Origin of the sequence: Paenibacillus sp. FSL K6-1122, assembly GCF_037977015.1 — a bacterium.
Classification (GTDB): domain Bacteria; phylum Bacillota; class Bacilli; order Paenibacillales; family Paenibacillaceae; genus Paenibacillus; species Paenibacillus amylolyticus.
Genome location: NZ_CP150272.1, coordinates 4,547,409 through 4,605,079 on the forward strand (window position 1 = coordinate 4,547,409; position 57,671 = coordinate 4,605,079).

General features: G+C 43.7%; 54 protein-coding genes (1 of these 54 only partly in view). 4 read left to right on the forward strand and 50 right to left on the reverse strand.

What is annotated here, in order from left to right:
- Positions 1-72: 72 nt before the first annotated feature.
- The 42 genes from ccsA to NSQ20_RS20630 all read right to left on the reverse strand — a co-directional run bounded on the left by ccsA (position 73) and on the right by NSQ20_RS20630 (position 49,527).
- On the reverse strand, positions 73-1,335 hold the full coding sequence (gene ccsA / locus NSQ20_RS20425) for a cytochrome c biogenesis protein CcsA (RefSeq protein ID WP_100527214.1): 1,263 nt from the start codon (positions 1,333-1,335) through the stop codon (positions 73-75).
- Positions 1,332-3,005 carry a cytochrome c biogenesis protein ResB gene (locus NSQ20_RS20430; RefSeq protein WP_100527213.1) on the reverse strand — a complete coding sequence of 558 codons (1,674 nt, stop codon included), beginning with the start codon at positions 3,003-3,005 and terminating at the stop codon, positions 1,332-1,334. The genes ccsA and NSQ20_RS20430 overlap by 4 nt, the downstream gene beginning before the upstream one ends.
- Before the next feature lie 14 nt (positions 3,006-3,019).
- Positions 3,020-3,547 carry a redoxin family protein gene (locus NSQ20_RS20435; RefSeq protein ID WP_036607739.1) on the reverse strand — a complete coding sequence of 176 codons (528 nt, stop codon included), beginning with the start codon at positions 3,545-3,547 and terminating at the stop codon, positions 3,020-3,022.
- A gap of 134 nt (positions 3,548-3,681) precedes the next feature.
- Positions 3,682-4,431, reverse strand: coding sequence for a pseudouridine synthase (locus NSQ20_RS20440; protein WP_036607741.1), 750 nt, complete (start codon positions 4,429-4,431; stop codon positions 3,682-3,684).
- Between the two features lie 197 nt (positions 4,432-4,628).
- Positions 4,629-5,447, reverse strand: coding sequence for a serine protease (locus tag NSQ20_RS20445; protein WP_036672254.1), 819 nt, complete (start codon positions 5,445-5,447; stop codon positions 4,629-4,631).
- Between the two features lie 63 nt (positions 5,448-5,510).
- On the reverse strand, positions 5,511-6,044 hold the full coding sequence (locus NSQ20_RS20450) for a spore maturation protein (RefSeq protein WP_017687658.1): 534 nt from the start codon (positions 6,042-6,044) through the stop codon (positions 5,511-5,513).
- A gap of 6 nt (positions 6,045-6,050) precedes the next feature.
- Positions 6,051-6,677: a nucleoside recognition domain-containing protein gene (locus NSQ20_RS20455; RefSeq protein WP_036607746.1), complete on the reverse strand. Its 627-nt coding sequence runs from the start codon at positions 6,675-6,677 to the stop codon at positions 6,051-6,053.
- A 31-nt stretch (positions 6,678-6,708) separates the two neighbouring features.
- Positions 6,709-7,896: a D-alanyl-D-alanine carboxypeptidase family protein gene (locus NSQ20_RS20460; RefSeq protein WP_340030771.1), complete on the reverse strand. Its 1,188-nt coding sequence runs from the start codon at positions 7,894-7,896 to the stop codon at positions 6,709-6,711.
- A gap of 162 nt (positions 7,897-8,058) precedes the next feature.
- Positions 8,059-8,862, reverse strand: a complete 804-nt coding sequence (locus tag NSQ20_RS20465) for a sigma-70 family RNA polymerase sigma factor (RefSeq protein WP_036607750.1) — start codon at positions 8,860-8,862, stop codon at positions 8,059-8,061.
- Positions 8,863-8,928: 66 nt separating this feature from the next.
- Positions 8,929-9,579, reverse strand: a complete 651-nt coding sequence (locus tag NSQ20_RS20470; protein ID WP_076318998.1) for a lytic transglycosylase domain-containing protein — start codon at positions 9,577-9,579, stop codon at positions 8,929-8,931.
- A 62-nt stretch (positions 9,580-9,641) separates the two neighbouring features.
- Complete coding sequence (locus NSQ20_RS20475) at positions 9,642-9,857, reverse strand: hypothetical protein (RefSeq protein ID WP_036607752.1); 216 nt, start codon at positions 9,855-9,857, stop codon at positions 9,642-9,644.
- On the reverse strand, positions 9,854-10,228 hold the full coding sequence (locus NSQ20_RS20480) for a hypothetical protein (RefSeq protein WP_051447052.1): 375 nt from the start codon (positions 10,226-10,228) through the stop codon (positions 9,854-9,856). Before NSQ20_RS20480 ends, NSQ20_RS20475 begins: the two co-directional genes overlap by 4 nt.
- A 78-nt stretch (positions 10,229-10,306) precedes the next feature.
- Positions 10,307-10,693 carry a hypothetical protein gene (locus NSQ20_RS20485; RefSeq protein WP_036607754.1) on the reverse strand — a complete coding sequence of 129 codons (387 nt, stop codon included), beginning with the start codon at positions 10,691-10,693 and terminating at the stop codon, positions 10,307-10,309.
- Between the two features lie 136 nt (positions 10,694-10,829).
- Positions 10,830-11,396 (reverse strand): sigma-70 family RNA polymerase sigma factor, encoded by a 567-nt coding sequence (locus NSQ20_RS20490; protein WP_051447053.1) that lies wholly within the window; start codon positions 11,394-11,396, stop codon positions 10,830-10,832.
- Between the two features lie 596 nt (positions 11,397-11,992).
- Positions 11,993-12,409, reverse strand: coding sequence for a Na-translocating system protein MpsC family protein (locus NSQ20_RS20495; protein WP_036607758.1), 417 nt, complete (start codon positions 12,407-12,409; stop codon positions 11,993-11,995).
- Positions 12,410-12,643: 234 nt separating this feature from the next.
- Positions 12,644-12,841, reverse strand: a complete 198-nt coding sequence (locus NSQ20_RS20500) for a hypothetical protein (protein ID WP_036607761.1) — start codon at positions 12,839-12,841, stop codon at positions 12,644-12,646.
- Complete coding sequence (locus tag NSQ20_RS20505) at positions 12,810-13,133, reverse strand: hypothetical protein (protein ID WP_036607763.1); 324 nt, start codon at positions 13,131-13,133, stop codon at positions 12,810-12,812. Before NSQ20_RS20505 ends, NSQ20_RS20500 begins: the two co-directional genes overlap by 32 nt.
- 156 nt (positions 13,134-13,289) lie before the next feature.
- A complete protein-coding gene (locus NSQ20_RS20510) occupies positions 13,290-14,204 on the reverse strand; it encodes a hypothetical protein (RefSeq protein ID WP_036607767.1) in 915 nt (304 codons plus the stop codon).
- 15 nt (positions 14,205-14,219) lie between these two features.
- Positions 14,220-14,615: a hypothetical protein gene (locus NSQ20_RS20515; RefSeq protein WP_036607769.1), complete on the reverse strand. Its 396-nt coding sequence runs from the start codon at positions 14,613-14,615 to the stop codon at positions 14,220-14,222.
- The gene (locus tag NSQ20_RS20520; protein WP_036607771.1) at positions 14,612-15,172 is read right to left on the reverse strand and encodes a hypothetical protein; all 561 of its coding nucleotides are present in this window, start codon (positions 15,170-15,172) and stop codon (positions 14,612-14,614) included. The genes NSQ20_RS20515 and NSQ20_RS20520 overlap by 4 nt, the downstream gene beginning before the upstream one ends.
- A 13-nt stretch (positions 15,173-15,185) precedes the next feature.
- Entirely contained in the window at positions 15,186-15,977 is a 792-nt protein-coding gene (locus tag NSQ20_RS20525) for a hypothetical protein (RefSeq protein WP_036607773.1), read from the reverse strand.
- A gap of 16 nt (positions 15,978-15,993) precedes the next feature.
- Positions 15,994-16,947 (reverse strand): hypothetical protein, encoded by a 954-nt coding sequence (locus tag NSQ20_RS20530; protein WP_036607775.1) that lies wholly within the window; start codon positions 16,945-16,947, stop codon positions 15,994-15,996.
- Positions 16,948-16,950: 3 nt separating this feature from the next.
- Positions 16,951-18,033 carry a hypothetical protein gene (locus NSQ20_RS20535; protein ID WP_036607777.1) on the reverse strand — a complete coding sequence of 361 codons (1,083 nt, stop codon included), beginning with the start codon at positions 18,031-18,033 and terminating at the stop codon, positions 16,951-16,953.
- Between the two features lie 13 nt (positions 18,034-18,046).
- A complete protein-coding gene (locus NSQ20_RS20540; protein WP_036607780.1) occupies positions 18,047-18,397 on the reverse strand; it encodes a hypothetical protein in 351 nt (116 codons plus the stop codon).
- Position 18,398: 1 nt separating this feature from the next.
- Complete coding sequence (locus NSQ20_RS20545) at positions 18,399-20,165, reverse strand: hypothetical protein (protein ID WP_076318997.1); 1,767 nt, start codon at positions 20,163-20,165, stop codon at positions 18,399-18,401.
- Positions 20,166-20,224: 59 nt separating this feature from the next.
- Positions 20,225-21,358 (reverse strand): hypothetical protein, encoded by a 1,134-nt coding sequence (locus NSQ20_RS20550; RefSeq protein ID WP_076318996.1) that lies wholly within the window; start codon positions 21,356-21,358, stop codon positions 20,225-20,227.
- A gap of 16 nt (positions 21,359-21,374) precedes the next feature.
- Complete coding sequence (locus NSQ20_RS20555; protein ID WP_076318995.1) at positions 21,375-26,063, reverse strand: hypothetical protein; 4,689 nt, start codon at positions 26,061-26,063, stop codon at positions 21,375-21,377.
- Between the two features lie 45 nt (positions 26,064-26,108).
- The gene (locus tag NSQ20_RS20560; protein ID WP_340030779.1) at positions 26,109-31,907 is read right to left on the reverse strand and encodes a hypothetical protein; all 5,799 of its coding nucleotides are present in this window, start codon (positions 31,905-31,907) and stop codon (positions 26,109-26,111) included.
- Positions 31,908-32,008: 101 nt separating this feature from the next.
- A complete protein-coding gene (locus tag NSQ20_RS20565) occupies positions 32,009-33,145 on the reverse strand; it encodes a hypothetical protein (RefSeq protein ID WP_036607790.1) in 1,137 nt (378 codons plus the stop codon).
- Between the two features lie 13 nt (positions 33,146-33,158).
- Entirely contained in the window at positions 33,159-35,078 is a 1,920-nt protein-coding gene (locus NSQ20_RS20570; RefSeq protein ID WP_340030782.1) for a hypothetical protein, read from the reverse strand.
- 11 nt (positions 35,079-35,089) lie between these two features.
- On the reverse strand, positions 35,090-35,500 hold the full coding sequence (locus NSQ20_RS20575; protein ID WP_036607796.1) for a hypothetical protein: 411 nt from the start codon (positions 35,498-35,500) through the stop codon (positions 35,090-35,092).
- A gap of 18 nt (positions 35,501-35,518) precedes the next feature.
- The gene (locus NSQ20_RS20580) at positions 35,519-35,935 is read right to left on the reverse strand and encodes a hypothetical protein (protein WP_036607798.1); all 417 of its coding nucleotides are present in this window, start codon (positions 35,933-35,935) and stop codon (positions 35,519-35,521) included.
- Positions 35,935-39,075: a M23 family metallopeptidase gene (locus tag NSQ20_RS20585; RefSeq protein WP_340030785.1), complete on the reverse strand. Its 3,141-nt coding sequence runs from the start codon at positions 39,073-39,075 to the stop codon at positions 35,935-35,937. Before NSQ20_RS20585 ends, NSQ20_RS20580 begins: the two co-directional genes overlap by 1 nt.
- Positions 39,076-39,090: 15 nt before the next feature.
- A complete protein-coding gene (locus NSQ20_RS20590) occupies positions 39,091-40,428 on the reverse strand; it encodes a hypothetical protein (protein ID WP_340030786.1) in 1,338 nt (445 codons plus the stop codon).
- Between the two features lie 115 nt (positions 40,429-40,543).
- A complete protein-coding gene (locus NSQ20_RS20595; RefSeq protein ID WP_253501494.1) occupies positions 40,544-41,194 on the reverse strand; it encodes an S-layer homology domain-containing protein in 651 nt (216 codons plus the stop codon).
- Between the two features lie 23 nt (positions 41,195-41,217).
- Positions 41,218-45,072 (reverse strand): hypothetical protein, encoded by a 3,855-nt coding sequence (locus NSQ20_RS20600; protein WP_340030788.1) that lies wholly within the window; start codon positions 45,070-45,072, stop codon positions 41,218-41,220.
- A gap of 67 nt (positions 45,073-45,139) precedes the next feature.
- Complete coding sequence (locus NSQ20_RS20605; RefSeq protein ID WP_197997652.1) at positions 45,140-45,472, reverse strand: hypothetical protein; 333 nt, start codon at positions 45,470-45,472, stop codon at positions 45,140-45,142.
- Between the two features lie 20 nt (positions 45,473-45,492).
- Positions 45,493-45,972: a hypothetical protein gene (locus NSQ20_RS20610; RefSeq protein WP_036607808.1), complete on the reverse strand. Its 480-nt coding sequence runs from the start codon at positions 45,970-45,972 to the stop codon at positions 45,493-45,495.
- A gap of 128 nt (positions 45,973-46,100) precedes the next feature.
- Positions 46,101-46,922: a hypothetical protein gene (locus NSQ20_RS20615; protein WP_036672297.1), complete on the reverse strand. Its 822-nt coding sequence runs from the start codon at positions 46,920-46,922 to the stop codon at positions 46,101-46,103.
- A gap of 254 nt (positions 46,923-47,176) precedes the next feature.
- Positions 47,177-47,815, reverse strand: a complete 639-nt coding sequence (locus NSQ20_RS20620) for a hypothetical protein (protein WP_036672299.1) — start codon at positions 47,813-47,815, stop codon at positions 47,177-47,179.
- On the reverse strand, positions 47,799-48,890 hold the full coding sequence (locus tag NSQ20_RS20625) for a glycosyltransferase (RefSeq protein ID WP_340030793.1): 1,092 nt from the start codon (positions 48,888-48,890) through the stop codon (positions 47,799-47,801). Before NSQ20_RS20625 ends, NSQ20_RS20620 begins: the two co-directional genes overlap by 17 nt.
- Positions 48,868-49,527 carry a hypothetical protein gene (locus NSQ20_RS20630; protein WP_340030795.1) on the reverse strand — a complete coding sequence of 220 codons (660 nt, stop codon included), beginning with the start codon at positions 49,525-49,527 and terminating at the stop codon, positions 48,868-48,870. Before NSQ20_RS20630 ends, NSQ20_RS20625 begins: the two co-directional genes overlap by 23 nt.
- A 190-nt stretch (positions 49,528-49,717) precedes the next feature.
- Between NSQ20_RS20630 and NSQ20_RS20635 the strand changes: the two genes are divergently transcribed.
- From NSQ20_RS20635 to NSQ20_RS20650, 4 genes are all read left to right on the forward strand, one after another.
- Positions 49,718-50,458, forward strand: coding sequence for a GT-D fold domain-containing glycosyltransferase (locus NSQ20_RS20635; protein WP_340030796.1), 741 nt, complete (start codon positions 49,718-49,720; stop codon positions 50,456-50,458).
- A 184-nt stretch (positions 50,459-50,642) separates the two neighbouring features.
- A complete protein-coding gene (locus NSQ20_RS20640) occupies positions 50,643-50,912 on the forward strand; it encodes a hypothetical protein (RefSeq protein WP_036607821.1) in 270 nt (89 codons plus the stop codon).
- 175 nt (positions 50,913-51,087) lie between these two features.
- Entirely contained in the window at positions 51,088-51,315 is a 228-nt protein-coding gene (locus tag NSQ20_RS20645; protein WP_076328272.1) for a hypothetical protein, read from the forward strand.
- A 187-nt stretch (positions 51,316-51,502) separates the two neighbouring features.
- Positions 51,503-51,691, forward strand: a complete 189-nt coding sequence (locus NSQ20_RS20650) for a hypothetical protein (RefSeq protein ID WP_076328271.1) — start codon at positions 51,503-51,505, stop codon at positions 51,689-51,691.
- Between the two features lie 24 nt (positions 51,692-51,715).
- Here NSQ20_RS20650 and NSQ20_RS20655 read toward each other — a convergent pair whose 3' ends face one another.
- From NSQ20_RS20655 to NSQ20_RS20690, 8 genes are all read right to left on the reverse strand, one after another.
- The gene (locus NSQ20_RS20655; RefSeq protein WP_340030797.1) at positions 51,716-52,483 is read right to left on the reverse strand and encodes an N-acetylmuramoyl-L-alanine amidase; all 768 of its coding nucleotides are present in this window, start codon (positions 52,481-52,483) and stop codon (positions 51,716-51,718) included.
- Positions 52,480-52,905: a phage holin family protein gene (locus tag NSQ20_RS20660; protein ID WP_169482043.1), complete on the reverse strand. Its 426-nt coding sequence runs from the start codon at positions 52,903-52,905 to the stop codon at positions 52,480-52,482. The genes NSQ20_RS20655 and NSQ20_RS20660 overlap by 4 nt, the downstream gene beginning before the upstream one ends.
- A gap of 162 nt (positions 52,906-53,067) precedes the next feature.
- A complete protein-coding gene (gene ytfJ / locus NSQ20_RS20665; RefSeq protein WP_036607830.1) occupies positions 53,068-53,550 on the reverse strand; it encodes a GerW family sporulation protein in 483 nt (160 codons plus the stop codon).
- 147 nt (positions 53,551-53,697) lie between these two features.
- The gene (locus tag NSQ20_RS20670) at positions 53,698-54,429 is read right to left on the reverse strand and encodes a DUF2953 domain-containing protein (RefSeq protein WP_340030798.1); all 732 of its coding nucleotides are present in this window, start codon (positions 54,427-54,429) and stop codon (positions 53,698-53,700) included.
- A 377-nt stretch (positions 54,430-54,806) separates the two neighbouring features.
- On the reverse strand, positions 54,807-55,463 hold the full coding sequence (gene scpB / locus NSQ20_RS20675) for an SMC-Scp complex subunit ScpB (RefSeq protein ID WP_036672307.1): 657 nt from the start codon (positions 55,461-55,463) through the stop codon (positions 54,807-54,809).
- Entirely contained in the window at positions 55,432-56,232 is an 801-nt protein-coding gene (locus NSQ20_RS20680) for a segregation/condensation protein A (RefSeq protein ID WP_127551006.1), read from the reverse strand. The genes scpB and NSQ20_RS20680 overlap by 32 nt, the downstream gene beginning before the upstream one ends.
- A 104-nt stretch (positions 56,233-56,336) precedes the next feature.
- On the reverse strand, positions 56,337-56,804 hold the full coding sequence (gene ribE, locus NSQ20_RS20685; protein ID WP_017687651.1) for a 6,7-dimethyl-8-ribityllumazine synthase: 468 nt from the start codon (positions 56,802-56,804) through the stop codon (positions 56,337-56,339).
- 102 nt (positions 56,805-56,906) lie between these two features.
- Positions 56,907-57,671, reverse strand: partial view of a bifunctional 3,4-dihydroxy-2-butanone-4-phosphate synthase/GTP cyclohydrolase II gene (locus tag NSQ20_RS20690; RefSeq protein ID WP_076318983.1) — the 3' portion only. Its footprint extends 468 nt past the window's final position; only the last 765 of its 1,233 coding nucleotides appear in the window; the start codon falls outside the window, past its right edge; its stop codon occupies positions 56,907-56,909.

Here is a 57,671-nt window from a genome sequence, read left to right on the forward strand (position 1 = left end):
GAATACCCTTCAATAAAAAGGTACATTTGTGTTTCCCGCTTCTAAACTCAACCTTTGCAATACGAGTCTGTCCTAGTCAGCTCCAGCATAAGAATGTAATCCGGCAATGATCAGATTCACTCCAACCAGCGTAAACATAACCACCAGGAAGCCAAGAACTGCAAGCCATGCAGACTTCTGACCTTGCCAACCTCTGGATAAACGCAAATGCAGATACACACTATAATATAGCCATGTAATCAATGCCCACACCTCTTTGGGGTCCCAACCCCAAAAGCGACTCCAGGCAATCTGAGCCCAGATCATGGCAAAAATTAATGCTCCCAGCGTAAATATCGGAAAACCAATGGCAATCGCGCGATAACTTATCTCATCCAGATCATCAGCATCGATTCCATCCATCATTGGCTGTAACGCTTGTCCAAGTGGTCTGCGCACAAGAAGTCGTACAATTCCATACAGGATCAGACCTACAATAAGTGACCAAACCACCGTATTCAGCTTGCGCCCGGCATTTACCCCGTTCATCCAGGAAGGCGTCTCAAGTAAAGGTTTTTTCATGCCAAGAAACGGTGTCATGCTCTCCACTTCGCTATTATATGGTGCAAAAATCGGAGGCATGCGATAAATCACTTTCTCTATTGTACTATTTTCCTGTACCTCTGTGTCAATGCTGACCGTTTTCTGTACAAAAACCGCCTCGTAACCAGCTGTACGAAAGGCAAATACCGTTCCTATGAATCCGATGACTACAACGATCGTAACTAGGGTGAATTCAACCCATCCTCGTTGACGTCTTGAAGACTTGTCTTTACCACTGAAATCAACAGTACGGAGCAAATACATGAACCCTGCGGCAAAACCCACGGCGAAGAATGCTTCACCAAGCGCGGCCAACGTCACGTGAATTTTCAGCCAGATGGACTGAAGCGCCGGGATTAATGGCTGTACCTCCTGAGGAAATACAGCGGCATACGCCATAATAATAATGGTAAGTGGTAACGCAAACAAACCCAGTAATGACTTGCGGTATATGGCATATACAACAATAAATGCAACCATAATCATCATGGACAGAAAAGACATGAACTCATACATGTTACTAACCGGGATATGTCCTGCCCCAGCCCATCGGGTTACAAAAAATACGAAATGCGCCGCCAAGGCGACAGTCGAAGCGATGAAAGCTCTTTTACCCCAGCGATTCATATGGTCCAGAGGATCACGATTACTCCATTTTTTGCCCATGACCGCGACAGCATATAACAAGAATGCAGCACAATAGAGAAAGAAAGATACGATAAATGCGTCGCTGCTGAAATCCAATAAATTCATGCCTGGTTCCCCCCGTTATCCAACGACTTCTCTTCCACTTCCAGATTCATCTGTTTCAAGACGGCCGCAACTTCACGCCTGAAGCCAAACCAGTTTTTGTTGGTATGTCCACCCAAGGTGAGCTGTTTATCATCAAAACGAATCCAGATGCGGCGATGATGCCAATAAAAACCCATGACCAAACCCAACATAACAATACCGGCTCCTACCCAGACAAAAGGCATTGCCTTATCCACTCTTATATTGAGATAACTTACGGACTGAATAATATCGACCTTGTCCATGCTGTCTACTTCCAGCTGTAAAGGAATCTCAGCTCCAATCAGCTGTTGGTTAATTGCATCCTGTTGAAACCGTTGTTTATCAATCTGCTTCGCAAAGTACAGATATTGTATCCCCTCTTCGGGCAGATCCGGTCCCTTGATGAGAAAGAGAAAAGCAGGTGCATTAGGTGAAGGCGATTTTGATTTGGGCTGACCATTCTCATCTAATCCAAAGTCCATAAACTTTTCTTTTACGGTAAGCTTATAAGGACCAGCTTCAAATGTTCTTTGGGTATCTACCATATCGATCTTAATTGGCCCATATACTTCACCCGTCTCTGTATTGACCAGATCAGGCGTTACGGAACGAATGGTGGGTGTTAGATCATAATCAAACTGATATGCTTTCAGACCGTTATAATTCAATGGATGATTCACGCGTACATCATGTCTGGCTACCTCAGCTAACTGAGGTTTCTTCGAGAGATCCGAACAATCTGCTGTACATTCATACAAAACAACTTTTGTTTCGAACAGTTTTGGAACGGTCTTGTTCAGGTTACGGAATTGCTCGGGTACTTCTTCCTCACTGTAGAATTCAACATTAAACTGTTCATTTTGCAGATACATCGATGTATTCGGGATCTTTTTGATCTCCCCTTCAGGAAAAGCAACGTGCTCGTCCAGATTCAGACCAGGAAGTCCTCGTGCGAGTACCGCCAGCAAAAATATAATGAGTCCAATATGGATGACATATGGGCCCCATCGACTGAATCGTTGTTTCTCGGCGAGTAATGCATCCCCCTGGGTGTGCACACGGTATCCTTTCTTTTTCAACGGCGTAACCGCTTTCTTAATCCAGTCTTCTGGTGCCTCTTCGATGGTACCTTGGTACACGAGACGCTGTCTTGTCAAAAATTGCGTATGCTTACGTATTCTCTGTTTATTCAGTGCTTTGTAGAGCGGTAGGACGCGATCCAGACTGCATATCACCAATGATGCCCCAATCAGCACCAGCAGTAGAATAAACCACCAGGATTCATATGTATGGGATAAACCCAACAGATAATAGATATGACCCAACTGACCGTATGTTTCTTTGTAGTACACGGAGGGATCGATATTCAGAAATGTACTTTCTTGCGGATAGATCGTGCCAAGCATAGAACCTACAAGCGTAAAAACAATCATATAGACGGCAATTTTAACGGAAGAAAAAAAGTTCCATATGCGGTCAATGATATTAGGATTACTACGCTGTGAACGGCGCGCCATGCCATCATAACGCATTTCCAGCACTTCATCCGATTTAGCTTCAGACTCCAGCAGCGGTTTCCCACATGCTTCACATAGTACAGTGCCTACCGGATTCTGGTGTCCGCACTCACATTTGGTATTTTGGAACACGAATAGACCTCCTGTCAGGGCTGCTTCGCCAGTTGCGAAATTTGAGCGTCAAGTGTGTCCAAATCAAGTTGCCCGATATGAATGGTAGAGATTTTGCCCGTGTCGGATACAAAAAATGTCGTTGGCATGGGAGAGATCCCAAAATCACGAACCGAGTTTTTGTCCCGGTCAAGCATGATTGGAAACGTAACGCCAACCTGCCGTACAAAATTATCCACGGTCATCTGGTCTTCTCCAACATTAATCCCGACAAATTGTACTCCCTGGTCCTTCCATTTGTCAGCTTGCGCCTGAAGTGCAGGCATTTCTTTAACACAAGGTTCACACCATGTGCCCCAGAAATTGATCACCATCGCTTTTCCTTTGTACTCATCAGACGTATGAACTTGACCATCCAGGCCCAGCAGTTCAAAAGAAGGAGATTTGTCCCCTTCCTTTGGCTTGCCATTCGAGCCGGATACCGATGTGGTAATCGCATATCCGCCCAACACCAGGATCAATAACAAAATGACGATTTGCACCGTTCTTCTTGATTTCCCCATGTGCTGCTCCCCTTTTAAGTGACTGTAGCATTCGCATCTTATTGGTATAAGACAACTGTGAACATCCTATGAACAATTATAGCGAATTTCGTCACAAAACTGCGGCGGTTTTATGAAAATTATGTGTCCTCACATTACCTTTTTTTCATTTTTTTGGCTGGCTCTGATTGTGCGAGGGTAATCAGGTTGTTGACTTCCTCTTTGGTCAGATGACGTGTCAGACCACGTTTCAGGTTTTGTAGCAAAATACCACCAAACGAAATCCGTTTCAGGCGGGTTACTGGATGGTTGATTGCCTCGAACATACGTCTAACCTGACGGTTACGTCCTTCATAGATCGTAATGGAAATGACCGACTCATTAGCCGCTGTATCCACATCTTTGTACTCTACCTCTGCAGGAGCAGTCATGCCGTCATCCAGCATAATGCCTGTCTTTAATTTCTCCAAAGCTGTACCATGTGGCACACCTTTAACCGTTGCATGATACGTTTTGGGTACGTGATGCTTAGGATGCGTCAGCAAATGTGCAAACTCACCATCATTGGTAAGGATCAATAAGCCCTCTGTGTCATAATCCAGACGACCTACAGGATATACGCGTTCCTTGACACCTTTCAGGTAGTCGGATACAATTTTCCGACCTTCCGGGTCAGATGCACTTGTGATTACGCCTTTTGGCTTGTTCAACATCAAGTACACTTTTTTCTCACTGCGGATCGGTTTTCCATTAACCGTAATCATATCCTCTTCGGGGTTCGCTTTTGTACCCAGTTCGGTTACGACCTCCCCGTTAACTTCTACTTTGCCGGACAGGATTAGTTCCTCGCTCTTGCGGCGGGATGCAATGCCTGCCTGTGCGATAATTTTTTGTAATCTTTCCATGTTTGTCATGTCACCTCACACTAATGATACCCATCACGCAAGGAAATCACAAGGATAATCCAAGGATTTTGTAAACTGGCGACACGAATATGCATTTTAGACTACCTTCCCCTTGGAGATTTCCGCAAAAAAAAGCCTACCTTTACACGACCTGTTAAACACAGATGGAGTAAAGATAAGCCTTTTCCTCAAATCATTTAATTGGAAACTTTGCCGGCAACTGCAACCTGTTTTTTGGCAGGTGTGGTACTCTCTTTAATGAAAGTCTGCAATGTCTTGGAAGTAATATAATAGGTACGTCCACCGTACACAAATGTCATCATACCAATGACCCGGTTGTTCTGATCCAGAACAGGGCCACCTGAATTACCTTGGGCCATGGATTTCACAATACTGCCGATTCCCTTTTTACCTGGAACGTCCGAAGCTTGGGAACTAAACACTCTGCTTTTGGCTATCGTATTGAAGGTTGAAGGAAAATCTTCATCCAGGATGACAAGATCACCAGCAGGATTTTTGGGGAATCCAATGGTATAGACGACCTGGTTATCCCTTGCGTTTGTAAATGTGACCGGTTGGGCGTCTATCTCCTTGTCCAGCTTCAGTAGTGCCATGTCTGTCACCGGATCTGTCTTAATAATCTTTGCCTTTACAGGCTTACCCAAGGAACCCGGACTCGCAACAGTCAGTGTACCTTCATCACCATCAGACAGTTCAGCAAAACTCTGAACGACATGATAATTCGTGAGCACTTCATCCTTTGAGATCAATATTGAGGTACCAACATCATAATATACCATATCGGGTTCATCCTGCTTGACCAAACGTACATTCACGACTGGAAAAGAATCCGCTGTGACTGCCATTTGTGCACGCAGCTGTTTATCGAAGTAACCTGTAAAATGTATCGTCTGAACGGCTTGAGCTGCCGCCAGCCCCGTTGACCCTGCGAGCATTGCAATAGCAAGCACGCCTGACATTCCGACACGGAGCATTCGTTTCCAACTCTTCTGCATGTCTCACTCTCCTCCGCTATTATTCTAGCATATCTAATATATCGGAAGGAAAGGAGATATCTTTTAACCAAAAACCAGCAAACAAATGGCGAGCGCAGCAATAAAACCAACGACATCGGAAAACAACCCTACTTTGAGTGCATATCGACCGTTACGTATGCCTACAGCCCCAAAATAAACAGTCAGCACATATAACGTGGTGTCTGTACTCCCCTGAATCGTAGATGCCATACGTCCAATCATGGAGTCAGGGCCATGGGTTTTGATCAGATCGGTTGTAAACGCCAGAGAGCCTGTCCCCGTTAAAGGACGCAGTATTCCGAGTGGTAACACTTCGCCCGGAACACCCATCCAGGACACCAGCGGAGCAAACAGACTAATCACAAAATCCAGTGCACCCGAGGCACGAAATACGCTGATTGCGACCATCATGCCCACGAGATGTGGAATAATACTGATTGCAGTGGAGAAACCATCCTTGGCCCCATCAACAAAGGATTCGTAAACCGGGACCTTTTTGGTAAACGCATATAATGGAACAAACGCGATAATAACCGGGATGGCCCAGACGGAAATCCAGTTGATGAAGGTTAACAAAGGTGCTCATCCTTTCATGCCGGGATTGCCACTTTTCTGTATGCGCGGCGGTTTGTGTAAAGCCCTGTTTCGATACCAGCGATCGGCGATTATAGCAGCAAGTGTAGCGATAATGGTAGCCATCAATGTTGTTCCCACAATCTCTGTTGCATTGGCGGAATGATAGTTTAAGCGGATGGCGATCAGCGTTGTCGGAATAATGGTAATGCTAGCCGTATTCAGAGCCAGTAAGGTGCACATCGCAGGAGAAGCGGTTTGTTTGTCCGGATTAAGCTCCTGCAGCTGTTGCATGGCTTTGATTCCCATCGGTGTAGCCGCATTTCCTAGTCCCAGCAAATTGGCACTCATATTGGAGAGAATATAACCCATTGCCGGATGATTTTTGGGCACATCGGGGAACAGGAAGCCCACAACCGGACCGAGCAGCTTGGCAATCCGAGCCAGGAGACCCGCATCTTCAGCCATTTTCATCATGCCCATCCAGAACACAAGCACACTAATCAGTCCAAAACAGACCGTGACTCCCGTTGCCGCCCCATCAAAAGCGGCTTGCGTGACCACTTCGATATTGCCGTTGACGGCTGCAAAAACAAATCCGATTAAAATCATGAGCAGCCAAATTAGATTAATCATGGATTATATCCTCCCTTCAATGGCGATTTAGCTAAGGAGACAACAGATGGCTTAACACGGCGCGCCATGTAGATGCCCAGGAAGAGACATCACCGATTCCACCCAGCGTTTCATCTTCTGTCTTCGGTTCAGGAGGAATATAACTGCCTTTGCGATACACGGGAATTGAGCCAACAAGTTTGCCGTCAAGCTGCATATCAATGCGACCTGCCAATCCAAACGAAAGATCTGTCGCTTTTTTCTTGTCTTCCTTTTCTGACTGTCCTCTATTTTCGTGTAGTATCAATTTCTTGGTCAATGAACTTTTCTCACTCTCAGCCAGTGGGTACCAAAATCCCCGGCCCGTAACGACATCTGTATTTTGCACAGGCTGTTCTTGCTTGGCGACCTCTACTAACGGGAAGTACTCAAAACCGAAATCTAACATCCGAGCATGATCGTTCCAATCGTTTCCGTCGTTCAGCGTTACTGCGGCGAGCTGCTGTCCGTTACGTGTAGCGGAACTGACCAAACATCTGAAAGCTTTTTTTGTGTAGCCGGTTTTCACTCCATCCGCACCTTCATACATCCGCAACATTTTATTTTTATTGTGCCAAGAGTATTCCCAGCTTTCATTGGGGTTCGGTGCGGATTTGTCCTCCGTGGCTACGATGCGTTTGAACACCGGATTGTGCAATGCATATGCCGTTAATCGTGCCAAGTCGTTAGCTGTTGAATAGTGACCTTCTGCATCCAGTCCATGAGGGTTCATAAAATGAGAATGCGTCAGACCGATTTGCTCCGCCTTTTTGTTCATTAACAGGACAAAGCCTTCTTCCGATCCACCGACATGTTCTGCGATCGCAGAGGCCGCGTCATTGCCTGAACGGAGCATGAGCCCGTACAACATGTTTTCAAGCGTCATCTCTTCACCTAACTTGAGATAGAGAGAAGATCCTTCTTTGGCAAAAGCCGAGGGAGACACTTTCACTTTATCATCCAGCTTGCTGTGTTCGATCGCTACGATCGCTGTCATGATTTTGGTCAAGCTGGCAATTCGCAGTTCTTTATCCCCATCCTTGCTGTATAAGATCCGGCCTGATGTGACATCAATGAGAGCAGCGCTTTGCGCATGAGTAGACGGACCTTGAATCGTTGCCTGGGCTTGAGTAGCCCCAAATGAAGACAGCAAGAAGACAGGGATAAGCATGCATGCAATGACTTTCGTTATTTTTCGCATCAATTCATTCCTCCGGGTCACTTGGAATCTTGTACTATCTTATGTCCAGACAACTTGGAGTATGTCCCATCGGGCAAAAACAGCAAAAATCCCTCACGCTTGGATGCGGGAGGGACGTTATGTATGAGGCGTTATATAAGATATCAAGGGCTTAGACGACAATCAAGCCTGATCCTTTTTATCCAGCATTTTAGCTACTTTTCGCATAATTCTAGAGACTCTCATCTGGCTAATGTCTTCCATATCTGCGGTCTGAGTTTGATTAAATCCTTCAACACGATGCTTCAGTACAGTCACTTCTTTCTCACTAAGCTTGCGCTTGACCGAATCAATAACCGCATCAACGTATAACTTGTCCAAAATATCTTCTTCAATATTCTCCCCGCTATAGATGGTATCCATCAACGTCACGGATTGAGTTTGTTGATCATCAGCACCTACAGGCTCATCCAGGTATTTCACACCTTTACCCACTTGAAGTGCTTTATTGATCTTCTCTTCTTCCTCATCAAGCAACAATGCGATTTCATGTGCTGGTGGGAGGTAGCCCATATCGTGCTCAAGTCGATTGATTCGGTTAATTAATTCCGTAGCTGTGCGAGTTGGACGAATAATGCTTGCGCTATCTCTCAGAAAACATCTGATTTCTCTGACAATGGCAGTAACACTGAACGAACTGAATTTTACGCCACGCCCCGTATCAAATGCTTTAACCGCTTTGATGAATCCCAGACGGCCCAGTTGAAGAATATCATCCTTCTCCACACAATGATTCTTAGTAATCATTTCAGGTTTTCCAATATACTTATGAACGGAATGCCATATCAGGTTCTCATTGACCAGAATACAATCCCCGAGGAAATGCTCATCGAGCTTACAACGTTCAATATTCTCTACGTCATCCATTGTGTAATACTTCTTGTCTGCCTGCAAATTCGTGCTAATATGTTCTGGAAATTTTCCCATTTGGATCTCCCTATGTAAAATTGATAAACGATCTTATAGTATTCAAATTCTATTGTTAAATGATGTTTATTGACCTTTTTTGATTATTCCAAGCATCTTGTTATGATGTTCCTTCACTTGATTGTAGTACCAGGGGCGAGCCTTTCCCTTATCTACATTGCCCTCCCCCTGATTGTACGCAATGGTTGCCGTACGAAGATTTCCGTCGTACTTATCCATAAGATATTCCAAGTATATAATGCTTGTCCTGATATTCGTTTCAGGCTGATGTAGCTCCTGTTTACTCACTCCATACGATTTCGCTGTGCTAGGAAGAATCTGAAGTAAACCAACCGCTCCATGGGATGATACACTTTCCTCTAACATCCTGCTCTCTTGCCACATCATAGCCAGAATCCAGACGGAATCGATATCCGTATCCTTCGAATATTGAACTACCCACCTCACATACTTCAGCAGCTTTGCCTGGCTCACTGTTTTCTCATGGTGGAGTTCTATATACTGTTCAAGCATATCCGTCATTTGTATGTGCGCAGGAGCAACCGATTTAACTTGTTTTTGTTGTTTTTGTTGTTTTTGTTGTTTTTGTTGTTTTTGTTGTTTTTCTTGCTTCATTAGTTTTATTGGCTTTACCTGCTCTGCTTCCGTTGCTTGGTATTGTGAAGCTAATACCACCACCGCAACAACAATACCTATTACTCTTTCTAAAGTAAGCAACAGATTCGCCCACCTCCTTACTGAAAGCTCTATATTATAGAAGGAATAATCTCATACATACGTTAGGATTGGTCTTGTTCACTTGGCTGATATACAATGATTGCTGCAAATTCCAACGTGTTACTGGATGGATCAACGGTGGAGGTAAACTCCAGTCCGGTAACGAACGTGTGTGGTTTGGATAACATCCATGCGTTGATTAATTCTTCCACACCTGTATCGCTAGCGGACACAAACGTTTTTACAGCTAAATCCGAGGCGTAGTTTAACACCTTCATTGCTCTTCACCAGATGAGTCTTGTTCCTCTTCCTTTTTCTCTTCAATGAGTTGATTAAACTCCTCTTCGGTCAGTTCATGAATCTCCAATTCGTAAGCACTTGTCAGAATGTACCCCATACCATCCGTTAAATGAACGTTATAAAATGTTTGTAGTTCTTCATGGAAGGTACCCTCTTCGTAGTTGAATCCAATAATGGCTTTTTCGTAACCAGCTACACGACCAGCAAACCATACGTTCGCTTTTGTTGTTGCGCCAGTTGGCGTCTGGATTTCATGCATATTGGTCGGCGCGTGGATATACTTTCCAATCATACTGGATACGATTTCTTCCGTTAATTTATCATCTTTTGCTTTGATCATATGTGTCATTGAATTATTCCTCCATTAGTTAAAGTCTCGCGAATATGCTTGCCCTTACATTCTCTATACGTGTTATCGGAGCGGCAGTTAAATTGGAGCCGCAGATGAAGGATTGGTTCCGCTGCTTAGGACCATATAGTTCGTCCGCATATGGTGTACAGCCACGTCCAGATCAGCCACTCGTTTGGAGACAAAATCTTCGATGACAGGCTCCAATGGCCTGAAACCTACACTCAAGATCGGTTTTTTATGTATATAAGCATGATGCATGATCACAATATCAGTAGAGGTCAAATGATCCATTTCCAGATTAACCAAGACAGCATCAGCCTGTAACACTACTTTCTCAATGATCAAGGCATACTCCCTGTTGCTTAAATCAGAAGCTGTCGAAGAATCATGACTTGCCCAAGCGATATCCGAATACCCCTCTAGACGTTCCACAGAAAATCCTAAAACCACCACACTAAGCATCCTTGTTCCGCCTTTCTTTCTGTACTAATCTCTCTATACGACATAAAAAAGCACCCAGTTAAGGGTGCTCTCTCTGTTCTATGTAGGTTACTGAATCTATCTTCATCAAACTTAGGCTATTAATTGCCACTTATGACTACAATGCTTCGTATTTCTCACGAATCGCTTTCCATAACTGGGATATACGTGCCTTGGATACACCTAGCATTCCTGCAATCTCTACAAATTCATACCCCGAAGTCCGAAGCTTAAAGATTTGTTTCTCTCGTTCGTTCAGCCTCATATTTTCCATAATATCTGTTACAAACTCAAAATTCTCATAAGCAAACCCAGCATGACCAAGCGCTAATGCGATGTCTGAGCTTTCCGATTCATCGCCACCCCCCTGATCCGTGCACATGATCTGTACAGCGTTAACCACACTGAGATTTTTCTCAGACATGCACTTGCGGTACATGTCCTTAATTTTATTTTCGATAAGATGATCAACAAACGTCGACATTTTGGCCTTTTCTGCATCATACTTGTCCAGGGAGTTAACTAATTTGATCATAATCTCCTGGGTCACATCTTCTTTCTCCATCCCGGCAAACGTTTTACCTCTAAGTTTGTGACGACACTTCTCCTGAGCTTTATTCAGGAACATGTCTATATCCCCAATCTCAAATAAATCATCAAAACCCATAGCAGTTGTAGCAGACATTATACATTTCCCCCATTAACTATTTAATTATCAGTAATCGTATTCTTTCTTCACAATCTAGTCGCTATCCAGCATGATCTTACTCTATATTCCCGCTATTGCTCCCGAAATCTCATATACCATATGTAGTCTTGTTACACACAATTGAAGCTAATAAGCCTAATTACACACAAACAATCAAGAAATCTCCCTTTGATCCGCCTCCCCATTCCCATCCTATTACATTCAGAATAACAAATACGAACTAATGTTCGCAACATTTATTTATTTCGTTCGCTTATATGCCTTTTACTGACTATATACGAAGTATACAGTGAAAGGTAAAGTAGCATTTTTTACAAACAAAAAGACCAACACAGAGCGCACCACTGGAAAATACCAAAATGGTGGAATGTGTCGGTCTTGGTCTGACATCTATTTCGTCCCAATTACCGAAGATATGGCCTTCAAGTTCTTTAACAAGGTTATAGGCTTCGTCAAGATTATTAATCTATTCGATCGCCATAAGGGTAGTATAAGGAAATATGTAGGATATTGTCAACAACAAAATTAGTTCCTAAGAACCTGTCCAGTATTCAAACGTTAGTTAATAGGTCTTAAGGCATGTTAATCTCATCATTTTTCAGCAGCACTTCAACATCCTTGTTCATCTTGAAGACTGTAATCTGCTCTGCAAAATCATGACCAAAAAATGTTGTTTCGATGTCTTCGATCTTCAGACCCATGTTGATATAGGAGAAAACGGGGTTGAAATCTTCTCTCATCATATGTGCTAGCTTCATCTTGTATTCGGCGAAAATTTGACTTGAGTGTGATTGCATATGTTCCAGCATGAATGCTTCAGGCTTGGTGAATTTTGCTGTAAACTTTAAGATGATAAAATGATTCATGATAGAGACTCTGGTATCTACCGGCCCGCGCTCAGTAAAATCTTTTCTTATTCTGGATGCCAACTTTGCGAGCTCTCTTTCCAAGTCTTTTATCTCAATGTCCCATCCCTCCTTGCCAATCATCCTGACCCCTTCTACTGCCCCTGAACATATGAATTCAACCTAGTTTAATCAAAACTGCTTGTACAAGACAAGTTTCAATGGATGCATTAAATCAAGTCACTATCAACTTTTCATGAAAAAGGAATAGACCCCAGAACTAGGCTTGGGGTATATCACTTTATTAACTATATTTTATAATTATTCAAATAAATCAACACTTGGTGCTGAAAAGCTAACATTAGTTAGCTCATACGCTTAATTTATCATTTCATTGGTGAGCTCTATTTTGAGTAGGCTAAACGCAACCAGGTTCAAAACGACATTGGCACCGTAGTCTTTTTCGATCAAATCGAACGCTTCTTCCGTTGCTCCAACCAGATCCTCCTTATCCGAGGTCATCTCGGTAGTGACAATTTCCTCATCATTCAGTGCAAAGGTCAGCCTGTACAGCATCTGTATTCCCCTCCTTAGAGGTCAATTCAATATTTCGCACATCGGTAAGATCAATGATATGAACCACATCGTCTGTATCTTCCAACGTAATCGATTTCCCCTCGTTCTTGTGTTTGGTGAAAAGTCGGCGATATTCTTGCTTAACCTCATTCCCAGTTAACGGGATTTCGCGTACGACCTTATCCGAATCTTTCTCTTTCTGTTGTAACCTTGGATTATCTTCCATCCAGTTCACTGTTTTTTTCTTCCCACTTCCCTTGAAATAGAAATGAGCAGTAAGTTCAATATTCATCGTACACTACCTCCCGGAATAATTACGTTTTCATACTACTTTCTCTATACGCCTTGATCAGTTAATCGTTAATGCTAATCTTCATGCAGATGCGGGATACACAAACTATTTCGTTGTTAAAAGAAAAAAAAGGACAGCATATGCTATCCTTCCGTATTAGTATTTCTTAACCGCTATACGATTGCCGTATGAGTCATATATATATTGGAAGTTAGTTTGAACAGGTGTTGTTCCCAACCTGGTGATGGACTTGGCCACCAATCTTCCCTCATCATCATACTGATAGATGACATCAACCAAAGTAGGAAGTTGCACGAAGTCCAGACCGTCATATCGATATATCTCACCAATCGAAATGACTAAGAAGGAATCATCCTGTGCATAACCTTCTGGAGAAGCCGGCATGGTAAGTACAGGTTCTCTAACAAGCTGCTCGGTGTAGTTGTCTGTAACGACTTGTCGAATAACTCTTCCCTGATTGTCAAAAGCAAAATATGTAACCACATCCGTATAATCTACCAAATCGCTGATCGATTCCCACGGATCAATGACATTCAGGCGTTTTCGTTCACCCCAAGTCATGCTCACATGGGTTTCTCCATCGCTGATCATATCGGCACTGTGTGTGTCAGGATGTGTGTAATGATTGGCCTCACGCTCGATGTTGGACAATTTTTCGCGTTCGTCCAGAGTCATGATAACGTTATGAATTCCATCTGTTAACATATCAGCACTGTGTGTATCAGGATGGCTATAGATCACCGTTTTGGTACCATTAAGATTAATCACTCCATTCTCAGGATGGTTCGAAACTCGATCACCACCCACCTTTACATATTTCCCACCGCTGTATGTATAGGTCGTTGATTCATTTTGATTGCTTGAGTCTTGGCGGACCAAATACAATCTTCCTGCTTCACCTACGGTTGGAAGTTCTGTTTTGAGTCTGACCGAGACCACGTTCCCTACTGACACTGCGTCCAGTCTGCCATCAAGTGAGGCATAAGAATCCCTGGCTTGTTTAACTTCACGTTCTACTTTGGCAGCTTTGCTGTATGAAACAATATCCATGTGGTGGTCCTCCTCTCACCTTGTAGTCAAACCAACGACCTCAATATCGAAGTTGGCCACATCTGTACCCAGATTTTTTAACGACAAGTGAAGTGTTGAAGTCCCATCTACGTCCTCATATGGCAAATCGATCATATCGTAAATCCCTTCCATAAAATTCCCCGTCGAGTATTGGGAATTGTTGAAATAGAGAACCTCTGGATGCGGACCCGCACTGTTCAATACATGAAGTTCCACATTTGTCTCTCTAGACGGAATGACCCTAATCGTTTTGATCATGAATCGAGGATGTTCCATGGGAATATCAATCATTGCCTTCGCCCCACCGCCAACATACTCTACTCTTTGGGCAAACGATACCGGCAATAGCACTTTTCTCATCTCCTCCATCAGTTTCCATGTCCTGTTCAAGAGTCTTCCCTCCTTCTAGGAATATGCGTATCCGGATACCGTCGTGGACGAAGATGATTGCCAGATGTGTTACCACTTCCGCTGTAAGACCAATCCCCCCACGTTTTCCCCATTAACCCCGCTTGCTGGACAGGAATTTTGACCTTAATGCACCAATCGAGCCCCGCATAATTTTGTTTCACTTTGAGGCCTCTTATGGTATCACGAATTAAACCTACTCCACTGGACTGGGTCAAAAATTTATGCTTGAGTATCATATTTTTTTCATTAGGAACTCCCACTCTGGTTCGTGGCCCATAAATATACTTATCCGTAACGTATCCAATCAATTGATCATTATGGTTGTCCAGCATCCTCCATGTACCCCAACGGTAGATGTCAATTAATTCAGCCGTAGTGGATAACGTTCCTAATGAATAGACTATTTCCTTACCTTCAATGGTGACCGGAACAGCATCAAGATCGTATCCAATGCCATGGAGAACTGCCGCCTTACTCTGGGTATAGAGAGAACCGCTCTCGGCGGTCCCTACAACTTTCCCTTGATGTATAGCCATGTCCATCACCACCTTAATTCATCAGGACAGCAACCGTAGCGCCTGATAAAAAGCTCTGTCCACCAATCGACAGCGAGTATACCTTATATGTTTTAGTGCCCACTTTGATCTCATCTCCATGGGAAACCCCAGCAGAAGGTACCGCATAGATATCAATAAGCTCTCCCCTAGGACCTTCCACACCATTACACATAATAACCGGACCAAGATGATAAAGAGACCCCCACCCTGGATTAACAGGAAGCATGGCAGAGTAAGCATCATAAATGTTATTCACCATCTGTTTATCTTTATCACGCAACGTCCGAATACCATTATCCCCGTTGTAGCTGAGGCCAACACTCAAACTCGAGGAATCTGTCTCTGTGGCATACCTGTTCAGAATTCCGAAGTAACCCAGATTGGATATACCGGTAACCGAGTTCACATCCCCCTGCAAATAAATAATAATACGGTTTGGTTGAACTGAAACTTGGTAATCGATTAATAGATTCGTATCAACGGCACTTGTATGACATAGGAAGTCCTTTTTCACTTCGGCTCTGCCCAAAGGAATACTACCATCTGTTGCCATCACATCTTCAGCCACACTCACGGTCAATTTATTTCCCGTAGTTCCCTTCGTGTTTCCAACCTCAAGTCTGAAAAACAGTTTATCTGAACCCGTTGTGCCCACCGATTTCAGCACGATTACACTCGCTGTCTCGTAAAAAATGGACCAGGGAGATCCCGCAATCATTTTAAAGCCTTGAACAATATTCGCGAATAATTCATTCATCTTAACTTTGCCTGTGAAATTAGCCATTCCTCATAAACACCTCCTATATTTGGAAAAGTAACGCTCTTTGTCCACCACCAAGCAGTCTGGCACCATGGAAGAACTTCGGTCTTGAATACACAGGAGCCAGGTTCGAATTGTGGTAATAACGTCCATAGTCTGTATTCGGATAATCCTGATCTACGACATGAAACACGTAATACTTGCCATCATTGCCAAGATCCAGGATCGATCCGTCCGGGTGCTGCGCACTGTTTTTAAATACAATAGAACGAATACCCTTGAATTCCCCCCTAGCTCCTTCAGATGGATGATAGACCATAAAAGGTGTAACATAGTATCTTGAACCTACACCTGGAGAAGGGATGGACTCTGTCCCAAAATTGTACAGTGCGTACTCCGTTCCATTCCGTGAAGTCATAACGACACCTCTCGGTGTATCATATTGATCTGATATGTTGTTATCCGAAGCGGATAAAGGCATATGTGGAAAAACGCCATAAAATTTATTGGCAATCGCCGGGTCCTCTTGCTCTAATGGCTGGCATTTACCTAGGAATATTCGTACCGGGTAAGCTCTTTCCGGATAGTTCAGACTCTCTCCATGGATAAACAGGATATCCTCATTCGTAATTACAGACCACTTATAGTTCACATTATACTGTACGTTATGACACAAAAATGGCGTTTCCGTCATGAATTTATCTGTGTCCACTGGCGAATTTACGAATAGATCTGGTGATGCCACATTGCTTCCCAGGTTCTTCAGTCCCCAGCGAATGTTGACTCCTCTGGCGTGCGCCCATACACACATGGTAAAACGCATGGATGTATTTTTTTTATTGGTAAGCAGCGCATTGCCCCAGTTGGCATAAGTCGTTTCGGCCGTATGTATGGTATCCCAGTAAGGATCGAGTGCATCTTTCAATGTGTTAACAAGCGTTGAAGTAAATAAGCTTAGCGTACTGGTAAACTCGTGTCTGCGAATCATGGTCATGCACTACACCTCCTTCTCGATCTCGAATAGCAGCACCCGTTGTCCGCCACCGAGAAGTAACGCTGAATCGAAGAAGTAGGGTTGACCTGCATATGCGGTACCGTTTGTTGCATAAAACTGTTGATTGGTAGCAGGATGGGCTTGGTTAAATGCATGGAAGACATAGTACCTTTCATCCTCCAAGTCCAAGATTGATCCATCTGGATACTTACTGGCATCCTTAAGTACTGCAGTTCTGATACCTTGGAACTCACCTCTGGCACCTTCTGTTTCATGCCAAACGTAAAATGGTGAAATAAAAAATCTCCCACCTACACCCGGTGAAGGTACTTGTGAACTCGTCGCAAAGTGATATAACGCATTTGGTGTTCCATTACGTGAAGAACGCATGTACCCGCGTCCTGCCCGATATTTAAGTTCATCGTCGTTGTCAATTAAACCGTGGGGGAAGTGAGAGAAAATACCGACGTTATCGTTAGCAATCAAAGGATCTTCTTCTTCGAATGGTTTTACTCTTCCAAGATACATACGGAAAGGATATGCTAGATTTAAGTTTGTCTGAGGTTCACCAAAGAGAAATATATAGTTCTCACTGATAAATAAACTCCACTTCCAATAGACATTAACAGCTGTATTAATACTCCTGTATTCACTACTATAGACAGAGTTATAGTCCATTGTATGAAAAGGGATTTCGGTGACTGCTCCAAGATTAGTATATAAATCGGGTAATATTGTAGATGCATTATTTCTTAAGCCTGTTCTTAGAACATAATTCTTTGAGTACGATCCACGACTATTATCACTACCGTATGTATAACTAGAAGAATTCATTGAAATTGTGAAAAAGAGACTGGGATCATTATTATTTTTTGCCGTTATCGTCCCTTGATTAGCGATACTATTTAGATTTGTATTCCACGATTTGGGCTGTGCGTAGCTATTAGTGTTGCTATAAGACCACTCCCAGTGGACATCGCCATACAAATCCTGTGTTACTGTATCGTAAAGGGTCTTAATAAACGTTGAACAATACGAGTAAAACTCATAACGACGCAGTGCACCTAACAAAATATTTTCAGCCAACTATCCCACCTCCTTAAGCACCAAATCGGATTTTCATTTCGTGAAAGATGTTCTCTTTAAGTACGATTAACAGAATTGATTTCACCATGTCACTTCTCTCTGTTATGAGATTCTCTTGATAAGACTGCTCTTTGTCCCCAGCTCCATCCTCTGTCTCCACACCACTAGCGGCCTCATGAATTTCAGGTAGCCCTTTAAGTGAAGGTAGAAACTTATGAGCCACATTATCAAACAGAATATTGCTTTCAAAAGCAAAGATTAGAATTTCAATTTCCTCTGTACTGAATGGCTCTAAGTGATTGCCCACTAATTTATCCATGATGGTATGTAGTGCAAACTTCACATCCTGCACGGTCCTCGTCACGTCAAATCACAACCTTTCTAATTTTTACTTGTTTGATGTTACCGCTAGCATCATATTCAAATCCCTTCTGAACTCCTTGGCCATCATAGATCAAGGTCTCAGTCTTAACGGTACCGTCTGCATTGTAAGTAAACGATGTTTTCTTCAATAGCTGTGGAGTCAATTCTAATGAGAACACTTCTTCTGACTCAATGTCACCATTAGAGAAGTAGTTATATATGACATCCAGCTCAAGTGTACTTCCTTCAAGAAAGACAAGTCTCCTCCGGATGTCCGTGTCATCGAAGGTAGCACCTCCTTGAAGCACATAATACTCTGCACCATTGTTGATTTCGCGCAGTACTCTACCCGTAATGTCACGCTGATACTCAATGGACTTGATCTGTCCGTTACTCTCAGTAACCTCCTGTCGTTCCAGATTTCCATCCGGGCTATAGAAGTGCTCAATGGTGCGGTTGATCCCTCCATCAATCTTCTCCGTATGCACTTTTCCATCTGGATAATAGGTATATTCGGTTACCGAAGTGGTGTTAATAATTGACCCACGACCAATGACAGTTACTCGGGCTTCTTTGGGCACATCAAAAGTAAACCGTATAAGCGTATCATTATATTCAATGTAATCGTCTCCTGCATCCATGCGTATTCCATCCAGAAATACCTCTGCAGAATCTGAACCAATCACATATCTGGGCACTTGAAAATCTCTAGTCGTCGACAACCTGCTGTTAGGAGCAGAAGTGAAATGGAATACGGATTGATGCTCCATAGTGCCTCGACTCTCAGCGAGTTCAAGACGACTCTGCATGTTGTCGAGTCTGTCCTTGAGAGCATCATAGACGACTCCATTTTTGTCTTCTCTTGAAACCACAACTTCTTTAGCAGTTGCTTCTAATTGGGCTTCCATCGCTTTGATCGCCGTATGATGTGTAACAATTGTTGTGGTTTGCTCACCAACGGTTTTTTCCAGATCATCTACACGAATTCCCAATGCTGACATGTCATTTTCAACAGATCCCTTTGTTAAGAAATACCTGAAATCCAAAGCCGTGAGTGAAGTTGTTGGAGAAACTCCAACATCGAGTCCACCAATGATCATGGCATCCTTGGGCTCTTCTTGATCTGAACTGTAAGAGTACTGCCCATTTTCATGAAGAAAAATATAATATGTCGTATTTGCCACAATGTCTGGAATGCTGAATGTCTGGGTAAATTGATCTACAATAACCTTGTTGATACTGGCTCGTCCTGCATTAATCGTAACTTGGACACTGTTATTTGCATCTAGGTACGTGGGGTTGGTAACACTGAGATCCTGAATGGGTTGCTTCACTACAACTTCAATCGCTTTCTCCAACGTGTCAAATCGATGATCTATGGATGCCTCTGCTCCACGTGCTTCTTTTATCTCCGTCTCCGCAAGACTCAATCTCTTTTCATGGTCATCCTGACTCTTGGAAATAGTATTGACATCTGCTCTTGCCGTCACAATATCCTGCTGAACATCATCCAATCGTGAGCTGTTTGAAATAACCTTAGTCTCGACATCGCCTAATCTCTGCTCATGATCTTTTACTGCGTCTCGGCTATCGTGTGCAGATTCTTCTACGAGTGTGATTCGATCACCTAGACTAAGCGCATTCCCTCTGGCTTCATCCAACTCTGCAAGATAGGAATCAATCTCATCATGCGTACGGACCCCAATATCACTTAATTCCTTATGACTCTTGGCGGATGATCGATGAGACTGGTTAATTCTTACTGACATTTGACCACCTCCATTCATGCCTTACATGATCTATACGTAATTACTCCAATACTATTAAGTCATATGTATGTCGAATACATCTGTAGCGAAAATTTGACCTGGGAAGCATACCTGTCTTGAGATTCTTCCCTTTCCATTCGCAGCCAGAATGGATAGGACGCTCCTGGCAAAATAGTAAACGCGGTGATCGAGAAGCTGAAGGACCCAGGAATGCCTTCAACATCAGGCGCAATCTGCACTTTATCCGTCCCGCTTGTGAGCGCAAAGATTACATTTTTAAAGTCTCCTGATATCATGGGGTTCTTGGCAAACATTCGAACTTCTTGTGTAACAGAACCACCTGCCGTTAAATAACCTAGAAACCTATCCGTGTTGGGATAAAGAAGCACATCGAAATCTTCTCCTGTTTCAGGATTCGATTCTTTGTAATATAAATCTGGTGTAACCTCAAAATACATTAGGTCTCCCTTGTATACCTTTATAGAATCCATCGCCTGAAACCGATTTCCATCCGGAAGCCTAATCCCGAAATTGCCCTCAAACGGATATGGATATGGATCCATGTTAAAATGTACAACCGTTTCTTCAGATCGGCATACTCTGGACTCAAGCACAACACCATTCTGATCGATTAGATAAACCACAGTTCCTTTGGTTAGATTGTCTACGGCAATAGATGTTCCTTTGTTGATTCGAATATACTGAATATGCATGGGGTGATCCCCTTCACCCTTCAGATACAGACCAATTTTAGGGGTTCCCACCAGTTCTACAGAACCAATGATGTTCCAAATCACGCCATCATCCGACCAATACGCCGTATAATAGTTATAATCTCGAATCAAACGTATCCACGGGTAAGTCTTCAGCAAAGGCTGTGGCAAGGACATATCCAAAAACTCTTCAATCTCCATGTAGTTATGTTCGTCTACAAACACGATAACTCCACCGTAACAACCCTCTGTATCGGGATTGTAACTGTTCTTCACATCCATGACGAATTGCTTCATATCTGTCAGAGGTTTATAGAACATATACAACGGATCTTGGCCATGTTTGAGCACCAGGCTGCCACTACCCGCTTCATAGCGAGTAGCATCGTTAGGGAGTACTTCCCATTTGGAATCCAGGTTGGGGCTTACGAACGCATCCTCATAAATCCTGCCTGACTCTTTCAATCTTGCAACACCCATACAGAACCTCCTTTCTTTACGTAAATAGCCAGATGCGTTTACCGATCACACACATCTTGGGCCTTGCTTTCCAAACTTCCAGCAAACATTTAATCAGTGCTTCAACACACTTGTCTCCCCCACCACCTTCGCAGTAAGGAATGACATAGACGTCATCACATATCCAGTTGGTCAGCTCCATCCAGTCCAGATTAGCATATTCATAACTACGCGTACCCACTTCCTGAAGTGAGGTGAACACCCATTTGAACTCATGTTTGCCTTTGGGCACTGGATGTGAAAATGTATAGTATCCACCCTCTTGGGTGAATGTTTTGATAAGCTCATCGTCAATGAAGAAGTCCAGTTGACAATCAAATGGTTCAGGTACCCACACCCATCTTTCGTAGGCTTTGAAGTCATGCACCCGGAAGGTGGTTAGATATCGTTTTCCTGTCCAATCGCTGATTTGCCCCTTCTGATCTGTTGTAATCTCCACCTTATACTTGCTATAAGGCTTGGGAGCTAGATCATTCAGTTCGAAGCCACGATACCCATCCCCGTAATACTTTTCATCCCATAACACTTTTCCGTCCTCGCGGGTAATTTTCACGCGCATATTACTGTTATCGCAGCCACCCATCCAGATCGGTTTGTTATTCCAAACTTCAAAGTGAGTCACCTCAGCCCAGGATGGATCAACTTTGCTAATATCGTCAAGTTGCATCGATCCGCCCCAGATCATCGCTCCATCTCCCGGGCAGCTCTGTTCAAATCGAATGCGAACCTCATAACTTTTCTTCTGATCTGATGTATTTTCTACCTCAATAGAAATGATTTGGTCATCTTCATTTGTGAATGGTCGAGTATCAATTACTTGGCCTTCTTCAAGAGTTTCGATGACAATTTTCGTTCCGGAACAAGCTCTACTTGTATTTTTATATAAACGAATTACATCGAGCCAGGCATGACTTCCACCATCTGGCGCAGTCGTAACTGGTCCGGGCGGATTCCATGAGTCTTCACTTGGATGTGGAGACTCTCCTTCTCCATACAGTAATCCCTGAGCGTCTCCGCAGAAAGCATCCCATGTCTCTAAAAAGCTACCTCCGCTGAGAGTGAATCCACCAGCATCCAATCCAGAAGCCGTAGTTTCACCCCTTTTTTTATGAAGGGTGTACTCAATTCGATAGGTATGACCAGGTGTTAAAGTTTTAAAGCTGTCTGTAAATTTTCTAGGCTCTCCGTTTAATAAATTATAAGTGGCACTTCCCGCTTGCATATCTAGTGTTAAATCCCATATTACTGCTTGTACTTTCGTTTCATAATCATAATCGGGATACCCAATCAAACTATTTTCATTTTTACTGTAAGGGTCTTCAGTATGTATCTGCAAATTACCAATAGTCGCATGATAGCGGACATTTTGCTTGTTTTGATCATTATCTGGATAGGTATCCGTAACTCCAATACTTACTGTATACCTACCTGGTCGGGGTACATTAATTACATCAGATTGATAGGATGCTGCCGATTTTTCCCAAAATTCATCGGTGAAACTGTCATAATCAACAGTGGTACTATTGTATCCTCTGTTGTTATTCTCTTCATGGATTAGCTTTTTTTGTTTTGACTGACCTTCAGGATAGAAATATACTCTAAGTTTAGCTCTTGGGTTCTTGTCTACAAGGTAACTAATAAATTTATAGTTAAGTCTGAATTTTCCTTCACAATGAAAAGAAATTTCTATTTTTTTCGTGTATTTACTATCAAAATCAGAATTATTATCTCCTGGCTCTGTACCTTTAACGTTTACAGAATAATAAGATGTTCCCAAAAATTTAGGGTATCTTACTCCTGAACTTGGAATGATAGTTGGAATAATTTTTCTTAGACCTTGAACTTTTTTATTTTTCACCGGATAAACGGTAATTTGCTCATTGTATAAGATACTTCCAGTAGGTGGAGCTTTAAAATACCGTGTGACTGTCTTACCTTCATCCAGCACTTTAATACCCTGCATACCATTATCACTATAAATTAATCCATCGTTCTTCCATCCCCACTGGCTAGACTGTGCTGAGTTTCCGTCATATGGGACTTGCCCATATTGAATTTTGTGAGTTTGAGTACCTGCTGGAAAACAGCTTTGTCCAAAAGGATCGGTGACTACATCTCTTATTTGCTCATTTGCTGGACCATCTCCACCGGTATTTCCAGAGCCTCCGGAGCCTCCTGAACTTCCCGCACTAGGAGTATATGCCTTCCCATCCTGGTATATCCAGCGGAATATATGATTACCAGCAGGGAGGGGATACATACAATCTGTACCTTTATCACCGTTGGATTGACTTCCTGTCCATACGCTGATGCCATCTATTTGTAGTTCCAACTTCTCCCCCGTATCAAAGTCGCCACCATACTGCCAGCATATATATCCAGAGTTATTCATTGAAGCTGTAAATTCACAAATAAAATTTTGGTTATGTCCCTGCGCCCACATTACACCATCTCCAACCGGGATTGGATCAGGGGGATTGTCAGGGTTATATTGCGGAGGTTTGATATCTTTCCATTTCCAACCACCAATAAATTTCAAAGACGGTTTATACACATCCTTTTTATTAAATAACTCTCCAAATATTTCGATATCTCTTGAAGTCCCTTTATCTGGGTCATAATTTGAATCCATTGCAGGATAGATTCGCATGTGCTCTTTAATTTTTAATTTGGCACCAGGATTGAGCTCTGCGCTGTATGTAATTGTATCTCCATTTGTTTGTGTAGATGCTCCAGCATCGGTTACATCCCATCCACGTGTCACATCAACATATGAACCTAGCGGTGACGTTGTACGGTATGTATTACCCGTGTTATTACCATAGGTGAACAAATGATTCTTCTGATACTTAAATGGCTCCTCTGTCAATCTATCTTGAATATGAAACTCTATGATGTTGTGTCCAGCCTCTAATGGAATACGCACTAGTTCCCTGGCACTTTGCATGGACGTATAATGTACTAACATTCCGTTAACTTTTACTTCAAAAGCTTCAGTAGGTCTAAGCAAATGCGCGTAACTGAATACAAACCACCCCTCATGATCTAATATCACCTCTGTCTGTGCTATCATATTCCCTTCCGTTGGTTCATCCAAACGTAAAATATCTTCTTTACGGATCCATCTCGGATTTCCCGACATTAACCATTGATATTTTCCAATTCCTTGTCCATAGTGAAACGGCTCCCAATGATCAATCTCTCGCGGAGGACAAGTTACTTCGAGCGAACCTCTCAAGTCCACGGTCGTATCCGGCCCTGCAACAATTTCATATTCGATTTTAGCCTGGTTAGTCTCCGTTTCTGAATATTCCCCATTCAGTCTCCACTCCACACCATGTACTGATGTAGCATAACTGCCATGATCTCCATCCCCGCGCTGAGTGCGTTCAAGCATTTTATCATCAAAAAATAACTGATAATCATGATCGGGATACGGCTCTTCATCCACCCCCATCTTGTAAGCAAATGAAACCGTTCCATCACATTCGTTATCCAGATCCATCGTCATGGTTTTCTTACGTAAATCATCCGTAATGAACTGTCCTTTAAAATGGGCCTGTGCCACACTTTGCGGTGATCTTACAACCCAGTTTCCATACTCATATACGTCCTCACCATCCAGATCGTAATCTTTCGGTGCAGGCGGCTTGCGTGTATCCACAATCTCAACGACTTCTACATCCTTGATATAGATGCCATTGTTCTGCCATACTTCGGGTCTCATTTTGCGGATCAGCCAGTCGAACTTGTACATCTGTCCTGGCTGCAACGTAAAAGCCGCTTCCTGCCATCCGCTATTCTCGCTCCATTCACCTCCGACTTGCTGCCCATTAATATAGAACAGCATGCCATTACCGCGCTTGGCACTAGCCAGGTACTTGAACCTGATCTGTCCATAACGCTTCACACGCCAGTTAAATGTGATTTTGGATGAGTTGCCAATCTCCAGAAGCCCTAAATCCAGTTTTAAGATCATCTCTGATCCAGATTGTTCATTTCGGCCTACGGAGTGGACAGCTACCCATTCCTGATCCTCCGTTGATGATACATATCTGAAGAAATCAGGGAATTTATTCGAGAACGGGACGTCCTTTTTCATTGAAAAGAGCGGAATCTCATATACCGTTGCATCAAAATGATTAAAGTAATTCCCACTAAAATGATGGTAGTAGGGTGCCGGACAGACGGGCAATGATACACCATGATGACTACCGCCAGGCTTCTGAGCATTTTCAAGAATCTTGTGAATACAATCTTTAATCATCTGCAGTACTCGCTGATATTGTGTTTTATCTGGAGGCTGCTGTTGTTCTACCCACCATTCAATCCTGCGATACATATTCCACAGTGCTTCACGGCATCGTACACTCGCATACCACGACTTATCTTTCAGATATTGCTCAATGATTTGATCAATACTGTTTTCCAGTGCATCCAATTGAACCGTCTGCCATCGTCCTATCTGACCGTAACCTGGATCACCCAGAATAGGATTATTTTCTTCGCCATGCCGGTCCGTTTCACTCCTCGGTGCATTGGGACTCTGCGGTAAATACGCAGGGTTATTGGGGTTGCCGTAACTTTCGTCCGCAATCTTCGCTCTCATATTGGCGAACAATACACCTTTCTGTGATTTGGAGAACAAACCAAATGTATGACCCATACCAATCACCTCCCAATCTCTCTATACGACAAAAAGAGCACCGAGTTAATCGGTGCCCGTCAGATCATATTGCAATTTCGAATCTGTGTAGATCTGGAGTTTATTTTTCATGACCGACACGGACAATGTATACCATTTATCCTTCTCCCACTTAAAGGGTTGCATCGGAGAGCCCACTGCAGTTGGATTACCAGCAACGATTTTATATAGCTGCATCGGCGTTCTCATATCCAGACTGTTATCGCTGTCTCCTCCGTGAACCATAAACATCCAATAATTATGTTCATCGAAGTATTTGAAAATAATTCCTGCGCCATCCCCATCCGTACTTGTATCCACCTTGAAATCAATGGAGAACTTATACGTCTCAGCCAGGAAATTATTGCGGTACCATCCACTGATGTCCTTCGTATCTGCCTTGGAATAAAACTTTCCAAGCAATGGATCCCGATCCCAATCACCTTGACCGAATTTAGTCCAATCGTCTGATTGGGATAATTCCAGCGCATCCATATCCTTGGAATACGGATAGTACACATTAAATGGATCATTCGGATCATAGTCCTCCGGCACACCCAAACCACCTTCCCAATCTTCAGGATCCATCCCTCGATCGAGCAGATCTTCCGAGTAATCGAATATGAGACCCTGTGCCATGGTATCCATCATTGGAATGTAAGCATCAGCGGATTCCCGTTCAGCCACCGGGTGATCAGTCAGTGTGAAGCTCTCACGCGGTTCCATCTTGGCTTCGTGATACATTTCCATAAGATGAGCTGTTCTCTCGGGAAGGAACGCGTGCAACTGTTCCAGATACTCTGCTCTTTTCTCAGGTCTTTCAGCGAAAATAAAACCTGTGATGACTTGAGAACAGCGTTCTTCAAATGAAGCCATGAGAGAATCAGGATCTTCAATTTCAGACAATCTGGCGTTCGCTATACCAGTCGGCAACTCTCTTGCAATGCTAGATTCACGTTCCTCTGTTATCCCTTCAAAATCATCTTCACTAAGATAACCCGGGTCTATTAACTTACTGCCAAAGCTCTCGCCGTCATTAACAACGTAACTTGTGTATGGCAGACTATTTCCGTAACTTAACTCGTCTCCTGAGAATGCAAACCTCTGAAGCGTGGTCCCGTATATCCCATCGAAATGCTCACCAGCTCGCTCACCCCCAACGCCACTTTCCATTTCATGTGAATGACCATATCGATCTATTTTCTCCGCTGCGAACTGCTCCCAATCCAGAGTCGTGCTTCTTAACAAGTTCATTCCAGAATCCAATTGATGGTTATACGCGTCATAAGAACTTCTGGAGCTCATGAACGAATTATCTTCAATATGAACGTCTCTCGTTTTAAGGTAAGCATATTCGCTTCGGATCAGGTCTAGCTGTTTATATTGGAAGCCAACCAGTTCCATGTCCAAAATGGATTCATTAAATTCCTTGTTTCCGTAGAACATGTCCTGATCCAACGATCCATTTCGCAGTTTCACTACATCATTGATCGTCTCATGGGTATGCGCCCATCTTTCAGCTTTTACCCCCAAAAGGTTGTCATGAAGGAATGCTGACCTATCCTCTTTATTTAACTCAAGCGTTTGGATCAAATCAGCTTCATTACCGTTTTTAAACGCATGAATTTGCTCATCAATAGTGGATTCTTTGGCATTTTTCAGACCGTACATGTTCTCTTCCAAATATGCATATTGCGGTTTGTCGGCGAGCAGATTCTCTTCCATATTGCCGTACTGGGGTTTGTCCGCTGAGAGTACAATCTCTGTTGTTCCATACTTCAAGTTTGTTCCACCAACAATCTCAACCGGAACATCACCGTACTTCAGATTTGTTCCGCCAACAATCTCTACAGGTATATCTCCATAAGTGAGCCCCGTCCCACCCACAGATTCCACTGGAACATCTGCATATTTCAGATTTGTACCGCCTAGTGGTAACGTGAGGTCAAGGTAACCATTTTGCGGTTTATCCGCTATAAGTTGTTCTTCAAGATTAGCAATCTTTTCAATCGTGCTATCAGTTGTCTCATGAAGGTAAGCGTCATGAGTATGCTTGTATGCAAGAATCACATCATGATCCAGTGCTGAATCCTTTTTACTCTTTATCGAATCATAGATCAGTTCGACCAAGTCAGTATCTCTGATACCTTTACCACCGTACCAACCCTCACCATGCAATTCACTCAAGCGTAACTTGACAACTTCACTCTCAATTTCATGAACTGATGCCTCTTTCACGATTCTTGTAAAATGGTTATCTTCAAGCATGAGGGATAATCTGTTCATGTTATCCGAAATGATTTCAACGTTCAATTGTCCTTTGCGCATGATTGAATGAGCCGTCAGCATATCGTCAAGATTCGCAGATTTCATTACAGTAGTGGCTAGAGATATCTCATCTTGCACCGATCCATATCGATCTACCCTAATCGCTTCAGGAGTAATATTTACCAACGTGGATTCCCAAGCTTGCCGCATACCTTCGTTAAACTCAATATCCATCGCACCTTCTCTTGCCCACGATGAACCAAGCGTATATCCAATCTCAGCTACTCCATCTCGATATTTCGAGCTGCTTATGGAATAATCCTCGCTGAGCAGCGCAGATCTCCATTCCAAAGTCGCCAGTGAGTGATCTATATCAATAGCTGCCTGACGTGGTTCAATCATGCCAATAGAATAGCTCTCATTCAAATACAACTGTCTGATCTTGGCTGTGCCTATGGAGTACTCACCACTGATTAAACCTTCTCTTATTGGATTAGTAGCCATAAGTTGTTGATCATACGAGTATCCCTCACGAGTCTTTGACGTTCCAATAGCATATTCGCTGTTCAAAAGCATCTGGCGTAAGTTCGTGCCACCCATGGTGTATTCATCATCAATTATTCCATATCGATACCGGGAAACCCCGCCCATATTAAATTCGGTATGAATCACACTCTCACGGTTCATGTTGGAACTCACGATATGATGGTCGAGAGCCATTCCGTCCCGTTTATATTTTGCGCCTATCCCGTACTCATCAAAGGTTTGTCCTCTGCGTTCAACTTGACTTCCTTCATACGCTGGGTCATCCGGGAATAATCCCCCTCCAGGATTCAGGTAACCTAATGAATCTTCAAACTCAATAATAGCCGGTCTTGCATTAAAATCTGCGCCGTAAATGACTTCCGTAATTTCGCCATGCTGATCTTCCTTTACTTTCACTCCCTCGAAAACGTCTGTCTCTAGAGTAGAATTACGTCTGTTCAGTTCAGCCGATGGAGATTCATCCTCAAGTACTGTTATGCTCAAATCTTTGGATGCTTCTGAGAGTTCCGTCCCTATATCACCAAGCTGAGATTCCTTCACACCTTCGAAATTAAAGGAAATGATGCCTGATCTGCTTCCTTCTTTATCAGCTGTTAAGATCCCACAATCGATTAACGCATCTACCCGCTCTCTAACCCCAGCCAAAAACGGTTCATCAAAATAAACCGAAGCGTCTGCATTATTCACAGCTTCCATCATCATTTCCAGGATGACTGCCGGACTGTTCTCCAAGATCTCCCCTACGATAAATTCCTCGTCCAGATATCCAGGGTATGCTTTATTCCCCAACCATCCTCCACCAACCAAATTGTCCAAAAGCTCATCCCGAATCATGGTTGGTCGGCTATTATCTCGGATGGATTGCAGGATTGTTTCCAGGTGTAGCTTTTTAGACTCTCTATGTGATACAAGTGGTTTGTCAGTCAGATGTACATACTTCTGTTCATCGTTCTTTCCATACAAATTTAGCTTTTCGAGCATGGTAGAACGTAATAATTCTTTGTCAGCCAAATGGTCCTCAGACTCAGGTAACCACAAATCATGAGCCAACGCTCTTTCTGCCGTTGTTGAACCAGCCGTATAACTTTCAAAGGATGCTTTTCTTTCTGCGCCTTCCTCGCTGTTCGGGATGAACAAATTCCTTTTTTCTGTTTTTGCAGTATGGAACTTGTCCTCAATATAGCTATCGAACTTGCTTTCCCTTTCACCAAGTGATTGCTTGTTGAGTATTTCAAGAGCCTCTGCAGTCACTCGTTTGCCTAACCTACTCTCCTTCTCTACATACCCAGGAACCTTACTGATCCTTCTGCTCTCCTGCAAATCTCTGAAAACAAAACCGTGCTCCTTACTTTCACGATAAGCCTGTTCTGCATGACGGTCCACCTCACTATGAACCACATAAATTCGTCGTGCCTTAGGACGCTTATGCTCAATATACATTTTCTCCACATAAACTCTTTGCCCCGTAGTCAAATCACCTATGACGTTCATATCTTCTGCTTGATCTCGAACAGCCCAAGGAAACTGTCGTTCCACATCCGTAATAGTCCCTATATCTCTGGATGCCAAAATGATACCGGATGCTGTAGTTGCCGGATGTTTGTCTATAATTCTGTGAGCTTGGAGCGGATGCCACAGGGTATCACTCGGACGAAAGACTAATGCATTTCGATGTTGGTCACGGCTGCTATGACTGAGATCATCATGAAAGTATAGTTGCTTGTCGACTTCTCGCGTACTTCTCATTTCGGTATGCAGAACTGTGGGGTACTGACGATCCTTCAGTTTGGCAAATACATTCTCATGATTTGTCATTTCATTCTCAATTACCCGCGTAGCCTGATTCAGTTGTGAAAGAAACATATTCTCATCGATGTCTCTAATTGCTTGAACAATTTTGCCTGTAGTCGTTCCGCCAAACGTTGCTGCTCGCATAGCTGTTCCCAGTGTCCGCATGAGTGTCAATTGTGAAGTGTTATACACTCTTTGGGCTAACGGCAACGTGCGATCAAGGTGCATATACTTTATTTCCTGAAATCGACGAATATAAGCAGTTGACATATCAGAGAGAATGGATAATTGCTGATGATCATCTACCCTTTTCCCAATCATGGTAGCTTGTTCAGCAAATGTTTCTTTATGAACATCACGTAAACCTAGCAGATCCTGATATAGAATTTCCACGTCTTGTTTGCTTACCTTCCGGGATTGAAGGCTTCTCTCCAGTTCTGTACTTCTGAAGTGGTCTTGAATGGCTTCTAACAAAAAGTCATTTTGTGCCCGGCGTCCAATGATCTTCTCCACTTTCTCGAAAACCTCTGCCACATCCATATCCGGTTTATCGTTTCGAACAGAGTGTATCAATTGTTTAATCACCAGTTCAGAGCTGTTATCTTGCTCTGCACTATCTGCATAGTCCGCAATCATCCCAAATTCACTAACCCTGAAACTGATTTTTCCAGGCTCCAGCTTATCCAGATTCTTAACAAAGTTACGAGTTAAACCCAAATTACGGACAATCTTTAGCTCTTTATCGTTATCTACGCGCCAGCCCTCTGACATATCTTCAGGAATGAATGAGTCCTTTAAACCTCCGGGTCTGTGGCCCTCATCTTGATGATCCATCTCCAAAGCTTCAATTAACGCAGACCGCTGCATTTCAAACGAAAATTCCATGACATCGCCTTGCTTGGTACCTGAGCTCGATCCTTCCATGGAACTGTGCAGAAGTCCTTCTTTATCCTGTTTAGCTTCACTTAGGACAATAAATCGTTCTTCTCCTTCCAGATCCTTGCGAATCGCTTCCACAAGTTGATGATTAAATCCATGTGAGATCGATCTTGCCATGTAAAAATCAAGCATCAGGACACTTGGATACCGGCTGTAAGGCATGTATATAAATCGATAATCCTCAGGCCTGCTTCCTGTAGTTCCGACTGTAAACAGGTAACCGTACTGAGTTGTCGTGTAATCTATAACGGTGAAATCAAACTTATTGACTACTTGACTCACGTCACTGCCCCCTTCCAACTAAAAAAAGGGAACCCCTGAGTGGAGTCTCAGAAAGTTCCCTCTCACTGAATCTATACGACTCAGCTTTGATTCAGTTTAACTTACGCCGTATAACGGACTTCCTTCAGAATAGCCACACCCATACGTTGGTTGGCAGACAGATTCATGAAATTCTGCGCTGTATCGGTATCGAAGTAACGATACACTTCTTGGTCCCAGGACTTGCCTTCCACATCAATAATTAACTCATCCAGGTGAAGGATATTATGCTTCGTAACCGCGATGCAGTTATCGAATTGACCGCGGTAGCCCTCGTAAGGGTGAACCACGTAGATCGGAGACAAGTGATATTTGGATGTCCATTTGGACGCCTGGAAGCCTTGAGGCTCCAGTTCCAACCCCGTATCCCCCAATTCCGGATCTTGATAAGCTTTCCCCTTCGGTGGAGCTTGAGTAATAAAGGAAGGATAGTGCTGCTGGAATTCAATACCTGATTTGGTTTTCAACATCTGAAGTGTGTTGTTACCTGCAGAAGTATATTGACCGTAGTAATACGTTCCTGTTGTTGCAATCTGAGAGATATCTGGTTCTTCGATTACTGCTCCAGCTGTCAGCATTACATTTCCGTCTACGTCATTCAGGTTGTATTTGAACGGTTTCAATGCACCTGCATACAGGAAGGATTTTTTGTAATCAAGGAAGTTTACTGCTGGGTCCGCAACGAGAACCATCGCCAAACGATTGTTCATGACATTTACATACATGTATACAGGTTTTTCTTTATTCCGATCCGTTGGTGTATAGTTTTCCAGTGCCCATTGGTAGAGTACCGGATGTCCTGTTAGCTTGAATGTAGGGCGAGTGGTAACTGGTAGTGTAGTTGGTTCGCTGCCTTCCAATCCTTCAAGCAGCTGAACAGTCAACGTACTATGCTCCTCATAGGCTGGAACTGGTGCAACGACGCGTGGTACCAGAGCATGATTAATGAAACTTACATAGAAATGTTTAGTAATCGGAGTTGCTTGTGTTCCAATGGTCATGATCCCGCGAAGAATAAGTTCCTGAATACGGTCACTACTGTCCTTTTCTTCGTAAAATACTTCCCACAGATTTTGTTCCTGAGACTCGCCTGCAGTGGATTCAAATGGGAAACTCTTAAACCCTGTAACTTCCTCTTTCAGTTTTGTCAACACGTCCTGTGAAGTGGTGATTGTTTCTACATATTTAAAATTTGCCATTATGAAATCCTCCTTATTTTATCTCTTTCAAAAATGCAATCGTAATTACATCTGGTGATGGGGAATGCTTGAATAGATTCAATGGACTCTTGATACTAAAAAACTTGTAAACCTCTGTCCACGTACCCAACGCAGGTTTGGAAGGATCTTTCAGAATTTCTGTATCTACGATTAATTCATCGCGATTGACCAAATTATGGTCGTATATCGCAACTACACCGTCCATATAACCCCGATATCCTTCTGCCTGATGTACAAGGTAGATTGGACTTGCATGATACTTTCCTGTCCAGAGGGATTTCTGGAACCCATCTGTATCTACAATCAATTTCGAAAGGCCCGGGGGAAGTTTACCCACAGAAGGATAGTTCGGAAGATGCGAAATAAATGCCGGGTAATACCGCTGGAACAAGACATTACTACGTGTCTTCAACATAGACATGGAGTCCATACCATTTGAAGTGTACTCACCGTATTTGGCATAGGTATCCGGATTAAGATCCGTGAGAATATCATTTTTCGTATAACCTGTCATATCTGTTCGCAGATCACCCATACCTACAGTGACACCAAAGTTGCCTCCATGGTCGTAATCATTGAACGGAACGATCTTGCCTATGTATCCAAAACTGCGGTAATAGCTGTGAATATTCGGTGAAGGATCACCTTCCAGAACAAGAACAACTCGATCATTGTTTACCGATAAAGTGTAAGCTACCAGGTAATCCGGTCTGCGTTTTTTGTTAGGCAACCATGATGTTGTAGAATGTCGTCCGTGGAAAAAGCGAGCTGCCGGGCTTACGATCTCTGTCTTGCCGTCATAATCCAGTTTCCACTTCGTGGACGGTGCGATGAATGTTTTGACAATCGTATCTGTGTTCCACATCTCATAAATGGCCTGTGCCTTGGCTTGATCTGTAACCGTAGGTGTTAACCCCGGTTTGACCGTAGATGGGTCACAAGCTCCTCTGTATGTGGTCGTTGAATCTCCACTTGTGTTTGTACCTTCAAACTCTTCACCATAATAAATATTAATATAGTTCCAATCATTCGTTGGCTGCTCCAACATTACAGAGTACTCTCGCACAGGAATTCCAGTTGGTACAGTTGGCGTACCTTTAACCACTACTCTAGAAGGCACATCATGAACGGGATCCGCAGTATAATAACGCTCAGTAAACGTGTATTTTGATTTGGCGGGTTCTGCAATACTAGATTTCAACGTAGTCCAATTACCGTAATAGTCAAAATTCCTAACGTATTCCCACTGATATGCCGTCTTAAGACCGTAGTTCCAGTCATCAGGTAGTTCCGTAACTAACTCAAATTCATTCCAGTCGTCCAAGTAAACTACGTCACCTGTACTAAGCGTTTGCTTCTGCTTTACAATGTAGGCAGTAACACCATCAGGTTTAGTGAGATCTGTTACCAATGTAGCTAGCTGATTAGGAACGTCTACAAAAATATTAGCTCCTGTCTTATTTGTATAAGAAAACTGAACAACTTGAATCTTTCTGCCTGTCTTGTAATTACCGTAATCCTTTTCTCTAACTGTGGGACGACTACCACCTTCGACAATTGGATCCCAATATACCGAACTCACTTCATAAAGAAAACCATCATCTTCAACAGCTGGTGTTCCATCTTTAAACTTAAGTTTACTGTAGTCAGGAATTTTAACGACGTCATACAAGTTACCATCTGTATGAAGGTACTTCCCTTGAATATTAGGCCGAGTTTTAGGAGTATATGTTACCCAATAATCTTGCTCTGCCTCGTATACCTTCTCCCAGCGATTGGCGTCAATCCCGCCCTCTACTTTGGGAATATCAGCACCTACGATTTCATCGGCCAGCGTGTTGATTAGTTTTTGTGCTTCCGACTCTCCGTCAATATAAGCGGCAAAGTTCGTCTGCGGTTTTTGCAGTGCCATCGTCACCCTCCTTATCTCAAAAATTTGATGTTGTACCAGACCGACTTGGCTTCAGCCACCGCGTTGTAGAAGTCAAACTTAATGGTCGTCCCCGCCGGAATCGGGTAGACAATTCCGAAACTGTTACCCATAGAAACCGACTCGGGAAGTTCCTTCGCATAAATGGTGCGGCACACCTTTTCAGTCCCGATCATCAGCTCCCAGTAATCGCCGACACAGTAGTGGCTCGCAGCAAATGCAATGCTCAGAAACTCTGTGTCATACGCCAAGGTGAACGTATCAGACTTGGTGGTCTTGGCCGCCGGAATGTCCAACATCTGTCCCCGAATGAACGGGATCGTCTTTTTACTGAAGTGTGGGTACGGCAGCTCGCGCACTTTGTCGATGACGCCACCCGCGATGTAAGATACATTAAATGCCATGGAACCACCTCCTACATGTTATATACGACTTACGCTCGTTCCAGTTAAGCGTCCTTCGTCATCATAATTTAGACCAATATTGTAAGTGAACATCGACTCTCCACTCGGATCATATGTACGGGCCGTCACCTGCGTTAGTCTGAAATACTTGTAATAATCATAATCCGGGTGGGAATAGCCCACTCCGGAAGGAAAGTCTTCCTCATCCTCTGAGCCAAACTTCATCCAGATCGAAACCTTCCATGCCGATTCATACAAGAGGTCTGCTCCAGTCACCCTGTCCGGGTCCTGCATGTGCTCCCGATATAATGTAACGGAAGGTTCACCTTCAAGGGGAGAAACATTCGAATTGGAGATACTGCTATATTTGCGAAGCTCCCGGTGGATTAGATCCAGCACGGGAAATACAATATTTTCATTCACAATGCCGGCCATTACACCATCACTCCCTTTCTTGCCCACATCATATCAATGACCTGTAACATGCCACGGTCAACCGAATAACTGGTTTTAATACTTTTAATCGTATATACAGCTCGTGTGGTGGTCGTTTTATCCGTCACAATAACGTTGTCGAGCAGATCAAGCGCAGGATTCGCAGGAATGGACACCTGTAGCGTACGGCACATCCGTTTCATATCAAAAAAAGCTCGTTCTGCCACCTGTCTCTTGGCTTCAACCGTCTTCGCCCAAGGAACGGCCAGCACCATGGTTCGGATTTCTCCTTTGAGTTCGAGCAGAATCTCCTTGTCCACGAAACTGCTCTGACTATCATTCGAGTCGATAACAACAATGTGGCTTCTTCCTCTGGACCAATCCGTGGATTTGGTAATGGAGATCAGATTGTCATTCTCGGAAAACTCTGCCACGACCGGTTTGTCATAATTCAGGCGCTCCAGTCGGTACGTACCATAACGGTCACAATAGCTTCGATAGGGAATCTCCGAGATCACCTCCTGAACAGCTTCCGTAACTTTGGCAGACCATTGCTCAAACGTCCTGCCATACTCCTCAATAAATGGATTAAGCCATCCGTTCGGTGTCAGCACAGTGCTTGCGTCCTTGACTTCAAACTCACCTTCCTGACCCGGTACGGGGACAATGACCCTGCCCGTCTTTTGATTCACTTCAATCAGATAGGTCTCGTCAATCACGTAGTCAGGATAAGAGCGATCCTCACTGGTTGCCCGCCAACCCACCATACCCGCATGTTTAACCAGATCTAGTACAACCGTTGATTTGACCCAAGCCGGCTTTTCAAATTCTACAGGCTGAGCTGGTGTTGGTGTAACTGCCGGGGTGGAGGTTGCTGTAATGGTCCAGCTTGCCGGATCTGCGAGCATCTCCTGATAATAGGTCCATACCTTGTCCACCCAATTCTCCCGATCTTGACTCCAGGTCATGGGAGCAATGTCTCCACCATTGTGGAAATAAAGTACATCGGCTTTTGAAGTCACTTTTTTACCTCTGGAAGCTAGTGCTTTGGACATCCGTTCTGCTCCGCGCTTCATTTGCTCCTGAATTCCCTTGTAAAGGGGATTGCACTCGCTTTTACTAGGACAGCCATATCCAAGAATAAAGCTACCGTTCTCATCTTTACCCTTACCTTGTGTTCCGAGAACGGTCTCGTGCCTGCATATCGCAAGCAAAAACTTATGATCAGGTACACCATACGCTTCAGCTTGGGCCTGTGCGGCCTGAATTATGGATGATGTCCGGTCCGTGCCAACTGCTGCAGGCGGCACCGGATCTGGCACATTATCAATCTCATCTACTTCTGGATAAGCTTTTTTCTCGGAAATGACTTTCTCGATAATGCGCTTGTACATATCTCGGGCCGTAATCTCCAGCGTGGAGCCTTCGCCATTGATGTCCACCTTGTCAATCAGTCCAGTAAATACCCGCATCATGTGCTGACCATATCCCATATATATGCGTATCGGTGTATTTTCACTCAGCACCCCGATATGGAATCCGTTTGCGAAATAAGACCATGGAGACGGCACACCCCCAAGCTCAGGAAAATGAGCAGGATTATAATCCGGGGAGAAGAATCCTCTCGGATTGGAGATGGTCAGCCGTGCTTCCCTGGCTTCAGAATCAAACTGATCATCGATTTCGGCACTAATGATATTGGGAAGAACCTGCGTGTCCATATAGACAAAAGACCCGACCTGAATAACATCCGTCTCTGTCCTTCTATTATTGATAAAATCTCCGTAGCTGTTCGTTTGATAATATCCTTTAGACGGATCGAGCCCTTCTTCACTCTTTTGATTCTTCAACGGAGCAGGTAACAACTCTTGTATGCGAATATAATCAATGGCGAATTTTTTATACTTCTTACTCGAAGCAGGAACAGACCCGGTTGGGACAGTGGGGTTTTGTTTGCCCCCATAGGTCACCTTAATCTTGATACTCTTGGCTTTTGCAGGGATCACAATATTATTCAATTCCGTGAGTTTGGTCAGATCATATGCCCCGTTAAACTTATTGACAAAGGCATACGTTTTACCATCGATCACCACGGCGAAAGAATCCCCTTCCGCATCACTAAAATTAGTCCCCATTCCAATACTAAGCAGCCCTTGTGTAGGCATACTCAGTTTTGTCACGTTAATCTCAAATTCAGCTACGGCAGCTTTGCCTTCAAAGGTGTATAGCAACTTGCCTCCTGAATCAAACATAGTCCAGCCCGATTCAATCTTGGCATAATCCGAAAATTTCAATCCGATTGTATAAACGTTTTTCTCATGCCAGTTTCGCTTGTCGAACTTCTCATTCAGTTTGATCTCTCCAGGATATCCTTCGACCTGAACCGGCTTTATATCAGTAAATGTTGTTTTCGCATTTCCGTGCAACTTGCGCTGTCCCTTGAAATACAATTGAGGATTAACTGCCTTACCACCTTCTCCAGTTCTCGTTGTTGGATTGACTCCTTCCCAAATTTCAAAATGTAGATGTCGTCCCTTGCCCACCGCACGTTCAGCCGCAGACACCTTATGACCACCGGTATATACGCCACCCGTATTGCCTAGTGTTCCAATGACAGCCCCTTGAGCTACTTCATCATCCACCGAACAGAGTATCTCTTTTAAATGGAAATACTTAGTGATTACACCGTTTGCATGTCTTATATTTACGGCATTACCAGCACCCTTTGTTTTACTATAGGATATTCGAACAACCTTTCCAGCCCATGCAGCCAAAATCGGCGTTCCAATCTCATCAAACAAATCAATACCTTTATGAATTCTTGTACCTTTATCACGAGGAGAGCCAAAATTATCTGTAACTGTAATACTATCAATCGTTTTACCCTTAACCGGAAAAAAAATCTCCTGAGCATTCGCTTGAGTCGAACCGTTATATATACCATTACTCGACTCATCCACCCAAACGGATTCTGTACTGATGATGGGTACCTGCTCGGTTACGATATGCCTGAACTCTTCTGTCCGTCCCGGGATAAATGCCAGCCGATCTACTTCGACCCGGATATTGGGAAGCGCTCCTTCCCCCAGCTTCAGACGCTGGGATAGCACATTCATAACCTCATCCGAAATTGGAATCATATTGTAATCTCCCCCTTACTTGAATCGCTCGATGGTCCATTTCATGAATCGGTCCAGGAAAGCTACGGCTTCAGCCCGGGTCATAGCGGAATTCCCAAGGAACCATACCTCTGCCTGTTCTGTGCCATTTGTAGGTCTCCCCATATCTGTTACTATCGCTGCACCATCCAGCTTGTTATTGATCGGAATGCCAGCAATTAGTGGATCATTGTTCGCAAATGTTTCGTCTTCCATTTCCGAGACGGCTATTTTCCAGAAGGCATCCTTGTTCTGTACAACTCGCTCCTTTTTGTCCCGATAATAAATGGCCGAATCTTTGCCGACGTCTGCGAACCTCTCGCTCACATCTTTGAGATAATAGAACGTCACTTCGTCGCCTTCTGAGAAAGGTTGATTGAAGACAACCGTATGGTTGTCAATTTCCGAATAAGCCGGTGTTTCTTGGACTTTATCTTTTTTTTCGTCTTTGAATTTCACTGTAACTTTAAGTTTCTTTTTACCTGCTGGATAATTGCCGTTAAGTCTAAAAACCCGTTGACCTTGAAATGCCGTAATAGGCTGATTAATCTCCGTCGTTGGTGCTTCCATGTCCGTAAATCTGGCATAGAACACCTTGCGTAACTTATTTATCAGATGAAAGGCTTCTCCCCGCTGTATAATGGCATTAGGAAAGAAACAATTGTTGTATGCTGGTTTGAGGGTTGTCGCTTTGATATCTTCACTCTTGAATTTGTTATTCTTCGTCCAATAATTGAACTTGCAAGTGACACCGTTCAGATTAAAAGGAAGAAACACCGATCCCCCCGGGCTGACACAATATACATCCGTTCGGTAACCAATAGCCTTTGTTGCAATTTTGGTTACCGCCGCGGCATCCCCCTTGGTATCACCCCATACCTCGGAAGGAATACTGAGTCTGCGAAGCGGTTGGCCTGCTGCATACAAATATTCCTGATGATTACGACTGAATGGATCGTAGAAATAGGTCGTCGCTGCACTAAGTTCAGCTCTGGGCAGATCTCCAGTCCAGGAGACGGGCGGCCTTTTCCAAGCACTGTCCAGCAACGGTTCACCATAACTACAGAAGGACACCACCTGTCCTGCTTTTACACCCGTATACAACTCCACATCAGTTAATCCCTTACTATTGGTTTCAGCCGTTTGGTAGATCGTTTGAACACCATCAATAAACACATACAGTGGATTGTCATCTGTTGGTTTAATCAGCACAGGCAGACTAAATGAGGTTTGCCCCGCTTTCCCTTTGATTTCTTCATATACAAAAGGCTTGCCTTCCTCAAACTTGTTATAGTTGATTCCGGCCACAAAGACTTCACCATCTTCCAAAACCATATTCGTGGCTTCCATAACATCGTTATAGAACCAGTCCCCTTCGTTTACATCAACCCATTTTCGTATGATAAACACCTCCTATCTTTAGAATAGACAGAAAAGAGAGTAGGTCACCCTACTCTCGAATTGTTCGTTCCAGCAGACGCTTGGTTCGCATCAGGAAAGTAACAAACTCTGCTCTGGTTATAAAGTTTTCCGGTCTGAAATATAGAATTGGGGTGCCATCCAATTGTGTTACAACCGTCAGTCCCAGATCAGCCAAGCGTTCAATGGAATCTCTTGCCCAGTGGTCCTTTCCTTCTGTCGTCTGTAAATCCTGAAACTGTATGGCACTCTTACGGTCATAACCATCTTTTTTGATCAGGGTCATGGTTAATTCGACCTTGTACCCCTTCTGATCTTTATCCATCGTATCCTGATGGTAGAAAATAGGGTCAACTTTGATGGACTCTACTACACCAACATAAATATTGCCCTTCTCATCATAAAATTTGTGTGTCCAGCCTACGTACATGGCGTAGTCGTGATAGGATTGTTTATCTTTAAACAAGATGTTAATGATGGCCTTGTACGAAGACACGCCCATCTGATGAAAATGCGAGGGAGCATTAATCATTTTAATTTCCCTCACTTGCGGATTGGGCGAAGGTGAAGAGTACGGATCAATGATTCTTCCGTTCACTGGCTCGAACTTCATGCCTGTATCTACATACAGCCTTCTTTTATACCGGTCATTAACTAAGCCAAACGGGTCTTGCTGAGTCATATCAGAAGCCCTCCTTACCTATTTTATCTGGGGATATGATTGCTTCCCATTCTTGCACCTACATTGCTGGCCATTCGGTTTGCAATACCAGGACTGTTCTGCCGTAGTGTCTTGTCCAAAGTAGATGTAAGTCTCTCCACATCTTTTGTGCTGCCTGTCATATTATCGATGTTCACATGAACCGTAACATCCCCCGAGCCAACCATCACACTTTTATGTGTATTGTTCGTCGTCATGTAATCAAAGTAATCCATGACCTTAAGACCTGCTGGAATGTTGAATGAAGATATCGGTTTATCCATTTTTTTGCTAATTTCATACAAATTTTTGGACTGTTCTACACCCAATGCCTGGATTTGTTTAAAAATCTGCATATATTCATCCGAGCCCGGTTTAAACACACCACTATTCAACAGATTCTTCCAATCTTGCTTGATCGAACTTATTTGTGAGTTCATTTCAGATGCACGCGATTTGTTCAATGCAATTAATTCTGGTGCATCTTCCTTACCTCCATTAGCCGCCAGGAGATCATACATTCGTTTATCATAATCCAACTGCGTCAACTCAAACTGATCATTCATCTTGCGTCTAAGCTCATCAATTTGGCTGTTTTTGACACCATTCAGTTCAAGCTCTGATTGTGCCTTCTGCTGTTTCTTCTCATTGATCTCCAGACCCAGTTCATCTTTATCCTTACCTTCAGCCATCTTGTCGTACGTCTTCTGTAAACTTGCAATAGCCTTATCGAAGAACTTGATATTCTCTTGCAAATATTTCTCCATTAGCGCGCGCATCTGACCAGAATCTTCGCGAACACCACTAATCAATAGACGGGATCGAGTGACTTGGTAATTGGTTTCGTTATCACTTGTCGATTTGTTAAGCTGCCGATTAATCTTGGCGATCATTTCATCAATACCATTGCTCTGTGGCTGAGGCGTATAGCCGTTAGCAATAGTTCCTATTCCGCTCGCAGCAGGAATATACTGCATTTGAGGTTGAATGTATTGTATCTGCGGTTGTTGTTGTTTGTTGTCCCTAGGCGGTTTTCCAGACTCTTTATCCATTTGAATCTGGGCTTCTTTTTTCTCCTGCTTGTAGTTGTATTCCTTGCCCAGTTTCTTCTCAACTGCATCTCCGCCGTCTTCGCTCCATACCGCCTTAAATCCCTTCCAGTAGTCCCCGAACTTGTTATTCGTTGCATTGTTACCAAATAGGCTGCTGATTCCTCCCTTAACAACTGCATCCATTCCAAGGTTAAGGCCTTTCCACACTTTACCTACAACCGAAGACTGCTCCATATCTTTAAAATCCTTGGCCAGTTGCTCTTTATTTGTTGCACGAATACTTTGCTTCTCCGCTTCTGACTTACCCATATTACTCAGCGGATCAACAAGACCGGACACTACATCCACAGCAGTCATGGCAGCCCCAAGATAAGGAACGGCTTTTAGGGGTTTCAGTATAGACTTACCGAACTTGCCGAGCTTTGCTAATTTCCCTGGAATGTCTCCTTTTTTCTTACGCTCGCTTGTAATATCACGTTGGGTAAGGATATCTCCAGGGGTTCCATCAGGTTTATCCGGACCTCTTAGTACGTTCCCGTCCTTGTCACGAATAGGTGCATGACCGTTAAAAAATGCTTTTTTACTACCGACTTCTTTCATATCTTCGAATCTCTGTTTTATCCCTCGTCGCTTCGGCTTGTCCTTCTTCTTCTTGTCTGAACCAAAATCCATAACTTCCTCAATCTTTGATTTAGCCATATCCTTAATTACGTCATTGATAAAATCTTGATGTCTCTCTAAAAAAGGTTTGTTTGCTGAATCTTCCTTGTCATCCTTAACAGGGGATCCAGGGGATCCAACGCTTCCTGCACCTTGAGTAACTAGCAATCCGCCTGGACCACTCATCATACTCGCTAGCTGAACCTGTTCGAGTTCCTTCAGTTTGGATATGTATGCTGTAGCATCGATCATGCCTTGTCTAAAAGAAGCATTTAACTCATTGACTTCGGTTCTCAATGTGGAGAGAACATCATTCAATAGAGTTGACTGTTTACGCAGCTTCTGGATCTCGGATTCGTAGCGCTGAACATCGGTTGAACCGTATGTAAACTCAGCATTAAGGAAATACAACTTGTTTCGTAGTTCAACTGCATCTAGGTCCATGTCATCCATCGCCATCATCAATACTCTAGCTTGGTGTTCAAATTGCATCATTGCTCTACTCGTGTCATCCAGCTCTCGCCCAAGAAACTCAAGACTTCGCTTCGTCTTTGCAATCTGAATATCGAGTGAATGCATTTCTTCTCGCAACAGAAGAAGTTCTCGACTATAGGTTTTGACTCGCTTCTCAGCTTCGTCACGTTCTTCTGCATGAATGGAAGAAGCCGCTGTATCCCCATCTTGTATAGCCTGATTGTACATTTTATGTTGATGATCTCGGTTAGTCCGTGCCTGAAGTACCTCACCTTGCTTGGAGGCGGCCCTACTTTGAATTTCTGTTCTGCGATGTTCCAGAGTCTGCAGACGACTCTGCTGTCTGCCCATTTCTTGCGCTACACCAGCACGTTGCACATCCGTGACTCGAAGTGGCTCGGGAACATCGCTCCCCGTATTTTCGACTTTCCCTGGATCCGCATTCGTAGCACTGTATCGCTTCTGATCGCCTTCATTCATCACTTCACCGAACTTATCCCACGCAACCTGAACTCCGACTTCATCCATAATTCGGTTAAGCAATTCCATATGATCAACAATGCCACCCGTACGATCTCCAATTAACCGCATGACTGCGATAAGATAATCGCCCAGCTCGGCAAATTCATCTTTCAACCCTTGCATCGCCTCATGTGTTGCAATCTGAAAAGCGATTTCGATCTCTCGTTGTCGGAATTGAAGGTTGTCCCTACTGCCAGTACGCTGATGGATCGACGCGTTTGCATCCCTAGCCTTCACTTGTTCAGCAAGAAGATCGAATCTAACTCGATTCGATGCAAAGCCCTGCTGAGGATGATCTCCTTTTGACTGAACCAACAATCCAGCCTTACTAATCCAGTTGGCTAATGCATCCTCTTGTGCAAACGTTCCATCAGGGTTCCCTACCATTGGAAGGGTCTGACGCATCATATCCATCAAGTCCTGAATGCCAACATCCAACAGCGTTGAAGCTCTGATCATCATGTCTGTGACTTGGGACAGATTAAAGCTACTGCTTCCCCATGTCGGAGTAACAGATTCCAGACCTGTTGCCGTTTGTTCTACATCCATATTGCCCACTGAATGCAGCTTGGCTACTTCTTCAGCAAACGCCACAGCTTCAGATGAATGATCATAATTACGAGAACCAATGCGATAGGCAAGACCTACATCTTCCTGATCCATACCATGTTGCAGTGCAATTCGTTGCAGATTTTTGACCGTTCCGGTTTGTCTATATTGCCCACTGTCATTCGTTGTCCCAGACGATCTAAGCTCCAAATTTTGGTCGGCCCGGCTTATCTGTTGATCCATCTGCTGCGACGAGTCAAGGGATTTCTTGAGTAGTGTTGATGAATACCCCTTGGTTTCACCTGCTGAAATATATTTCATCGTATTCATCACGGAGTCTAACAACCCCTGTGAGCCAGCTGCAGACACATCCTTCATTTCACTGAACGCTCCACGATAAAAGTGCTCCAAATCGGTAGTCAGTGTTTCAATCATTTGCGACTGCATATCACTTCTGATTGTCTCCACTCGTCTAATCAGTGTGCTAACACCTGAAGGGGAACTCTCTTTCAGTACTGCGTTTTGTCCAGTTAATTGATCCTTATCCGTTAATATTTCTTGTGTTAAGGAATGTTTATCTCCTTGTCCTTCTGTTTCAGTCAAAAGAATCACCGCCTTTATGCATAAATCCCGTTCTACCTTCATTTAGGCAAAACGGGATATCTCTCTCTTATCCTCCGAGCGCTTGTGCAAGCATACCGATATCATCTTCTGATATCTCCGTGTAATCCTCGTCATTGAAGGTTCTTTTACGTCTGACGGTCCCATCTTCTTCAACTTCCTCGCCCTCACCGCCACCGAACATGCGAAGAGGTGCTGTCATAAGTTCAACCTCAAATTGAATATATTTCTCCGCTGACTTGCACAGCTCCGCAACCTGAGGGAGTGTGTACTCCCAAATCTCCCACTTGTTCAGCCCACAGTGTTTATGGAGGGTGAAGAAGATTTCTCCCCAGTGAACGGGTTCCTGTGTTTCCGTATCACGGATTTCGGTTCCCTCCAAAGACTCCCCCTCGGTGCGTTCTACTTTTTTAAACCATTGAGTCCAATGAGCATATCAATGACTTTGCGAGCTGTGTTCAGATCAAGGTACTCATCCAGATATTCTCGATTGATGATATACTCACCATGCTCATCTTTGGTCACGATATGTGGATAGTTTTTGAATGCCATTGCCAATACATCAAATAAATCCTGCTGCCGCTTTTCATCCAGTTCATCATTCTCAGTCGGAATGAAGTTAAGAATAATGGCATCGATATTCACCGTTTTCAGCAACTTCATCAGACGGCGGGCATCCTTCAGGTTACATGGCGGAATACGATATTTCCGTCGATCCCGCAGCGTAATAATCTCATCATCTTCAAAGAATGCACGCTCAGCAGCTTCCACTTCCTCCGGAGTCACCCGTTTGTTTTCCGGATCATCTTTGATTCGTTTCGCCGCTTCCTCATTCAGCTTTTCCGCAAGCTCACGCTCGGATTTTTCTTGTTCTGTTTCCATGAATTTAAAGACCTCCCCAGGACATTCTCCCCCATATAATAAAAAACCTGGCAAGGCAAGGCTCTGTGAAGGGGAGGACACAGATGCCGTTTGATACCTTGCCAGGAGCAATCAACCTTATTTAGATATTAGATCTTGCTTGGTGCGCTGAAGCGTTTGATACTGCCGATTTTTCCATCAGCACGTTCAGGGTCAAGAATCTGCAAAGAGATTGCAGATGCAGAAGCGGCAGCGCGCTGGGCATTGATGCTGAATGTTCCTTTTGCACGGCACATGTACAACTCGGTTTCAACCCCTGCATACGAACCATCTTTTTGCTGGAACGTCCCGTGATGAATGACAGAGATCGGGAATGGTACTTCGTCAACCAACAGATCAACCATGTCTACAATTTGATCTCGCTTGTAGTTCAACACAATCTCTTTACCGATATGGAACGCATTCAGGATGACTACACCGTTCGCTTCGTCGTAGAAGAACGCATTGGGTTCCACGGCTGTTCCTTTAGTAGTGAGTTGTTTCAGCAACGTGTTGGAATCTTTGAGACGAACCGTAATGTCACCGTTACTTCCATAGATATCACTCGCATGCTTCGGTTTGGCTTCCGCAAATCCAGAATTGGAAACGCCTGCAGCCACTGTAGACTGCTCATTCAGCACCCATACATAAGACTTCACTTGCTCTTGTACCGTTGAACCCATCATCAGCTGGATTGCATCCAGATCGAATTTGGCGTCTGTTGCCGACACTTCAATCGATTTGGACTTCACCAGTACATCAATGGCGAACAGACCGTCACCACCAAAGATATCCTCAAGCTCCACGTTAAGGTCAATTTTCAGATCTTGCAGGGTACCCAGGGTAACTACCTCAATTTCGCCCATCGGATCTTTTGGAAGGCGTTTAGCCATAAACGTACCTACACCTTTGATAATCATTTTTTTAGCCATTGAACAGTCCACTCCTTAGGATAGTATGTATTTTTAGCTACGGAGACTTGCTTAAGCCGGGATCAGGTTAAATGACTTAATGATCGGGAGATCCATTTCGTTTAACCCGTCTGGCTGTTTGCCGTCTCTGCTTTTTATAGTGTAGAACGCTATCTTCAATCCCTAACGATAATGTAAACGAAATATATTGAAGCACGATTAGCCCCGTCATCTTTGCAAAAGGAAAGGCCTATATACGATCAAAGAAAAGACCCCTACATTAGAGGGGCCATTCTGTTTGGCAAAGCATCTATAATTTGCGCTACCTGTTCTGCACGTTCCTTGATCTCAAATTCATCGGCAGTAACCAGATGAACATGCGAGCAATATTTGCCATGCTCATAGATTCTCTCGGGTGTAATGAAGACAACGTCAGCAACAGCTTCCATCTTGTGTTTGTGCTTCTCGTACTGATCCGGATCAGTCAACGAATCAAATACGACTAGATCAGGATATGCTGTCTCGACAGAACTTGCCAGCCGGCTATCGTTCACCCAGTAGATCACGCGATCACCCTGAAACAGCGTACGGACATTCTGGCCCACACGGGCTACAACAAAGTTTGGAATCTCCGGATATGGATACTCCAAGGCATCAACCTGATAGAACTCATCACTGGAGTTGATATATATTACATTGTAGCCTACTTCCGCGAGTGCTTTTAACAGCCGTTGTGGTCGACGCCCGAATCGTTCACTATGGAAATCGATCGCAGGCAGATATACAATCGTTGTATCCGTGTTTGGGGTATATGTCGTAACATTGAACTCCGTCGCGTCAATCTCTATTTCTTCAAGCTCAATTGTCGGTGTAGTCGGTTGGCTACCAAACATTCGTTTAAATATCTTTCTCATTTCTCATACCTCCTATGACCTGATTAATCATCTTCACGGCATCCATTGCCCTGCCATCCCAGCTATTAGACTTAGCCACCCTTACTCTTGCCGCAATTTTGGAAGCACTATTCTCACGAATCGCTTTCTCCAACATCAATCCACAATTATGCTGATTCATAAAGTAAGTTACATCGCTGTACTTATGAACAATTTCCTCCATACGCGTTGTCAACACAGGTTTGCCCGCTGACAAATATTCGTAATACTTGATTGGATCGCAGCCACGGATCATCTCTGTCAGCTTGAATGGCACGATACAGACATCGAATTGAGCAATGTAGGCGGGAAGCACCTTATAATCTTTGTGCGGAAGACAAGTCACATTGGGATGCACAATATTTTTTTGATAGAGGGCATTGTTTCCAATCAAAACAACATGATAACCTTTATCTGCAATAGCGGTAATCAGCGAATAATCCACCCACGATGCCATTGCACCGTGGAAACCCACAATCTTTTGCCCTTCATGAACATCGGGGAAGTCCGCCGGTTTGGGCAGAATAACCCGCGCTTTCTCAAAATGTTGGTAATCTGCCCCGTTAGGGCACATAAAGATTGGTTTTCCGTCATGTTTATGTGCCTCATACATCACCTTGGCAGTCGTGGCAATAAGATCTGCACGGTCAAAACATTTCGGGATGTAGGATTTCCACACAGCAAACTCATCAGCCGAATTATCCAGGTAATCAAATACGGTAAAATCAAACTTCCGTCCATCCGAATAATTGTACTGACCTGGATTCGAGAACCAGAGTACCTTCTTTCCTTTGACCAGGTGATCGTAGTTCACACCTTTCTGCACAAGGAACAGATCCTCATTTAACTTTTCAATCGGTCGGGTCTGCTTTCTGTACGTTTCTTCATTGATAAAGATAGCCCGTATACCTGGAATATTAGAGAAGGCGGTCATCAATTGCTGAGGACGTTGGAACAAGAGGTTCCAGTCAAGTGCGGGCGGGTAGACAATGGTCATTTCTATACTTTCAAAAACCGGATTTTCTCGTTGTTTTCTACGAAGCAGCCAATTGAGCAATCAACTCCACCCCTTCCGCATAGGCATGAACGGGACGCAACCGAGTATCTACAAACAGTTCAAACCCCAATCTTCTAGCTTGCTCACAAAATGGTGCATCTTCACCTGTTGGATGGGAACCATATCGAACCCCTGCTTCGATCACTTCACGCTTAATCAAATATACGGCACCTGTCAGTTCTACCTGGAACAAACCCGCTTTGAATTCAGGTATATGTTTTCCGCCGCTCATGGCATTATGAGCCTTCAATTTTGGGTGATTCCGTATAAGCATTGCGCATATATCTTTGTCATTATCCATTAACTGCCGTAGGCTACCCTCAGGAATGATGATATCCGTATCAATTGAGAACAGATAATCACAGTCCGATTTCAGAAACTCATCCAGAAGCATATTCCTCAACAACGCCAGGTTGTGATAGGAATATTGTCCACGTATATGACCATATGTTCTCCCCAGATTATGAGTCAGATAAGGAATCTGATGACAATCAAGGTTATGCTCCGTCTGATCTTCACTATCATTCAGGATGTACATATAATGCTTCTGCACTGCTTGTTGCTCAAGTGATTGCAAGTGCCGTTCCATAATCCAAGCCCGATTACGTACAGGACTACCTATAAATACGTTTTTCACAGTCCATCCCCTCTCCCTTTTTACATAGTCTAGACTGTTCCTCAATAACCTTCGCACGTGGAACAAAAAAGGAGTGATTCCTCAAAAGAAGAGAGAGAACGCAGCATTTTTCCTATTCTAGTACAGAAGGAGTTGATGAATATGTATACCAAAGAAACCATTATTCACACATGGAAAGAAGGTGACCTGCATGCTGGGGAGTGTAGAATTAATCCACAACTGGTTCCAAATGGCCTCTGATGGAGAAGCCCATGCTTCTGTTCGATTTGGGGATGCTTCCAACACCATTCTGGCCCACGATACCGTTCTGACTATGGATTTCATCAAGTCTCATTACGGCTGGTTGAACGACCCTACCTATTGCGGGATAACCTTACCCAATGCAAGTGCGAGAGAAATTATCGTACACTGCCTGCGAAAAGCGGATTACGTCGGACATCTGACCCAGACAGATCACTGGTATTTCAAGCCGTTATTCGATATGTGCCTTGCATATTACAAAGTTGAGCCCAGAGAGACCTTCTATGCTTTTGAGAATAATTACATCGCCCGATTCAAGTTATTCTATGAAACATTCAAGACCATGCCTATTCTGATCTGCGGAGCCAAGGCCGAGCAATATCGAGAAGTTCTGGAGCGGAGATACGGGTGGACAAGCATCGTGGGAACGGTGGACTGCCCCTCGTGGTCTCATGTGAGCACAGCATCCAAACAAATGGAAAATATCTACCAACAGACACCGTGGAAGCTTGCTTTGGTGTGTGCAGGTGCACCCGGCAAGGTACTGGTTATTAAGGCCAAAGAACTGCAAACCGTAGGTGTTGACTTTGGTTCCGGAGCAGATGTTACCATTCAAGCCGACTGCGAAAATCTGAACGCATGGGATTACAACGGATTTCCTGATTATTGGGAAGGCAGACCCAAAAAATGATCCTCTCCGGGTCTTTTTTGCTGGATAAAACTGTGATTCCAAATCCGATTTTATTGACTTAGTAGCTGTTGATAATTTAAACTATCTGCCTTATTATTGTTAAGATAACTCCTAATCTAACCTGGTTTAAACTTGCATGAAGAGGAGCTCTGCTAAGATATTCAAACCGTTGGAGGGAAATGTAATGGCGTACTCGCAGTCAAAGACCGAAATAGTAGCAACTCATTTACGAACAAGATTTATGGAAGGTAACGTAGAGGGACATGAGATCGTTGTTGCCTTGATCAGTATGGTCAAAGCTGAGAAGATTAATTTAGATGAGGTTGCCCCTATTCTCTCTACAGTTTTTTTTGAACAACCGCAAGGTATTCTATTGGCGCTCGAAAAAGCAAGCACTCTAATTGATGATGAATTAATTGATTCCATTCTCCACGAAGTAAACGAAAAAGCTTAATCTTACATACAAAGGGAGAGCTTATCATCAGATTTTAATTTACAACAACCAGTTATTCTCTCCACACTTTTAGATTGAATAGATTCATCACTGAGAAATTGGAATTTCTCGTTATTTTCTGTCCTCCTCTGCTTATTCTAGTAGTATTACGAAGGAGGGGACACCAATCGAGACAGTGAATAAAGCCATTTTATTTTTAACTGTTATTGAAACCATGCTTGAAGCACTCCACCATACAGAAGTAGATCAGACAGAACTTGTGGATTCGCTTGTCATGTTAGGTTTTGATCCCATTGAGATGTTGTACGAGACAAATACCATTAGATCTTTCCAAAAGATATGCAGGGCTTTCGCAGAACTCCATCTTACAGATGAGGCCCTGGACACGTTCTCAAAAGAGTAGTTACATAAGCAGAACCCCACATCACATTCGACGTGGGGTTCTGCTTTTTTATATTTATGAATTTTGAACCCTTTTTGAACCGGATCAGCTTAACCTTCCCCATCCTGCCTCGTATAGGTCATCTAGGGACTATGGACATCTCCATCGCCCCTGTTGACTCTGACTTAATAAACGAAAGGATGGTTGTATGAGCTCACCCACACCAACACATGTAACCGAAACAAATCAACTCGCTGTTATTGGAGTCGTCGATGAAAACTCGATTCAGACCCAATATGAACTTGAGTATCCTGACCATATCGTGATCATACAACATTTTTATTTTTTGAAAGATCCAGCACACTTTAACTCCTGGTTAACCAGCAGACAGGCATAACCTCTATCTGAGATGTACTTTGGGTCAGGACTTTTTACGTCTGCGCTCATCAATTAAAACCTTCAGTAACAGCAACTCTCCATAGGTTAACTTCTTCTTGCGTACCTTCTCTACCCATGCCCAATCTTCAATCACCTTGTCGTTGTAGGCATCTCCAATGTACTGATCAAGTTCATTCCAGGCCCATTGTGCATAATCCAGAACCGTATTCATATCATCATCCTCCGTTACTACTATTTGTTGCAGTGGGTTTAATTTTATATGTACTGCTTGCTTAAATCTTTCATATTCACCTGGTTGTTTAATCCATGGCAGTGGGCATTCCTTCCATCCAACCACTTCTTTATGTGTGAAGAAGACGGGTGGAAAGCCCCGTTCCCTGATTAGGTATACCGCGAGGTCTACAACGTTATTAAATGTATCTTCATGAATACTGCCATCCTTTTCAATGCACATCTCAATGCCCACTGTACTATTGTTCGGATATGTCCCAAGTTTGGCTAGCGCTTCCTTCGTGTATGTTGCACTCCCACAGTGGTAGGCCAGTTCATCATCCGGTAGACTGTTATATATCGAAGTTCGATCTACCGAGAAGTGTGCGCTTGCATAACGACCTTTCACTGCTTTATTGGAATCCTGCTGTGCCAAACTTGCAAAGTATTTGCTAATGTTCTTCGCGGGCGCTCCGGGAGAAGCCGTATAATGCATCACAATTCCACGTTTCGCTTTTAACTTAAGTCCGGCCCGACTGTATTTATTAACAGGTATGTATTCCTTGGTGATCTGTATCATGACATCTTCTCCTTATCTTCAACTTGATCTTCATTCCCTCGAAGCTTAAAGAGTGCTGAAGTGATAAACTTCGGTACAGGCAGGCCCAGTTTCCCCAGGTTCTCCAAAATACTGATTCCTTCGGTACCAATGATGAACATTAACATTGCATCTCGCATAAAATCATTGGAATTGCCTGCAACCATATCCAGTTGATGTGCAATAATGACAAAAACAAATGTCAATGACTTACGAGCAAGCCCCCACCATCCAACCCTGCTGGATAACTCCTTCCTATACCATGCAGACAGTACCCCTGTGATGTAATCCAGCCCCACAAAGATGGTCACGGCAATAAACAGGTGATCAATTCCTCCTACCAAATACACGACTGCCGATAGCAGCCAGCCAAACAAAACCATAAACACGGTATCTCTGTGCATTAACGTTCCCCCTTCAATAAACCTATTTCATGTCTAGGTTAGGCGGATCATAGACATAAGTCTCATGCAATACGGAAACCTCCGAAAAAACACTCACCATCCGCTATACAAACAGCAAAAATCCCTCACGCTTGGATGCGGGAGGGATCATGACGAAATGATTCAGCTATAGGTTGATGGATCTGGTGTAACTGGTACACCTGTTGTATTCGTTGGTGTTGTATTCCGTTGGAACATGCCTTGAATTCGGTCCAAAACATAAGGGGTGGAGTCAATGAGTTTCTCAAACAGATGTGTGGAGTTATCGAGTGGTACAATGTGTACCCCCTGTTTACCTACAACCAGGAACGCAATAGGACGTATGGATACACCGCCGCCACTACCGCCACCAAATGGAGAAGCTACTTTAGCTGAACTCGCATGTTCAGCAGAGGTACCCGTAGCACCACTTTTGCCACTACTTTCTCCATTAACGTGAAAATCACTACCACCGGCAGCAAATCCGAATCCCACCTTACTGATTGGCAGAATCACGGTACCATCTGGTGTTTCGACTGCATCGCCAACAATTGTATTGACATCCACCATGGCCTTGATATTTTCCATTGCGGTTTCCATTAAGCCTTGAATTGGATGATCTGACATTTAAATTCCCTCCAGTTTCAATGTAAGCTAGGTTTGATCTAACCATATCATCCCCAAACTTGAAGGGACTTATGTAATAAGCATTTTAAATACACTCACCAAATCCCAACCTTACATTCCCAAAAACAGACCGACTATGATGGGTTTTTATGCTGTTGTCCCACTAAGTTTCTTCTTTTGCTTCTCCTTATGCCTGCGGCGCTGTTCCTGAAGAAGCTTGAACCACATCCGCCATCCGCCTTCGACTTGAAGCACACGGGTGAGTAGTGTAACTCCAGCGATTAGGACGGCTGTAATCCGAATTTTCACTCTGAAATCGAGCTCCGTTCTAAATTCCATTTCATCAGACCATACCGGCATAACCTGAAGCACAGGTGTCTCATCAAAGCGGATCTGATAGGTGAGAAAACCAATAATAATGGACTTGACACTCCACACCCAGCCCGTCAGCACCGCTGTATATGCTGCATCACCAACGCCGATGTGGGTAGCCCAGGACAGTTGGGTCATATGTACGCGTGTAAGTGTTTGCTTCAGCCACAGCTTGAGCGCGTCCGTTGCCCTAAGCATAATTTTTACATCTTTAGCCCACTTTTTGACTTTGCGTTTGTTGACCCGCTCGCTTCCCTGGGCCTCGCCTCTCGAATGATTCATGGATTGTTCGGTCTTGACCAGAAAACCTTCCTTCATATTGCGAAAAACAATACTCGGAATCTCATAGTTAATCCGCACAATTCCATAGAGAAGACGAACATTAATATTGGCGTAATCATCACTTTTATGTTTACTGAATGTAAAATGTACATGAACATTTGAGATGAGGACTGCGGCAATCAGCAATGCGAACAACAAACCGATTCCTCCAAGCCAAATCCACACAGGCCTTACCTCCAAGCCCTCAATTCTTTTCTCGTCTAGTATGGCACTTTGAATAGGAAAAAATTCACGTCTGACCTAAAAATCCCATTTCATATTTGTTTGGAACCGGTCCGTAACCTTTTATATACACAAATTGGACTAAAGATTAGTTACACTGGTCACTCCGATGACAGAATAACCTTCCGATCGCTGTTATCCCCGAATTTTTTTGATTCCCTTCTCTAAAGGGTAAATCCGGGGATAAAGGCGAACACTCCGTTTCTTCAGATTATTTCTGTCCTCTCCGTTATGTGTAAAATCTTTAGTTCAATTTATCTAAAATAATGCACAAAAAAACCGACTCCACTGATGGGTGTCGGTTAGTATGAGCTTGCTAATTAGAGTGAAGAGTCCGTATTATCGTCTTCGTTGTCGATATGACTTAGGTCATCCGCCGGATCAGCACTTTCCGGTTCCAGTTGTTGCAAATCCAGTTTGTTGAACAACAGTTGTGTCTCTTCTTCCAGGTTTTCCGAATCTTCGAACAAGCCCGGTTCCGGAAGGTCTTTAATTGAAGCCAGTCCGAAATAATCGAGGAATGACTTGGTTGTTCCGTACAGAATTGGTCGTCCGATCGCCTCGGCTCGTCCCACTTCAATAATTAGATCCTTATTCACAAGCGTATGGATGGCCCGCTCCGATTTTACACCGCGGATTTCCTCAATCTCTACCCGTGTAATGGGCTGCCGGTACGCTACAATAGCCAGCGTCTCCAGAGCCGCTTGGGATAAGGACGTACGCGCGGGAGAGTATGCCAGTTTCTCGAAATATACAGCGTGGTCAGGCAAGGTGCCCAACTGAACTACACCCGCGATCTTGAGAATCTGTACACCTCGTCCCTGCTGTGAAAATTCATGAATCATCTCCTCAATCGCGTCCGTTACAAGTTCCACTCGCTGGTCGACGATCTCGGCGATTTGTTTGATACTCAGACCTTCTTCTCCGGACAAAAACAGTAGGCCTTCAATAATCGATTTCAATTTCGGAAAATCCATGATTCTTTGTTTCCCCTCTCCACTCCATAACGATATCCTCAAACATCCGTTCCTGATAACAGACAATCTGCTTCATCTTCATCAGTTCCAGCACCGCCAGAAAAGTGACAACAATCTCATGGCGATAGATATGCTCATCCATCAACTTGGAGAATAACAGTCTGCCTCCCGGCCCCATACTTTCCAAAGCGCCGATGACATCCCGTATCCGGTCTTTAACCGAAATCTCATCCCGTTTGATTCGAGTTACAGTTGTGCGCTTCTCAGCCTTGCGTAGCGCCTTCTGAAAGGCTGCAATCAGGTCAGAGGTGTGTAAACCCTCAACCGGATTCGATTGGGCTTCTACGGGCATATAGGGGCGCAGATCCTCGGGCTCTTTGGAAAATATAAGGCTGCGTTCCCACTCCCGTTCATGAAGATGACGCGCAATTCCCTTGTACTTGCGATATTCTATCAGACGTGCAATCAGCTCTGCACGTGGATCATAATCTTCTTCTTCCATAAAATCATAATCCTCGAAGTCCTCAATGACCGGTGGTTTGGGCAATAAAAGTTTGCTCTTGATCGCCAGCAATGTTGCTGCCATGACCAGAAATTCACTCGTAATATCCAGTTCCAGTTCCTGCATCGAATGCAGATACGCCATGTATTGATCGGTAATATCGCTGATGGGAATATCCTGGATATGAATTTCAGCCTTATCAATCAGATGAAGCAGCAGATCCAAAGGCCCTTCAAAAGTCTCCAGTTTGTATGTAACTACCGTCACTAGACGAATCCTCCCGCCAGAAAAATACAAAACCCTGCTAAGCCGTCCGAATCCGGTTTCCCGTGTTCGTCTGCGCAAAGCAGGGCACTACTATTAAATAAGCACTATTTTAGCTGTTTCGTCAAGTTTGCCATCTCAATTGCCGCCGTAGCTGCATCCCAACCTTTGTTACCCGCCTTGGTTCCGGCACGTTCAATCGCTTGTTCAATATTTTCTGTTGTAACCAGTCCAAAGATCGTAGGCACGCCAGTTTTCAGGTTAATTGCTGCTACCCCTTTAGCCATCTCGTTGCACACGTAATCGTAATGCGTAGTTGATCCACGAATAACGGTTCCCAGGGTAATCACCGCATCATACTTGCCGCTCTCCGCCATTTTCTGCGCAATCAAAGGGATTTCGAACGCACCTGGAACCCAGGCTACATCCACTTCATCATCCTGCACGCCGTGGCGTTTGAATGCATCGAGTGCTGCGCTAAGCAATTTACTGGTAATGAATTCGTTAAAACGTCCAACGACAACTCCATATCTGGATCCTTCTGATACTAAATGTCCTTCAAAAAATTGTGGCATTCAAGTCATCTCCCTAACGGTATAATGTAATGTAAGTAACGGAAATCCCTAAGTAATCTCTTCCATAAATTACATGGTGAACGTTATTCATCTAAAATATATTTACTGTTCGTTCTGCTCGATATCATCAAACTTGAGCATATGCCCCAGCTTGGCTTGCTTGGTATGAAGATACACCGTATTGTCCTCGTTCTCCTCCATCTGGATCGCGACACGCTCTACGACTTCAAGTCCATATCCTTCAAGGCCTTTAATTTTACGAGGGTTGTTAGTTAACAGTCTGATCTGACGAACCCCAAGGTCTTTCAGAATTTGAGCGCCAATTCCGTAATCACGCAAGTCGGCAGCAAAACCCAAACTCAGGTTTGCATCAACAGTATCCATACCTTCCTCTTGCAACTTATAGGCTTTGAGTTTGTTGATCAGGCCAATACCCCGACCTTCCTGTCTCATATACAGCAGTACGCCATTACCTTCCTCGTGAATCTGTTTGAGTGCTGCATCAAACTGCGGACCACAGTCACAACGATGAGAATGGAATACATCACCTGTCAAACATTCAGAGTGCACACGTACAAGCACAGGTTTCGAACCATCAATTTCTCCTTTGACCAGAGCCACATGTTCCTTATTGTCCACAGCATTTGTATAAGCCACCGCTTGAAACTCACCAAAGTCCGTCGGCATACGCACAGCCACTTCACGTTGAACCAGTTGCTCTTTTTCGTTACGGTAACGAATCATGTCCTGAATACTGATCAGCTTCAGATCATGCTTGCGGGCAATCTCCTGCAGATCCGGAAGTCTGGCCATCGTGCCATCTTCCTTAATCACTTCACAGATAACGCCAGCAGGGTAGGAACCACA

Excerpts from the sequence above, each read along its gene's own strand:
- NSQ20_RS20585 (WP_340030785.1), bottom strand. The coding sequence starts at position 39,075 with ATGATTCCAATTTCGGATGAGGTTATGAATGTGCTATCCCAGCGTCTG.
- NSQ20_RS20480 (WP_051447052.1), bottom strand. The coding sequence starts at position 10,228 with ATGACACATATGATCAAAGCAAAAGATGATAAATTAACGGAAGAAATC.
- NSQ20_RS20505 (WP_036607763.1), bottom strand. The coding sequence starts at position 13,133 with ATGAATATTGAACTTACTGCTCATTTCTATTTCAAGGGAAGTGGGAAG.
- NSQ20_RS20485 (WP_036607754.1), bottom strand. The coding sequence starts at position 10,693 with ATGCTTAGTGTGGTGGTTTTAGGATTTTCTGTGGAACGTCTAGAGGGG.
- NSQ20_RS20525 (WP_036607773.1), bottom strand. The coding sequence starts at position 15,977 with ATGGCTAATTTCACAGGCAAAGTTAAGATGAATGAATTATTCGCGAAT.
- ribE (WP_017687651.1), bottom strand. The coding sequence starts at position 56,804 with ATGCCACAATTTTTTGAAGGACATTTAGTATCAGAAGGATCCAGATAT.
- NSQ20_RS20635 (WP_340030796.1), top strand. The coding sequence starts at position 49,718 with ATGCTGGGGAGTGTAGAATTAATCCACAACTGGTTCCAAATGGCCTCT.
- NSQ20_RS20455 (WP_036607746.1), bottom strand. The coding sequence starts at position 6,677 with ATGATTAATCTAATTTGGCTGCTCATGATTTTAATCGGATTTGTTTTT.
- NSQ20_RS20640 (WP_036607821.1), top strand. The coding sequence starts at position 50,643 with ATGGCGTACTCGCAGTCAAAGACCGAAATAGTAGCAACTCATTTACGA.
- NSQ20_RS20555 (WP_076318995.1), bottom strand. The coding sequence starts at position 26,063 with ATGGGTCATACATTTGGTTTGTTCTCCAAATCACAGAAAGGTGTATTG.
- NSQ20_RS20565 (WP_036607790.1), bottom strand. The coding sequence starts at position 33,145 with ATGGCAAATTTTAAATATGTAGAAACAATCACCACTTCACAGGACGTG.
- ytfJ (WP_036607830.1), bottom strand. The coding sequence starts at position 53,550 with ATGTCAGATCATCCAATTCAAGGCTTAATGGAAACCGCAATGGAAAAT.
- NSQ20_RS20595 (WP_253501494.1), bottom strand. The coding sequence starts at position 41,194 with ATGACTCAGCAAGACCCGTTTGGCTTAGTTAATGACCGGTATAAAAGA.
- NSQ20_RS20655 (WP_340030797.1), bottom strand. The coding sequence starts at position 52,483 with ATGATACAGATCACCAAGGAATACATACCTGTTAATAAATACAGTCGG.
- NSQ20_RS20490 (WP_051447053.1), bottom strand. The coding sequence starts at position 11,396 with ATGTCTGCTACAACTGCTATGGGTTTTGATGATTTATTTGAGATTGGG.
- NSQ20_RS20495 (WP_036607758.1), bottom strand. The coding sequence starts at position 12,409 with ATGATTGGCAAGGAGGGATGGGACATTGAGATAAAAGACTTGGAAAGA.
- NSQ20_RS20650 (WP_076328271.1), top strand. The coding sequence starts at position 51,503 with ATGAGCTCACCCACACCAACACATGTAACCGAAACAAATCAACTCGCT.
- NSQ20_RS20510 (WP_036607767.1), bottom strand. The coding sequence starts at position 14,204 with ATGGATATTGTTTCATACAGCAAAGCTGCCAAAGTAGAACGTGAAGTT.
- NSQ20_RS20500 (WP_036607761.1), bottom strand. The coding sequence starts at position 12,841 with ATGCTGTACAGGCTGACCTTTGCACTGAATGATGAGGAAATTGTCACT.
- NSQ20_RS20545 (WP_076318997.1), bottom strand. The coding sequence starts at position 20,165 with ATGTCAGTAAGAATTAACCAGTCTCATCGATCATCCGCCAAGAGTCAT.
- NSQ20_RS20620 (WP_036672299.1), bottom strand. The coding sequence starts at position 47,815 with ATGAGAAAGATATTTAAACGAATGTTTGGTAGCCAACCGACTACACCG.
- NSQ20_RS20575 (WP_036607796.1), bottom strand. The coding sequence starts at position 35,500 with ATGGCATTTAATGTATCTTACATCGCGGGTGGCGTCATCGACAAAGTG.
- NSQ20_RS20615 (WP_036672297.1), bottom strand. The coding sequence starts at position 46,922 with ATGGCTAAAAAAATGATTATCAAAGGTGTAGGTACGTTTATGGCTAAA.
- NSQ20_RS20440 (WP_036607741.1), bottom strand. The coding sequence starts at position 4,431 with ATGGAAAGATTACAAAAAATTATCGCACAGGCAGGCATTGCATCCCGC.
- NSQ20_RS20570 (WP_340030782.1), bottom strand. The coding sequence starts at position 35,078 with ATGGCACTGCAAAAACCGCAGACGAACTTTGCCGCTTATATTGACGGA.
- NSQ20_RS20445 (WP_036672254.1), bottom strand. The coding sequence starts at position 5,447 with ATGCAGAAGAGTTGGAAACGAATGCTCCGTGTCGGAATGTCAGGCGTG.
- NSQ20_RS20590 (WP_340030786.1), bottom strand. The coding sequence starts at position 40,428 with ATGGTTTTGGAAGATGGTGAAGTCTTTGTGGCCGGAATCAACTATAAC.
- NSQ20_RS20475 (WP_036607752.1), bottom strand. The coding sequence starts at position 9,857 with ATGAAGGTGTTAAACTACGCCTCGGATTTAGCTGTAAAAACGTTTGTG.
- NSQ20_RS20550 (WP_076318996.1), bottom strand. The coding sequence starts at position 21,358 with ATGGGTGTTGCAAGATTGAAAGAGTCAGGCAGGATTTATGAGGATGCG.
- NSQ20_RS20660 (WP_169482043.1), bottom strand. The coding sequence starts at position 52,905 with ATGCACAGAGATACCGTGTTTATGGTTTTGTTTGGCTGGCTGCTATCG.
- NSQ20_RS20460 (WP_340030771.1), bottom strand. The coding sequence starts at position 7,896 with ATGCGAAAAATAACGAAAGTCATTGCATGCATGCTTATCCCTGTCTTC.
- NSQ20_RS20465 (WP_036607750.1), bottom strand. The coding sequence starts at position 8,862 with ATGGGAAAATTTCCAGAACATATTAGCACGAATTTGCAGGCAGACAAG.
- NSQ20_RS20610 (WP_036607808.1), bottom strand. The coding sequence starts at position 45,972 with ATGGAAACAGAACAAGAAAAATCCGAGCGTGAGCTTGCGGAAAAGCTG.
- scpB (WP_036672307.1), bottom strand. The coding sequence starts at position 55,463 with ATGGATTTTCCGAAATTGAAATCGATTATTGAAGGCCTACTGTTTTTG.
- NSQ20_RS20580 (WP_036607798.1), bottom strand. The coding sequence starts at position 35,935 with ATGGCCGGCATTGTGAATGAAAATATTGTATTTCCCGTGCTGGATCTA.
- NSQ20_RS20520 (WP_036607771.1), bottom strand. The coding sequence starts at position 15,172 with ATGGCTATACATCAAGGGAAAGTTGTAGGGACCGCCGAGAGCGGTTCT.
- ccsA (WP_100527214.1), bottom strand. The coding sequence starts at position 1,335 with ATGAATTTATTGGATTTCAGCAGCGACGCATTTATCGTATCTTTCTTT.
- NSQ20_RS20530 (WP_036607775.1), bottom strand. The coding sequence starts at position 16,947 with ATGACCATGATTCGCAGACACGAGTTTACCAGTACGCTAAGCTTATTT.
- NSQ20_RS20435 (WP_036607739.1), bottom strand. The coding sequence starts at position 3,547 with ATGGGGAAATCAAGAAGAACGGTGCAAATCGTCATTTTGTTATTGATC.